This window comes from Bradyrhizobium sp. 179 (assembly GCF_023073535.1).
In the GTDB taxonomy this organism is placed as follows: Bacteria; Pseudomonadota; Alphaproteobacteria; order Rhizobiales; family Xanthobacteraceae; genus Bradyrhizobium.
This window is the reverse complement of the sequence record NZ_JADPJR010000036.1, coordinates 114,002-170,393: the sequence shown is the minus strand read 5'-3', so window position 1 is coordinate 170,393 and position 56,392 is coordinate 114,002. Positions and strand designations below refer to the sequence as shown.

53 protein-coding genes, 1 tRNA gene and 3 pseudogenes (1 of these 57 only partly in view) are annotated in these 56,392 nt (G+C 64.3%); 24 read left to right on the top strand and 33 right to left on the bottom strand.

The features are described from left to right. Positions 1 to 188 precede the first annotated feature (188 nt). From IVB12_RS09430 to IVB12_RS09415, 4 genes are all read right to left on the bottom strand, one after another. The gene (locus IVB12_RS09430; RefSeq protein ID WP_247297994.1) at positions 189 to 1,013 is read right to left on the bottom strand and encodes an ABC transporter permease; all 825 of its coding nucleotides are present in this window, start codon (positions 1,011 to 1,013) and stop codon (positions 189 to 191) included. Beyond that, the gene (locus IVB12_RS09425) at positions 1,006 to 1,779 is read right to left on the bottom strand and encodes an ABC transporter ATP-binding protein (RefSeq protein ID WP_247297991.1); all 774 of its coding nucleotides are present in this window, start codon (positions 1,777 to 1,779) and stop codon (positions 1,006 to 1,008) included. The genes IVB12_RS09430 and IVB12_RS09425 overlap by 8 nt, the downstream gene beginning before the upstream one ends. 82 nt (positions 1,780 to 1,861) lie before the next feature. Then, the gene (locus tag IVB12_RS09420; RefSeq protein WP_247297989.1) at positions 1,862 to 2,866 is read right to left on the bottom strand and encodes an ABC transporter substrate-binding protein; all 1,005 of its coding nucleotides are present in this window, start codon (positions 2,864 to 2,866) and stop codon (positions 1,862 to 1,864) included. A 43-nt stretch (positions 2,867 to 2,909) separates the two neighbouring features. Then, positions 2,910 to 4,271, bottom strand: coding sequence for an FAD-dependent oxidoreductase (locus IVB12_RS09415; protein ID WP_247297986.1), 1,362 nt, complete (start codon positions 4,269 to 4,271; stop codon positions 2,910 to 2,912). Between the two features lie 45 nt (positions 4,272 to 4,316). Here IVB12_RS09415 and IVB12_RS38130 point away from each other — a divergent pair, with 45 nt between their 5' ends. Continuing rightward, entirely contained in the window at positions 4,317 to 4,451 is a 135-nt protein-coding gene (locus IVB12_RS38130; protein ID WP_256466461.1) for a hypothetical protein, read from the top strand. Positions 4,452 to 4,455: 4 nt separating this feature from the next. Here the strand turns inward: IVB12_RS38130 and IVB12_RS09410 are convergent, their stop codons facing one another. Further along, entirely contained in the window at positions 4,456 to 5,259 is an 804-nt protein-coding gene (locus IVB12_RS09410) for an enoyl-CoA hydratase-related protein (protein ID WP_247297983.1), read from the bottom strand. Between the two features lie 153 nt (positions 5,260 to 5,412). On the opposite strand from IVB12_RS09410, the gene IVB12_RS09405 reads away from it, so the two are divergent. Continuing rightward, entirely contained in the window at positions 5,413 to 6,387 is a 975-nt protein-coding gene (locus tag IVB12_RS09405) for a ketopantoate reductase family protein (RefSeq protein ID WP_247297980.1), read from the top strand. A 3-nt stretch (positions 6,388 to 6,390) separates the two neighbouring features. Here the strand turns inward: IVB12_RS09405 and IVB12_RS09400 are convergent, their stop codons facing one another. Then, entirely contained in the window at positions 6,391 to 7,068 is a 678-nt protein-coding gene (locus IVB12_RS09400; protein WP_247297977.1) for an alpha/beta family hydrolase, read from the bottom strand. Between the two features lie 122 nt (positions 7,069 to 7,190). Between IVB12_RS09400 and IVB12_RS09395 the strand changes: the two genes are divergently transcribed. Next, positions 7,191 to 8,336: an acyl-CoA dehydrogenase family protein gene (locus IVB12_RS09395; protein WP_247298025.1), complete on the top strand. Its 1,146-nt coding sequence runs from the start codon at positions 7,191 to 7,193 to the stop codon at positions 8,334 to 8,336. 11 nt (positions 8,337 to 8,347) lie between these two features. Here the strand turns inward: IVB12_RS09395 and IVB12_RS09390 are convergent. Continuing rightward, positions 8,348 to 9,488 (bottom strand): annotated as a pseudogene (locus IVB12_RS09390) (amidohydrolase/deacetylase family metallohydrolase). A gap of 126 nt (positions 9,489 to 9,614) precedes the next feature. Then, positions 9,615 to 9,691: transfer RNA gene (locus IVB12_RS09385), tRNA-Arg, on the bottom strand. 133 nt (positions 9,692 to 9,824) lie between these two features. Between IVB12_RS09385 and IVB12_RS09380 the strand changes: the two genes are divergently transcribed. Next, positions 9,825 to 10,208, top strand: a complete 384-nt coding sequence (locus tag IVB12_RS09380) for a VOC family protein (RefSeq protein WP_247297974.1) — start codon at positions 9,825 to 9,827, stop codon at positions 10,206 to 10,208. Here IVB12_RS09380 and IVB12_RS09375 read toward each other — a convergent pair. The 5 genes and pseudogenes from IVB12_RS09375 to IVB12_RS09355 form a co-directional block, all read right to left on the bottom strand. Then, positions 10,198 to 11,154 carry a tripartite tricarboxylate transporter substrate-binding protein gene (locus IVB12_RS09375; RefSeq protein WP_247297973.1) on the bottom strand — a complete coding sequence of 319 codons (957 nt, stop codon included), beginning with the start codon at positions 11,152 to 11,154 and terminating at the stop codon, positions 10,198 to 10,200. The two genes, IVB12_RS09380 and IVB12_RS09375, sit on opposite strands and share 11 nt — an antisense overlap. A gap of 47 nt (positions 11,155 to 11,201) precedes the next feature. Then, entirely contained in the window at positions 11,202 to 11,573 is a 372-nt protein-coding gene (locus tag IVB12_RS09370; RefSeq protein ID WP_247276341.1) for a cupin domain-containing protein, read from the bottom strand. A 23-nt stretch (positions 11,574 to 11,596) separates the two neighbouring features. Further along, on the bottom strand, positions 11,597 to 12,235 hold the full coding sequence (locus IVB12_RS09365) for an RraA family protein (protein WP_247297970.1): 639 nt from the start codon (positions 12,233 to 12,235) through the stop codon (positions 11,597 to 11,599). 35 nt (positions 12,236 to 12,270) lie between these two features. Next, positions 12,271 to 13,788 (bottom strand): AMP-binding protein, encoded by a 1,518-nt coding sequence (locus IVB12_RS09360; RefSeq protein ID WP_247297967.1) that lies wholly within the window; start codon positions 13,786 to 13,788, stop codon positions 12,271 to 12,273. 126 nt (positions 13,789 to 13,914) lie between these two features. Further along, a pseudogene (locus IVB12_RS09355) lies at positions 13,915 to 14,237 on the bottom strand (alpha/beta hydrolase); the annotation flags it as partial. Positions 14,238 to 14,471: 234 nt separating this feature from the next. Between IVB12_RS09355 and IVB12_RS09350 the strand changes: the two are divergent. Beyond that, complete coding sequence (locus IVB12_RS09350) at positions 14,472 to 15,101, top strand: hypothetical protein (protein ID WP_247297964.1); 630 nt, start codon at positions 14,472 to 14,474, stop codon at positions 15,099 to 15,101. A 194-nt stretch (positions 15,102 to 15,295) separates the two neighbouring features. On the opposite strand, the gene IVB12_RS09345 is transcribed toward IVB12_RS09350, so the two are convergent. After that, positions 15,296 to 15,499 carry a hypothetical protein gene (locus IVB12_RS09345; RefSeq protein WP_247297961.1) on the bottom strand — a complete coding sequence of 68 codons (204 nt, stop codon included), beginning with the start codon at positions 15,497 to 15,499 and terminating at the stop codon, positions 15,296 to 15,298. A gap of 18 nt (positions 15,500 to 15,517) precedes the next feature. Continuing rightward, positions 15,518 to 16,518, bottom strand: a pseudogene (locus IVB12_RS09340) (2-dehydropantoate 2-reductase). A 163-nt stretch (positions 16,519 to 16,681) separates the two neighbouring features. On the opposite strand from IVB12_RS09340, the gene IVB12_RS09335 reads away from it, so the two are divergent. Together IVB12_RS09335 and IVB12_RS09330 are read left to right on the top strand one after the other, a co-directional pair. Continuing rightward, complete coding sequence (locus IVB12_RS09335; protein WP_247297958.1) at positions 16,682 to 17,257, top strand: YidB family protein; 576 nt, start codon at positions 16,682 to 16,684, stop codon at positions 17,255 to 17,257. Between the two features lie 28 nt (positions 17,258 to 17,285). Further along, positions 17,286 to 17,558 carry a GlsB/YeaQ/YmgE family stress response membrane protein gene (locus IVB12_RS09330; RefSeq protein ID WP_247276334.1) on the top strand — a complete coding sequence of 91 codons (273 nt, stop codon included), beginning with the start codon at positions 17,286 to 17,288 and terminating at the stop codon, positions 17,556 to 17,558. Between the two features lie 131 nt (positions 17,559 to 17,689). On the opposite strand, the gene IVB12_RS09325 is transcribed toward IVB12_RS09330, so the two are convergent. Then, positions 17,690 to 18,475 carry an SDR family oxidoreductase gene (locus IVB12_RS09325; RefSeq protein WP_247297955.1) on the bottom strand — a complete coding sequence of 262 codons (786 nt, stop codon included), beginning with the start codon at positions 18,473 to 18,475 and terminating at the stop codon, positions 17,690 to 17,692. Between the two features lie 234 nt (positions 18,476 to 18,709). Here IVB12_RS09325 and IVB12_RS09320 point away from each other — a divergent pair, with 234 nt between their 5' ends. From IVB12_RS09320 to IVB12_RS09310, 3 genes are all read left to right on the top strand, one after another. Beyond that, the gene (locus IVB12_RS09320) at positions 18,710 to 19,774 is read left to right on the top strand and encodes an acyl-CoA dehydrogenase family protein (RefSeq protein ID WP_247297954.1); all 1,065 of its coding nucleotides are present in this window, start codon (positions 18,710 to 18,712) and stop codon (positions 19,772 to 19,774) included. 16 nt (positions 19,775 to 19,790) lie between these two features. Next, positions 19,791 to 20,951 (top strand): acyl-CoA dehydrogenase family protein, encoded by a 1,161-nt coding sequence (locus IVB12_RS09315; protein ID WP_247276331.1) that lies wholly within the window; start codon positions 19,791 to 19,793, stop codon positions 20,949 to 20,951. A gap of 196 nt (positions 20,952 to 21,147) precedes the next feature. Beyond that, a complete protein-coding gene (locus IVB12_RS09310; protein ID WP_247297951.1) occupies positions 21,148 to 21,966 on the top strand; it encodes an enoyl-CoA hydratase/isomerase family protein in 819 nt (272 codons plus the stop codon). Between the two features lie 184 nt (positions 21,967 to 22,150). On the opposite strand, the gene IVB12_RS09305 is transcribed toward IVB12_RS09310, so the two are convergent. The 4 genes from IVB12_RS09305 to IVB12_RS09290 form a co-directional block, all read right to left on the bottom strand. Then, positions 22,151 to 24,304: an acetate--CoA ligase family protein gene (locus tag IVB12_RS09305; RefSeq protein ID WP_247297946.1), complete on the bottom strand. Its 2,154-nt coding sequence runs from the start codon at positions 24,302 to 24,304 to the stop codon at positions 22,151 to 22,153. Between the two features lie 104 nt (positions 24,305 to 24,408). Then, positions 24,409 to 25,155: a hypothetical protein gene (locus IVB12_RS09300; RefSeq protein WP_247297932.1), complete on the bottom strand. Its 747-nt coding sequence runs from the start codon at positions 25,153 to 25,155 to the stop codon at positions 24,409 to 24,411. Positions 25,156 to 25,157: 2 nt separating this feature from the next. Beyond that, positions 25,158 to 25,949: an enoyl-CoA hydratase gene (locus tag IVB12_RS09295; protein WP_247297929.1), complete on the bottom strand. Its 792-nt coding sequence runs from the start codon at positions 25,947 to 25,949 to the stop codon at positions 25,158 to 25,160. Between the two features lie 117 nt (positions 25,950 to 26,066). Beyond that, positions 26,067 to 27,272, bottom strand: a complete 1,206-nt coding sequence (locus IVB12_RS09290) for an ABC transporter substrate-binding protein (protein WP_247297926.1) — start codon at positions 27,270 to 27,272, stop codon at positions 26,067 to 26,069. Between the two features lie 204 nt (positions 27,273 to 27,476). On the opposite strand from IVB12_RS09290, the gene IVB12_RS09285 reads away from it, so the two are divergent. Together IVB12_RS09285 and IVB12_RS09280 are read left to right on the top strand one after the other, a co-directional pair. Further along, the gene (locus IVB12_RS09285) at positions 27,477 to 28,328 is read left to right on the top strand and encodes a thermonuclease family protein (protein ID WP_247297921.1); all 852 of its coding nucleotides are present in this window, start codon (positions 27,477 to 27,479) and stop codon (positions 28,326 to 28,328) included. Positions 28,329 to 28,461: 133 nt separating this feature from the next. Next, a complete protein-coding gene (locus IVB12_RS09280; RefSeq protein ID WP_247298022.1) occupies positions 28,462 to 29,853 on the top strand; it encodes a M48 family metalloprotease in 1,392 nt (463 codons plus the stop codon). Positions 29,854 to 29,875: 22 nt separating this feature from the next. Here the strand turns inward: IVB12_RS09280 and IVB12_RS09275 are convergent, their stop codons facing one another. After that, positions 29,876 to 31,204: an MFS transporter gene (locus IVB12_RS09275; protein ID WP_247297918.1), complete on the bottom strand. Its 1,329-nt coding sequence runs from the start codon at positions 31,202 to 31,204 to the stop codon at positions 29,876 to 29,878. 181 nt (positions 31,205 to 31,385) lie between these two features. On the opposite strand from IVB12_RS09275, the gene cyoA reads away from it, so the two are divergent. The 7 genes from cyoA to IVB12_RS09240 are packed head-to-tail and all read left to right on the top strand — an operon-like array spanning position 31,386 to position 38,328. Next, complete coding sequence (cyoA, locus tag IVB12_RS09270; RefSeq protein WP_247297915.1) at positions 31,386 to 32,546, top strand: ubiquinol oxidase subunit II; 1,161 nt, start codon at positions 31,386 to 31,388, stop codon at positions 32,544 to 32,546. An 11-nt stretch (positions 32,547 to 32,557) separates the two neighbouring features. Continuing rightward, on the top strand, positions 32,558 to 34,555 hold the full coding sequence (cyoB, locus tag IVB12_RS09265) for a cytochrome o ubiquinol oxidase subunit I (protein WP_247297912.1): 1,998 nt from the start codon (positions 32,558 to 32,560) through the stop codon (positions 34,553 to 34,555). Continuing rightward, on the top strand, positions 34,556 to 35,185 hold the full coding sequence (gene cyoC / locus IVB12_RS09260; RefSeq protein ID WP_247297909.1) for a cytochrome o ubiquinol oxidase subunit III: 630 nt from the start codon (positions 34,556 to 34,558) through the stop codon (positions 35,183 to 35,185). After that, positions 35,182 to 35,562 (top strand): cytochrome o ubiquinol oxidase subunit IV, encoded by a 381-nt coding sequence (gene cyoD / locus IVB12_RS09255; protein WP_247297907.1) that lies wholly within the window; start codon positions 35,182 to 35,184, stop codon positions 35,560 to 35,562. Before cyoC ends, cyoD begins: the two co-directional genes overlap by 4 nt. 19 nt (positions 35,563 to 35,581) lie before the next feature. Further along, positions 35,582 to 36,427: an SURF1 family protein gene (locus tag IVB12_RS09250; RefSeq protein WP_247298018.1), complete on the top strand. Its 846-nt coding sequence runs from the start codon at positions 35,582 to 35,584 to the stop codon at positions 36,425 to 36,427. Continuing rightward, positions 36,399 to 37,805: an ATP-binding protein gene (locus IVB12_RS09245; protein WP_247297904.1), complete on the top strand. Its 1,407-nt coding sequence runs from the start codon at positions 36,399 to 36,401 to the stop codon at positions 37,803 to 37,805. Before IVB12_RS09250 ends, IVB12_RS09245 begins: the two co-directional genes overlap by 29 nt. Further along, a complete protein-coding gene (locus tag IVB12_RS09240; RefSeq protein ID WP_247276317.1) occupies positions 37,795 to 38,328 on the top strand; it encodes a response regulator transcription factor in 534 nt (177 codons plus the stop codon). Before IVB12_RS09245 ends, IVB12_RS09240 begins: the two co-directional genes overlap by 11 nt. 84 nt (positions 38,329 to 38,412) lie before the next feature. Here the strand turns inward: IVB12_RS09240 and IVB12_RS09235 are convergent, their stop codons facing one another. From IVB12_RS09235 to IVB12_RS09215, 5 genes are all read right to left on the bottom strand, one after another. Beyond that, complete coding sequence (locus tag IVB12_RS09235; RefSeq protein WP_247297901.1) at positions 38,413 to 39,222, bottom strand: CarD family transcriptional regulator; 810 nt, start codon at positions 39,220 to 39,222, stop codon at positions 38,413 to 38,415. Between the two features lie 344 nt (positions 39,223 to 39,566). Continuing rightward, on the bottom strand, positions 39,567 to 39,905 hold the full coding sequence (gene fdxA, locus IVB12_RS09230) for a ferredoxin FdxA (RefSeq protein WP_018643465.1): 339 nt from the start codon (positions 39,903 to 39,905) through the stop codon (positions 39,567 to 39,569). Positions 39,906 to 40,037: 132 nt separating this feature from the next. Then, positions 40,038 to 40,289 carry a S4 domain-containing protein gene (locus IVB12_RS09225; RefSeq protein WP_346657725.1) on the bottom strand — a complete coding sequence of 84 codons (252 nt, stop codon included), beginning with the start codon at positions 40,287 to 40,289 and terminating at the stop codon, positions 40,038 to 40,040. A 22-nt stretch (positions 40,290 to 40,311) separates the two neighbouring features. Further along, positions 40,312 to 43,728: a helicase-related protein gene (locus IVB12_RS09220; RefSeq protein ID WP_247297896.1), complete on the bottom strand. Its 3,417-nt coding sequence runs from the start codon at positions 43,726 to 43,728 to the stop codon at positions 40,312 to 40,314. Positions 43,729 to 44,329: 601 nt separating this feature from the next. Then, positions 44,330 to 45,139: a DUF3108 domain-containing protein gene (locus IVB12_RS09215; protein WP_247298015.1), complete on the bottom strand. Its 810-nt coding sequence runs from the start codon at positions 45,137 to 45,139 to the stop codon at positions 44,330 to 44,332. Positions 45,140 to 45,650: 511 nt separating this feature from the next. Here IVB12_RS09215 and rpmB point away from each other — a divergent pair. Continuing rightward, a complete protein-coding gene (gene rpmB / locus IVB12_RS09210; protein ID WP_247276313.1) occupies positions 45,651 to 45,956 on the top strand; it encodes a 50S ribosomal protein L28 in 306 nt (101 codons plus the stop codon). A gap of 126 nt (positions 45,957 to 46,082) precedes the next feature. Here rpmB and IVB12_RS09205 read toward each other — a convergent pair whose 3' ends face one another. From IVB12_RS09205 to IVB12_RS09190, 4 genes are read right to left on the bottom strand one after another with little or no spacing between them, the layout of a single operon-like run. Further along, positions 46,083 to 46,949 carry a hypothetical protein gene (locus IVB12_RS09205; protein ID WP_247297893.1) on the bottom strand — a complete coding sequence of 289 codons (867 nt, stop codon included), beginning with the start codon at positions 46,947 to 46,949 and terminating at the stop codon, positions 46,083 to 46,085. Position 46,950: 1 nt separating this feature from the next. After that, positions 46,951 to 48,063 (bottom strand): DUF3696 domain-containing protein, encoded by a 1,113-nt coding sequence (locus IVB12_RS09200; protein WP_247297892.1) that lies wholly within the window; start codon positions 48,061 to 48,063, stop codon positions 46,951 to 46,953. Continuing rightward, entirely contained in the window at positions 48,056 to 48,973 is a 918-nt protein-coding gene (locus IVB12_RS09195; RefSeq protein ID WP_247297890.1) for a DUF262 domain-containing protein, read from the bottom strand. Before IVB12_RS09195 ends, IVB12_RS09200 begins: the two co-directional genes overlap by 8 nt. Beyond that, entirely contained in the window at positions 48,970 to 49,224 is a 255-nt protein-coding gene (locus IVB12_RS09190) for a hypothetical protein (RefSeq protein WP_247297888.1), read from the bottom strand. Before IVB12_RS09190 ends, IVB12_RS09195 begins: the two co-directional genes overlap by 4 nt. A 636-nt stretch (positions 49,225 to 49,860) precedes the next feature. On the opposite strand from IVB12_RS09190, the gene IVB12_RS09185 reads away from it, so the two are divergent. Both IVB12_RS09185 and ftsZ read left to right on the top strand, forming a co-directional pair. After that, positions 49,861 to 50,373, top strand: a complete 513-nt coding sequence (locus tag IVB12_RS09185) for a hypothetical protein (protein ID WP_247297886.1) — start codon at positions 49,861 to 49,863, stop codon at positions 50,371 to 50,373. A gap of 52 nt (positions 50,374 to 50,425) precedes the next feature. Next, positions 50,426 to 51,685, top strand: a complete 1,260-nt coding sequence (ftsZ, locus tag IVB12_RS09180) for a cell division protein FtsZ (RefSeq protein ID WP_346657724.1) — start codon at positions 50,426 to 50,428, stop codon at positions 51,683 to 51,685. Positions 51,686 to 52,091: 406 nt separating this feature from the next. On the opposite strand, the gene IVB12_RS09175 is transcribed toward ftsZ, so the two are convergent. Further along, positions 52,092 to 52,769, bottom strand: coding sequence for a hypothetical protein (locus tag IVB12_RS09175; RefSeq protein WP_247297885.1), 678 nt, complete (start codon positions 52,767 to 52,769; stop codon positions 52,092 to 52,094). A gap of 159 nt (positions 52,770 to 52,928) precedes the next feature. Between IVB12_RS09175 and IVB12_RS09170 the strand changes: the two genes are divergently transcribed. Together IVB12_RS09170 and IVB12_RS09165 are read left to right on the top strand one after the other, a co-directional pair. Then, positions 52,929 to 54,266, top strand: a complete 1,338-nt coding sequence (locus IVB12_RS09170) for a DUF2235 domain-containing protein (protein ID WP_247298013.1) — start codon at positions 52,929 to 52,931, stop codon at positions 54,264 to 54,266. A gap of 173 nt (positions 54,267 to 54,439) precedes the next feature. Beyond that, entirely contained in the window at positions 54,440 to 54,691 is a 252-nt protein-coding gene (locus IVB12_RS09165) for a PilZ domain-containing protein (RefSeq protein ID WP_091893446.1), read from the top strand. Positions 54,692 to 54,743: 52 nt separating this feature from the next. Here IVB12_RS09165 and IVB12_RS09160 read toward each other — a convergent pair whose 3' ends face one another. Further along, positions 54,744 to 55,151: a hypothetical protein gene (locus IVB12_RS09160; protein WP_247297882.1), complete on the bottom strand. Its 408-nt coding sequence runs from the start codon at positions 55,149 to 55,151 to the stop codon at positions 54,744 to 54,746. A gap of 132 nt (positions 55,152 to 55,283) precedes the next feature. Then, positions 55,284 to 56,392, bottom strand: partial view of an NADH:flavin oxidoreductase/NADH oxidase gene (locus IVB12_RS09155; RefSeq protein ID WP_247297879.1) — the 3' portion only. It continues 4 nt past the right edge of the window; only the last 1,109 of its 1,113 coding nucleotides appear in the window; its start codon lies off the right edge, out of view; its stop codon occupies positions 55,284 to 55,286.

Sequence of the window (56,392 nt, the reverse complement as noted above, 5' to 3'; positions counted from 1 at the left end):
AACGGCGACCCAGCTCGGGCGGCCACCCGGGCTGGGCCATTCCTCACGGAACGGCTCAACATAACCGATCAGGCTAATACAAGGGTGGGCAAAGGCGCACTTGCGCCGTGCCCACCATGCTTCCGCGAATGATGAAGACGTGGTGGGCACGCTTCGCTTTGCCCGCCCTACAGCCGTCGTGAATGCCCCTACCGCCAGTGCAGCAGCCTTGTCTCCAGCCAGCCGATCACCTTGCCGACCACGAGGCCAAACACCGACAGGATCACCACACCCGCGAGCAGCTGATCCGTCTGCATCAGATTGCCGGCCTGGAGCACGAACGCGCCGATGCCGTATTGCGCGCCGATCATCTCGGCGCTGACGACGAGCAGCAGCGCGACCGAGGCGGTGATGCGGAAGCCAGCGAGAATCGCGGGCAGCGCGCCAGGCCAGATCACCTTGCGCACGATGGTGGCAAACGGAACGTTGAAGCTCTGCGCCATGCGGATCAAGTTGCGCGGCACCGCGTCGACGCCGCTATAGACCGAGATCGCGGTCGAGAAGAAGACGCCGAGCGCAATGGTCGCGATCTTTGGCTCTTCGCCGATGCCGAGCCAAAGGATCAGGAGCGGCAGCAGCGCAATCTTCGGGATCGGAAACAGCGCCGAGATGAAGGTGATGCCGACGCTGCGCGCGAGCCGCGACAGGCCGATGGCGAACCCGACGGCAACGCCCGCCGCCGTCCCGAGCAGCCAGCCCATGCCGATGCGCAGCAGCGAGGCCGAAACGTGCTGCCAGAGCGCGCCAGAGATCGCGAGCTGATAGATCGCACGTATGATCGCCGACGGCGCCGGCAGGAACAGCGGATTGACGAAGGCCGCGCTGCCGGCGGCCTGCCAGATCGCGATGACGAGCGCGAGCGCGATCCAGCCGCCGAAGCGGCTCGACGCAGGCACGAAGCCCGCACCGCGGAAGCGGACGCGTCGAGTGGCTTGGTCCTTCGAAGCGCCTTCCGCCGGCGCGCGGTCAAGCATGCTGAACCTCGCGTTCGGCGTCGATGGCCTCGTTGCGGATCAGTGACCAGATCTGGTTTTGCAGCGCCAGCAGCTTTTCCCGCGCAGCGGTTTCGCCGCGCTCTGCACGCGTCATCGGCACGGTCACGACCTCGCGAATGCGGCCGGGCCGCCGCGACAGCACCACGATGCGGTCGGCGAGCCGCGCTGCCTCTTCGAGATTATGGGTGACGTAGACCGCGCCCATGCCGCCGTCGGCGAGCAGGCGAACGAAGTCCTCCATCAGGAGTTCGCGGGTTTGCGAATCCAGCGCCGACAGCGGCTCGTCCATCAGCAGGATCGCAGGTTTGACCGCAAGCGCGCGCGAAATGCCGACGCGCTGGCGCATGCCGCCGGAGAGCTGTTTTGGATAGGTCTTGCGAAATTCGGTCAGGCCGGTGCGGCGCAGCGCGTCCTCGACCAGCGCGCGACGCTGCGTTGCTGAAAGCTGCGTGTGCAGCAAGGGGAATTCGACGTTCTCCTCGACCGTCGCCCATGGCAGCAACGCGAAATCCTGAAACACGAAGGTCAGCGGATTAAGGCTGTCCGCCGGCGGCTGGCCGCGCAGCTCGGGCGCCCCCGAGCTCGGCTGCAAGAGGCCGCCGAGGATCGACAGCAGCGTGCTCTTGCCGCAGCCGGAGGGACCGACGATCGCCACGACCTCGCCGGCGCTGACGGTGAACGAGACGTCGTCGAGCACGGCGAGGTCGCCGAAACGATGAGAGATGTGGTTGGCGATCAGATCCATGCGCGCCCGCCGTCTTCACCCTTCCCTGGAGAGGCAGGGGAAGGTGGCAGGTTGCCCGTCACGAGAGTCTGCATCGTCAGCATCAATCCGCCTTCACATAGTCCTTCGCGATGATCGCGTTCGCATCAAAGCCCTTGTCGGCAAAGCCCTGCTCCTGAAGCCATTTGATCTGGTTGTCGACGTTCTTCACATCCAGCTTGCCGTTGGGGTCGATATAGGCACAGTTGCCGACGACCTGCTCGACCGGGAGGTTGGTATACTTGGCAATGATCTCCAAGAGCGGCTTGGTCTGGTCGTTGACCGGCGCAACCCCGTCCTTCATCGCCGCGAGAATGACGTCGTGATATTCGCGATCGGCCCTCGCCAGAGCGGCGAGCAGTTTTGTCACCAGGGCCTTGTTGGTCAGCGTCTTCGGCGAAGCGAACACCGCCCCTAATTGCCAGGGCGTCTCGTCGCCGACCCAGCCCAACAATTTCGCGCCGCCCTCGTCGATCAGCTTTCGCGCCGTCGAGACCGGAAGCAGCGCCGCATCGACAGTCTCGCCCTTCAGCGCAGCCGCGGCATTCGACAGCGATTGCAGCGGCACGATCTTCACGTCCGCGAGCTTGAAGCCATATTTATCGGCGAGCAGCCCGAGCGAGTAATGAAAGCTCGATCCGACCTGCGTCACCGCCACGCGCTTGCCCGCAAGATCCTTCGGCGTCTTGAGGCCGGCGGCATAGGCGTTGTTGCTGGCGAAATAGCCGATCAGGGGATAGCCGGCCTTCTCGCGGCTCATGCCGCCGATCACCTTCAGCGTCCCCTTGCCGGCGAGATTGTAGAGACCGGCGGTGAAGGCGGTGATGCCGAAATCGACGTCGCCCGATGTGGTGGCGACCGCGATCGGCTGCGCCGCGTCGAAGAATTTCAGCTCGACCTCCAAGTCGGCGTCGCGAAAATAGCCCTTGTCCTGCGCAATGAAGACCGGCGCGGAGGACGACAGACGAAGCACGCCGATCTTGGCCTTCAGCGCCTCTTCGGCCCGGGCCGTGCCCGTCGCCATGATCGCCAAAAGCCCCACTAGCGCGAGCCGCGCAATCCCCATCATCCCATTCCTCCAGTGGTTCTCTTGGTCGTTCTCTTGCAGTCCGCTACAGGCCCTCGGGCACCGTCTGGTCCCGCCCGATGAAGGCGCCCTGTCGCTTCAACGCTTCCTGCAATTTTTCAACGGGGATGTCACGTGGCATCCGGTTTCCGGCCAGCGCCAGGGCGGCGGCGGAACCGGCCGCCTCCCCCATCACGAAACACGCACCGGAGACCCGTGCCGCCGACTGGCCCTCATGGGTCATGGAGGCACAGCGGCCGGCGACCAGGAGATTGTCGACCCCCTCAGGCACCAGCATCCGGTACGGCAGCTCGTTATAGCCGCGCGAGTCCGGGATCGGCGGAAAGGTGAAGACCACGTCGCCGGGCACATGGGCCTCGATCGGCCAGCCATTGACGCCGATCGAATCCTCGAACGAAGCGCAGCCGAGCACGTCCGCGCCGCTGAGCTGGTAGCCGCCCTTAATGCGGCGGGTCTCCCGGATGCCGAGCTGCGGCGGCAGGTCGACGATGTAGGACTTTTCGAAGCCCGGCACGGTGCGCAGGAACTCGAACGCGGCGAGCGCCTGCTTGCGGCCCTCGATCTCGCCGCGGGTGAGGTCGTCGGGCTCGACGCCGTTGATGGCGTGGCCGTCCTCGCGCGCGACTTGCGTGAAATTCACCCGCCATTCGATGCCGGACTTTTGCGGCCGCACGATCGCGCTCTTGCGCGGGAATTTGTGCGTGCCGGCGGCAGTGGCCTTCTCCATCAATTGCGGAATGGTTCGCCAGGCCTCCCCTGCCTTCGCGGGATCGATGCCGTTGAGACGCAGCATCATCGAGGGGTACATCGGATGGCCATGTTCGTCGCCGATCTCGAACGGCGCGCCGGCCCACACCGCGAGATCGCCGTCGCCCGAGCAGTCGATGAAGATCTCGGATCGCACCGCCTGCCGGCCCGCCTTGGTCTCGACCATCAGCGCATCGATGCGGCGGTCATCGCCCATCACCACGCCGGCGCCGAGTGCGTGAAAGAGGATGTGCACCTTGTGGCTCGCAAGCAGCTCGTCGGCCGCAATCTTATAGGCGGCGGTGTCATAGGCCTGGGCAAAGACCTTTCCGAGGATCAGGTGCGGCGCATTGAGACCGTTGAGCCGGTCGATCCGCGCCAGCAGCTCCGAGGCCATGCCCTGCACCAAGCGGCGATGCTCGCCATAGACATTGCCGTGCAGGCCGCAGAAATTGGTGACGCCGGCTGCCGTGCCCATGCCGCCGAGAAAGCCGTAGCGCTCGACCAGCAGAGTCTTCCGCCCTGCGCGCGCCGCTGACGCCGCCGCAACGATGCCGGCCGGGCCGCCGCCGAGCACGACGACTTCATATTCGCCATAGAGCGGCACCTGTCGTGCCGGTTCTTCGATCATCGCCCGCATGATGCGTCCTGTTCCCAACTCTTACTTGGGGCCGACTATGGATCAGTGCGCACTGAGCTACAATCCACCAAAAACAAGCCCCCGATCGACGAGCGCAAGACACTCGAAACGCTGCGCCGGATGCGGCAGGACGATGATGCCGTCTATCGCAGCATCAACAACTTCTACCGCGGCTACTGAACGCCTAACCTTTGCCGCTCCGCCAATTCGCCGCCCGCTTCTCGGCAAACGAGGCCAGCCCTTCCGCCGCCTCTGCGCTCTGGCGCTTGACCGAATGCAGATGCACGAGGCGCGTGTAAGCGGCATCGTCCACCGCCATGCCGCCGAACGAGCTCTCCAGCGCGAGCTTTTTGGTTTCGGCCATCGCTTCCGGCCCGTTGGCGAGCAACTGCTCCACCACCTTGCTGCCTGCGGCCTCCAGTTCGGCGAGCGGCACCACCTCGTGAACGAGGCCGATGCGGCGGGCGTCCTCGGCGCCAAAGCGCTCGCCGGTCAGCGCGTAGCGGCGGACTTGCCGTACACTCATGGCGTCGCAGAGCTGCGGGATGATGATGGCGGCGGTCAGGCCCCAGCGCACCTCGGTGATCGAGAACAGGGCGTTGTCCGCGGCGATCACGATGTCGCAGGCCGCGATCACGCCGGTGCCGCCACCGAAGCAGCCACCCTGCACCAGCGCAACCGTTGGAACCGGCAGCGTGTTGAGCCGCTGCACGGCCTCGAAGGTCGCTCGCGAGGCCGCCTTGTTCGCTTCAGTCGATTGCGGCCGCACGCCGTTGATCCATTTGAGGTCGGCGCCAGCCTGGAAATGCTTGCCATTGCCCCGGAGCACGACGATGCGAAGGCTCTGCTTCTTGCCGAGATCGTCCATGGCCGCGAGCACGCCCGCGATCAAGGCGTCGTCATAGGCGTTGTTGACCTCGGGACGGTTCAGGGTGACGGTCGCAACGCCGCGCTCGTCGAGGGTCCACAACACTGGATTGGTGGTCATCGGCGATCCTCCGGTCGATTTGTTTGCCGCGCACTATGGCCGAGGCCGCGCGCTCTGATCCATATCTTTCCGGCGTGGGGCGGCCGCGTCCATCGCATGGCGGCTTGTGTCATGCTGGCACCAGGCGGCAAGAGATCAGGACGGGACATAGACATGCGCATCTGCATTTTCGGCGCAGGCGCCGTCGGCAGCCACATTGCGGTACGGCTGGCACGCGCGGGCTATGAGGTCAGTTGCGTGATGCGGGGGGCGCATCTGGAGGCGGCTCGCGCCGGCGGCCTCAAGCTGCGCGTCGGCGATTCCGAGGTCGGCGCCAAGGTGATCGCGTCCGGCGATCCGGCCCAACTCGGGCCGCAGGACGTCGTGATCTCGACGCTGAAAGCAACCGCGCTTCAGGGACTGGTCTCCAGCATCAAGCCGCTGCTCCAGGACGACACCGCGATCGTGTTCGCGCAGAACGGCATTCCCTGGTGGTACAGCATCGGCCTGCCGCCGCGACACCCCACGCCGCCGGACATTTCGTTTCTCGATCCCGGCGGGCGCTTGCGCGCCTGCATCCCGAAGGAACGCATCGTCGGCGGCGTCGTCTTCTCGTCCAACGAGGTGATCGCGCCCGGCGTGGTGCAGAACCTCACCCCGGACCGCAACCGCCTCTTGATCGGCGAATGCGACGACCGCAATTCCGAGCGCATCACCAGACTGCGCAGTGTCTTCAACGATGCCCGACTGGAATCGCCGCCGGTGGCCGAGATCCGCGAGGCGATCTGGTCAAAGCTCCTGACCAACATGTCGCTGTCGGTGCTGTGCCTGCTCACCGGCCAGACCGCGCGCGGAGTGCGCGACGATCCCGCCTTCACTGAAGTCATCCCGCGCATGCTGAACGAGGCCAACGACATCGCCCAGCACTTCATCCCCGAGGTCAAGCGCGTGACCCGCAGCGGCCCCGCCCCCAATCACAAGCCATCGCTGCTCCAGGATTACGAGCTCGGTCGCGCCATGGAGATCGACGTGCTGGTGAAGGCGCCGGCCGCCTTCGCGCGCGCCGCCGGCCTATCGACGCCGGCCCTCGACCTGATCGCCGCGCTGGCGATCCAGAAGGCGCGCGACAAGGGGCTCTATGCGGCGTGACCTTCAGGCAAGCCCATCGATCCAAGCCGCCAGCGTGTCGAGCACCTCTGTCAGCACCTCGTCATTGCTGCGGCCGGACTTTTTCAGGACCGCGAAGGAATGATCGCCGCCCTCGGTCTCATGCAGCGTCGCCTTCGCCCCGAGCCGCGCGACGACAGGCCTGAGATGGCCGAGATCGGCAAGCCCGTCGCGCGTCCCTTGCAGGAACAGCATCGGGATTGCGATGCCGGCGAGATGCTCGGCCCGATCGACCGACGGCTTTTTGTCGGCATGCAGGGGAAAGCCGAGGAAGGCGAGCCCTTTGACGTGAGGCAATGGGGCCTTGGACTGCGCCTGCGAGGTCATCCGCCCGCCGAACGACTTCCCGCCGGCCACGAGCTTCAGTCCCGGGCATAGCCGCGCCGCCTCCAGGGCCGCCGCGCGGATCGCGGCGTGGGCGACCGCCGGTGGATCGGGACGCCCCTGCTTCTTCTCCATGTACGGGAAATTGAAGCGAAGCGTCGCGATGCCGCGCTCAGCGAGACCTTGTGCGACCTTCTCCATGAACGCATGCCGCATATCGGCGCCTGCGCCGTGCGCCAGCACGTAGCAGGCGCGCGCCTCGGCCGGCTGCGTCAGGATCGCCGAGACTGTGCCGACGCGCTCGATGTCGAGCTTGAGCTCTTGAGTTTTGGCAGCCAAGATCAGACACCCTGATGCATTTCTGGCCGCCTTGGTAGCGTCACTGGCGCAGCCTGAAAACACAATAATTGCCGCGCCCTGCCGGCCTACCAAGCCGGACAGCCGCATTGACCGAGGTAACCATGTCCTACCGCTCCTCCTGGATGACCGAAGAGCTCGAAATCTTCCGCGACCAGTTCCGGAAATATCTCGCCAAGGACCTGGCGCCGCATGCCGAAAAATGGCGCGAGCAGAAGATGGTCGACCGCTTCGCCTGGCGCGGGCTCGGCGAGATGGGGGCGCTGCTGGCGAGCGTGCCGGAGGAATATGGCGGGCTGGGTGCCACCTTCGCTTACGACGCGGCGGTGCTGGACGATCTCGAAAGCACGGTGCCGGAGCTGACGACAGGCGTCTCCGTGCACAGCGCCATCGTCGCGCACTATATCCTCAATTATGGCTCGGAGGAGCAGAAGAAGCGCTGGCTGCCGAAGATGGCCTCGGGCGAGATGGTCGGCGCCATCGCCATGACCGAGCCCGGCACCGGCTCGGATTTGCAGGCCGTGAAGACCACGGCGAAGAAGCAGGGCAATTCCTACGTCATTAACGGCCAGAAGACGTTCATCACCAACGGCCAGGCCGCCGACCTCGTTATCGTGGTCGCGCGTACCGGCGAGGCGGGCGCGAAAGGCATCTCGCTGATCGTGGTCGAGACTGCTGGCACTGAAGGCTATCGGCGCGGGCGCAACCTCGACAAGATCGGCCTGCACGCCTCCGACACCTCGGAGCTGTTCTTCGACAATGTCACCGTGCCGCCGGACAACCTGCTCGGCAACGAGGAAGGCCAGGGCTTTGTCCAGTTGATGCAGCAATTGCCGCAGGAGCGCCTCGCGCTCGCGGTCGGCGCCGTCGCCGCGATGGAGCGTGCGATCAAGCTCACCACCGACTACACCAAGGAGCGGAAAGCCTTCGGCAAACCGCTGATGGAATTCCAGAACACCGCGTTCAAGCTCGCCGAGCGCAAGACCGAGGCGATGATCGCGCGCGTCTTCGTCGACTGGTGCATCGAGCGCCTGATCGCCAAAGACCTCGACACGGTCACGGCGTCGATGGCGAAATATTGGTGCTCGGAGAAGCAGGTCGAGACCGCCGACGAATGCCTGCAGCTGTTCGGTGGCTACGGCTACATGCAGGAATACCCGATCTCACGCATCTTCATCGATTCCCGCATCCAGAAGATCTACGGCGGCACCAACGAGATCATGAAGCTGTTGATTGCAAGGTCGCTGTAGTCGCGTCCTGCTCAATTCGGATGCCACCAGCGGCCGCCGATGACGACACCGTCGGAGACGATCTTGCGATCGCCGATCAGGTGCTCGCCGACGACGTCCTCGTAATCGAACTGGCCCTGCTTGACCGAGATCAGCGTGGCGTCGCCGACGCTGCCCGGTTTGAGGCTGCCGAGCTCCGGGCGCCGCAGCGCCATCGCCGCATTCACCGTCGAGGCCGCAATCACATCCGGTAGCTCCATGCCCATGCACAGGAATTTCGACATGGTCGTGACCTGATCATAGGCGGGGCCGTCGATGCACAGCATGTGGATGTCGGACGAGATCGTGTTCGGATAGAAGCCGTTGGCGAGCATCGCGCGCGCGGTCTTGAACGCGAACGAGCCCTTGCCATGGCCGATGTCGAACAGCACGCCGCGCTCGCGTGCATCCAGCACCGCCTTCTTCACCGTGCCCTGCGCGGTCGCGGGCGTGTTGGGGAAGGGGCGGAACGCGTGGGTGAGCACGTCGCCGGGGCGCAGGCGGGCCAGCACCTCCTCGTAGCTCGGCGGTGGATGGTCGATATGCGCCATTAGGGGGCATGCCGACCTCCTCGGCAACCTCGAGCGCGATGTCGAGCGGCACGGTTCCGGACGTGCCCGAGGAGTGCAGGCCCACGCGCACCTTGATGCCGACGATGAGATCGCGATTGGCATCGGCGACCTTGGCCGCATCGATCGGATTCATCAGCCGCAGCTCCTCGCTCTCGCCGACCATGATCCGGTGCGAGAAACCGAATATGCCGGCATGCGAGACGTGGAGATAAGCGAGAATGCGGACCTGGCTCGGCTCGATCACATGCTTGCGAAAGCCTGCGAAATTGCCCGGTCCGGCGCTGCCGGTATCCACCGCCGTGGTGACGCCGGAGCGGCGGCAGAATTCCTCGGCATCGATGCCGAGCGAGGTGCCGCCCCAATAGACATGGGTGTGCAGATCGATCAGCCCCGGCGTCACGATGTAGCGTGACGCGTCACGGACCTCGGTGCCCGGATCCGCCTTGAGCCCGTTGCCGACCGCCGCCACCTTGCCGCCGGCAAAAGCGACGTCGGTCACGGCGTCGAGCTTCTGGGACGGATCGACCACACGGCCGCCGCGCAGGATCAAGTCGAAAGGCATCGTCGTCTCCGGAAGTGCTGTAGGGTGTGGCGGGCACGTCGGCCGGACCAGCAAGGAAGGAAGCCGTTTGCTTCTAGCAATTTTTGCGCCGATCGGCGTAGCAAACCGTAACGGTGGCCCTGAAAATGGCGATCCCGGGAAGACTCGAACTTCCGACCTACGGTTTAGGAAACCGCCGCTCTATCCGGCTGAGCTACGGGACCGCGGAACCCGGAGTTGCGGGTTCGGCCCCCTCATAGCAGAGCAGGATGCCGTTCGCCAGCCGCAAGGCGGGTCATCGCCAAGCCGAGCGAGGAGGCTGTACAATCGCGTCTGGATTGACGTGCGGAGCATCCCATGATCGAAAGCATCAGCGCCATCACCCTCGGCACGCACGACATGGCGCGCGCCGTTCACTTCTATCATTCTCTGGGATTCGAGCTCCTCCACGGTGGCGAAGCCGCGGCATTTACCAGCTTTCGCGCCGGGACCGGCTATCTCAACCTGACCGCGCAGCCCGACGACAAGCGCTGGTCCTGGTGGGGCCGCGTCATCTTCTATGTCGCCGATGTCGACGCGACCTACGAGCGCGCTCGCGCCGCCGGATGGCAGCCCTCGACCACGCCGCGCGATGCGGAATGGGGCGAACGTTATTTCCATCTTACCGACCCCGATGGCCATGAGCTCAGTTTCGCGCGGCCGCTCCGCGGAGTTCGAAGAGGCCGGATAGCTACGCCCTGATATTGTTGTCCTTTACCACCTTGCCCCAATAAGCGACCTGCTTGTCGAAGAAGCCCTTGAACGCGGCGCCGTCCTCGAGCAGCAGCGTCATGTGCTGGGTGTCCTTGAGCTGGGCGGCGGTCGCGGGCTCACTCAGGATCTCCTTGGAGGCCGTCGCCATGGCCGAAACGATGTCCGGCGGCGTGCCGGCGGGCGCGAAGATGCCCCACCAGGCGAGCGTCTCGAAGTCCGGAAAGCCCGCCTCGATCGCGGTCTGCGTGTCGGGCAACGCCGGCAGCCGCTCGCGGCCAAGCTGCAGGATCGGTCGCAGCATGTTGGTGCCGAGCTGGGCTGCGACCAGCGCCGCCGATCCTGCAATCAGATCGACATGGCCCCCGAGCACGTCGTTCATCGCCGGGCCGCCGCCGCGATAGGGTACGTGCATGATCTCGACACCGGCCTTGCTGCCGAGCACGGTCATGGCGAGATGGCCGAGCGTGCCGATGCCGACCGAGGCATATTTCACCGCGCCGGGCGTCGCCTTGCAGGCCGCCACCACGTCCGCGAAGCTCTTGTAGGGACGGCCGGCGCCGGCCGCGATCACGTAAGGCGCGGTGCCGATCAGCAGGACCGGCATCAGCTCACGCTCGACATCCACCGGCGGCTTGTCGAGGATGGATGGAATCACCGCATGGGAATCGAACGTCACCAGAAATGTCGAGCCGTCCGCCGGGCTCTTGGCCACCTGCGCCGCGCCGAGCGCGCCAGCGGCGCCCGACTTGTTCTCGACCACGACGATGCGGCCAAGCCTGGTTTGCAGATTGGACTGCAACAGCCGCGCCATCGCGTCGGTCGATCCGCCCGGCGGAAACGGCACCACGAGCGTGATCTTGCTCCCTTGCGCCGCCGCCGGCGCCATTGCGAGGATGGCCGGCGCAGCCAGGAGCGTACGTCGCGTGATGGTCATGGTCCCTCCCTTTGATCCCCCGCGCTTTGCTTTTTCTTTTGAGCGCTTCAGGTCGTCCCGAAACCGGATCCCGGTTTCCTGTATTCTGGCCTTGGTGGACTAAAGATGTCCAGCACGCGGGCGCCGTCGGGGCCGGCGCGCATGGTGTGGGGCACGTTGCCGGGCGTGCGCCAGAAATCGCCCTTCTTGACCGGGATTTCCTCATCGCCCTGGACGCGGATGGCGGAGCCGTCGAGCAGCACGCCCCATTGCTCCTCGGGATGATGGTGCAGCGTGCCCTGCGCGTGGGGCGCGAGCGTCACCACCGACAGCATCGCCTGCTCGCCGGAGAAGATGCGCGTGGTCACCCCAGCCGCGAGCTCGCGAAACAGCCCGTCGCTGGGATCATCGATATTGTGGAATTCATTCTTCTGGCTCATGCCATCCTCTTGTCGCCGCCTGATCAGGACTTGCCGTAGGAGCCCTGGTAGCGCCCCTCGCGAATCGCCTTCAGCGTCTCCTCCTCGCGCGCGACCTGGACGCGCACCGCCTCCAGCAGAGCCGCGGCGCCCGCGGCGGGAAACGACACCACGCCGTCCTCGTCGCCGACGACGATGTCGCCGGGCGCAATCACGCTGCCGCCGATCGTGACCGGCACGTTGATCTCGCCGGGGCCGTTCTTGTAGGGGCCGCGATGGATCACCGCGCGGGCGTAGCAGGGAAAGTCGTCGGCGGCGAACGCCGCAACGTCGCGGATCGCGCCGTCGATGACATAGCCTTCGGCTTTGCGCCATTGCGCGATGTTCTTCATGATCTCGCCGACCAGGGCTCGCGTCTCGTCGCCGCCGCCATCGACCACGATGACGTCGCCGGGGCCGACCAGCTCCAGCGCGCGGTGGATGGCGAGATTGTCGCCGGGACGGGTGCGCACCGTGAAGGCCGCTCCCACCAGCTTGCCGCCGCGATGATAGGGCCTTAACCCCACTGCGCCCGGCAGCCGGGCCAGATTGTCTGAGATCACCGAGGTCGGCGCGTCGCCGAAACCTGCGATGATGCTCGCCGGAGGCTTCGGCACGCTGCTCGCTGCGATGGTGATCGTCATGTCGGTCCTTCCGTGTTCTTGTCCGTGTTTTTGTCTTATTCGGCGTGCGCCCGCGCCTTCGCCGGCCAAATCCGGAAGGCGCGCCCCTCCTTCATCCACGCCGCGCGCTCGTCGCGCAACAGGGTGCGGCGGACTTTGCCGGAATCATCGCGCGGCGGCGCGTTGACGATCTCGAAACTCTCCGGGTGCTTGTAGCGGCTGAGCTTGTCCTTCAGGAAATCGGCGACGCCATCAGCGACGGCCTGACCGTCGGCATCGGGCTCCGGCTCGATGATGGCGTGGACGCGCTGGCCCAATTCCGGATCGGGCAATCCCACCACGACGCAGGAACGCACGCCGGGACAGGCGGAGACGGCGGCCTCGACCTCGGCCGGATAGATGTTGGCGCCGCCGCGCAGGATCATGTCGGCAAGACGGTCACCGAGATAGAGATAGCCTTCCGCATCCAGCCGGCCGATATCGCCAAGCGATTCCCAGCCGTCGGCACGGCGCTTCGGCTCGGCGCCGAGATAGTGATAGGTCGCGTCCGTGCCGTCATTGTTGAGGAAATAGATCTCGCCGGTCTCGCCAAGCGCGACATCGTTGCCGTCCTCGCCGATGATGCGAAGCTTCGCCATGTCGCCGATCTTGCCGACCGAACCCTTGTGCGTCAGCCATTCCGTACCGGAGATGATGCAGGCGCCCTGGCGCTCGGTGCCGCCATAGAGCTCCCAGATCCGCTCGGGCCCGAGCCAGGCGATCCAGTTCTCCTTCAGCCAGGGCGGCATCGGAGCTGCCATATGGAAAACCGTCTGAAGACTCGATACATCGTAGGCGTTGCGCACGGTCTCCGGCAGCGCCCAGATCCGGTGCATCATGGTAGGCACGAAATTGACCCATTGCACGCGCTCGCGTTCGATCTGCCGCAGCGTCTCCTCAGCGTCGAACTTGACGAGGCCGGTGAGCTTGCCGCCGGCGAACAGCGCGTAATGCGACACGATGAACGGCGCATTGTGATACAGCGGGCCGGGATTGAGCAGTGAGACCCCGAAGGGGATATGAAGCGGCGGCGCAGCGATGGTGTCGGTCACTGCCGGATGATGGTCGAGGATCACCTTGGGACGGCCGGTCGAGCCGCCTGAGGTCATGGCCTTCCAGTAGCGCGCCACCGGCGGGTTGAGCGGCTCGTCCGAAAAACCTTGCGGCACGAAATCAGCCGGGAGACGGTTCGGCGCGTTCCAATCGGCCTCGCCGCCGACCACCAGCGCCGGCTTGAGGATGTCGAGCACCGCGGCGGCTTCGCCGCGCGGCAGCCGCCACGACAGCGAGGTCGGCGTTGCCCCGCACTTCCACACCGCAAAGGATGTCTCGAAGAACGCGTTGCTGTTGGGTAATCCGATCGCGACGAAGTCACCGGGCTTGACGCCCTTGGCCATGAACGCCCGCGCGCGCCGGCTGGCGCCACGCTCGAGCTCGTCCCATGTCAGTGTCTCCTGCCCATGACGGACGGCGATCGTGCCGTGCGGTTTGCGCTCAGCGTACCAGCGCGGCACGTCGGACAGGGGCAGCAGCATCAGGCGTTTCCACTTCGTCTTCTTGGCGCCGCCTCACGATGAGGCGCTCACAGCGCGAAGTGTAACAGCCAAAGCCTAGCCTTCAAGTCGCAAGCCTTCGAGGCACAAGCCTTCAAGGCATGCGCATCAGCGCTCCGCGCCGCAGCCCGCACTGTCGAACAGCGCCGCGAGCCCGCATCGCGAGGTCAGCATCTTGTCGCCGTCATGGCCGACGCCGGGAACGTCCCCAGATCCTGTGATTGGGCGTGCGGTGATTGCGCTTGGCCATCGCCTCCGCATAGGCATGGCCGCGTCGGTTGCGCGTGGCGCCTTGCGCCTTCGCCATGCAGCTCTTGTCGAGCGCGAGATGCTCCGGACTGGCGTCGAGGGTGCCGAGCAGATAGATCACCTCGCGCTCGACATAGCGCTGTTCGAGCGCGGCCGGCGCCACGTTCGCACCAGGGCGGTTGCGACGATACCTGCCAGCGCTCGCATAACGGACATTCTCCTTCGAATTCAGACCAATAAAAGTTTAAGCGCATCACCTGCCGCGCGGCTGTGACTCCCGCGCCACGTCAAGCAAAAAATGTCAGCAGCCCAGCCATGAAATTCCCGGGTTCCATGGGTGACAAGCCGGCGATAAAGAGGCAAAAATCCGGCTCGACTCAGGTGGGGTTGAGTCGGGCAAGGAATGCTCTCGTAAAATGTCGGTCGTAGTTGCATCGCGTCGTGCGGCGCCGCTTCTCGTTACCGCAGCAGGATTATTTCTGCTGACGCTGCCGCATGCCCAGGCGCAATGGTGGAAGCGCGCGCCGGTCGACTTCGAGCAATGCGCCGACGCCGCCGAGAAATCCCCGACCAAGGCCGAGAAGACGGCCGCGCTCGCCGATTGCAACGCCAAGTTCGCGGGGCGCCGCAAGGCAGGCGGCGGCTATTCCTATTACGACTTCCTCCAGGATCGCACCTTCGACATCGCCGGGCCGAATCCGACCCCCGAGGAGCAGAAGAAGATCGACGAAGCCTACACCGCCTATCTCGCCAGTCAGCGCCGCAGCAATGAAGCGGCCCAAGCCACCGCGCGACAGCAGCGCGAGCAGCAGGAACAACAGGTCCAGCAGCTCCAGCAGATCGCACTGCGAACCGAGGTCGAACGCGTACGCGTGCCCGTCCCGGTTGAGCGGCCGAAAGTGCAGCAGACTGTCGGCCCGAAGCCGAAGGGCGCGCCCTGCACCAAGGGCTCTTTCTCCTGCGAGTGGCCGCGCCTGTCGGAAAGCTTGAACGATTTGAAGAAGTTGTTCAATCCAACGCAGAGCAAGCCGGCGAAGAAGGGTTAGCTGGCCGCTCCCAACTCCGCTGTCGTCCCGGACAACCTTAAGCGCAGATCCGAGACCCATCGCCGCAGGGAGGAGTTGTCGCACGCAGTCGGCAACCACGAGTCTTCGCCACACCCAATCCTGTGATTATGGGTCGGGGATTGGCGCGCGCTTTGGGCGCGCCCTTGTCCCGGACGGCGGCGCAGAGCGTGGCGTCAGTTCGCGTGCTTCTTCTTAGTGCGCTTGGGTTTGATTGCGGGCGCCGCTGCCGTTGGCGGAGCGCTCAACGCCTTGCGGCTCTCCTGCAATCGCGCGTCATAGCCCGGAGAGTTCACGACCGTCGGCCGCCTTGCATCAGCGAACGTGGATGCGCCGCAGAGCGCAGCCAGCGCGAGCCCGATCATCAAACAACGCTTCATCGCACTGCTCCTTCGCGCTCACGCTAATCCGCGAATCTGCCGTGGCGTCAGCCCGGGTGGGCCCTTGCCCACGACTTCGGCTTCCTTGATCAACGCAACAATGCGGCGCATCAGCGGCACGCCGATATTGTTCTGTTCGGCCAGCGCGATGACCGCACCCTGAAGATAGTCGATCTCGGTCTTGCGCCCCTGCTTCAGGTCCTGCCACATCGAGGAACGCGCCTCTGGGTCGATCTTCATCGTGCGGCCCAGGATCGCATTGAAGATTACATCTGGCAGCCTCAGCAAGGTCGGCGTCCATCCCATTGGGATCGGTGTTGCCGAAACCGGCGCGATGCCGGCGGCCTTCAGCGCGGCGAGGCCCTCGGCCATCTGGTCCGCGAACAGCCTTCGCCAGTCGCGGCTCGCCAATTGAGCGGCGAGCGGCATGTCGGATAGCGCGCTGAGTGCGTTGTTCAGATTGATGATCAGCTTGCCCCATTGCACGCCGGTGATGTCGCGGCTCGCGCGCATGGTGAGCCCCGGAACCGAGAGCGCCGCTGCCGTGTTCTCCGCATCCTCTCCGACATGAATATCGCCGGACGTCGAACGGTGGAAACGGCCCTCACCCATCGCGATCACGTTGAACGGCACCATGCCGGCGAGCACGCGCCGGCCGCCGAGACGCTCGCCTAGCACCGCGACATTGCCGATGCCGTTCTGAAGCGAGACCACGACGGCGGCGCATGCTGCGCGATCTGCTCCGCGACATCGGCGGTGTCGGCGCTCTTCACCGTCACCAGCACGATGCCGGCGCTGTGGAAGATCGAAGGGTCCTCCGACAAAGCGAGCTGGCCAGCACCGAGCTTGTTCTCGGAGCCGTCATGGTCCGTCAGCCGCAGGCCGAAGCGTTCGATCTCGCTCTTCACCCGCGGCCGCACCAGCAGCGCGACGCGGCGGCCCGCGGCCGCCAGCATGCCGCCGACGAAACAGCCGATAGCGCCGGCGCCGGCCACCACGATCGGTCGATCCGTAAGCACTGATCTGGCTCCCTGAATGACCGGCCTTCGATAGCAGAGGCGAAGCCGGCTGCCCATCGCGTCGCAGCCGCCTTGTAACCGTCATGACTGCCCCATATGTTCTCGCCCCGGGGGCCTGTCAGCGGCGAGCGCTCGCCGAACGAGACGCCAAAGGGAGAGCACGATGGGTCTACTCGACGTCCTCAACGGCATGCAGAACGGCCCGCGCGGCCCCAGCACGCCCAGCTCCGAGCAATCCTCCGGCGGCATGTCGCCGATGACCATGGCGCTGCTCGGCCTGCTCGCCTGGAAAGCCTTCAAGCATATCACCGCAAACCAATGTGGCACGGCCCCGCAACCGTCGCCGACGCCTGCGCCGCCGCCGGTGAACACCGCAGACAGCGGCGGGCTTGGCGGTCTCGGAGGCTTGCTGAAGGGCGGCCTTGGCGGCCTGCTAGCGGGCGGCGCGGCCGGCACCGTGCTGAGCGGCGGGCTTGGCGATCTCCTCAACCAGCTCCAGCAGAGCGGCCATGGCGACGCCGCAAATTCCTGGGTCGGCAAGGGCGAGAACAAGCCGATTGCACCGGGCGATCTCGCCAGCGCGCTCGGCGCCGACCAGATCGACAGCCTGTCCGCCCAGAGCGGCCTGTCGCGCGAGGAGCTGCTCTCCGGCCTCAGCCAGTATCTGCCGCAGGTGGTCGACCATCTGACGCCGGACGGAAGGCTGCCGACCGAGGACGAGCTCTCGGGCCGCATCTGATTGTCGTCAAAGAGAGGGGAGCACTGTCATGAGCATGGGCGGCCTGTTGTGGATCATCCTCGTCGGCTTCGTTGCCGGCCTCATCGCGCGCTGGCTCGCGCCGGGGCCGAACAATCCGAGCGGCTTCATCCTCACCACCATCCTCGGCATCGCCGGCGCGTTTCTCGCGACCTTCGTCGGCCAGGCCATCGGCCATTACAGCCCCGACCAGGGCGCCGGCTTCATCATGGCCACGATCGGCGCCGTGGTGGTGCTGTTCATCTGGCACCGCCTGGTGGCCAGCGGCGTGATCAAGGGGTAATCGCCGCAGGCCGTAGGGGAGCCTGCCGCCTCACACGGCGTCATTGCGAGGAGCTCTTGCGACGAAGCAAATCCAGACCGTCGCCGCGGACGCTTTCTGGATTTGCTTCGCTTAGCTCGCAATGACAGGGGTCACGTAATCAAATGCATCCCCGCATCCATGCGCACGACCTCGCCGGTCATGTTGCTGGAGGCCGGCATCGCGAGGAAGCAGACGAGCTGCGCGATGTCTTCCGCGCTCGAGGCGACCTTGAGCGGCACTTTCGCGACCACGCTGTCGCGCACCTGTTTTGCGCCGGCCTCGCCGCGGCCCTTGGTGAACCAGGGCGTGTCGATATAGCCGGGGCAGACCGTATTGACGCGGATCAGCGGCGCCAGCGCGCGCGACAGCGACAAGGTCATGGTGTTGAGCGCGCCCTTGCTCGCGGCATAGGCGATCGACGAGCCGACGCCGCTGATGCCGGCGACCGAGGACACGTTGACCACCGCCGACGGCCGGCCCGAAGCCTTGGCGCCGGCCTCGAGCAGGCTGCGTGCCGCGCGTACCATCTGGAACGGGCCGATGGTGTTGACGCCATAGACCCGCTGGAAATCTTCCGCCGACAAGCCGTCGAGATCGGCGTGAGCGACGTGCTTGGTGGTGCCGGCATTGTTGACGAGCACGTCGAGCCGACCCCACCCGGCCGCCGCTGCGACGATCTTGCGGCAATCGTCATCCTTTGAGACGTCGCCCTGCGCGACCAGGACTTCCGCGGCGCCGGCCTTGCGGCAGAGCTCAGCCGTGGCCTCGGCTTCCTTCTGGCTCGAGGAATAATTGATGACGAGCCGGGCCCCGCTCCGCGCGAGAATTTCCGCGGTTGCAGCACCCAGGCCGGATGCCGACCCCGTCACGACTGCGCACAAGCTGTCCTTTGCCATCCCTGATGTCCCTCCCTGATCTGATGTCGGCGTCCTGTTTAGCGAGTTTGCCGCGCCCTGCAAATCGAGCAAACTCCGCTAAGCGGAATTAGCTTGTCGCCCATGCCCGCGCCGCAGGTTGGCCTGCGATCAACGCTTGTCAGGGCCATGGCTTTTTCCGATCATCGGGCGCAAGAAGAGACCGCGCGCCCATCAAGGGGACGGACGCGCCAATGGCAAAGCACGGGGAACGCTGTGGCGGAGAGTGACAATATCGTCGTCGAGACCGCGGAAAAAATCTTCGCCGATCTCGCCGATCCGCAAACCATCAACAACGACAAGAAGAATTCGTGGCAGGCGCCGCTGTGGCAGGCGCTGAGCGAGGCCGGCCTGCCGCTATCGTGGGTGCCTGACGACCTCGGCGGCTCCGGCGCCAGCCTTGCCGACGGCTTTGCCCTTCTGAATGCTGCGGGCCGCTTTGCGGTCGCGGTTCCGCTGGCCGAGACCATGCTCGCGGGCTGGCTGCTTGCGCAGGCCAAGATTGCCTCGCCCGAGGGCGAGATGACGGTGCTGCCGGCCTCGCCAAAGGACCACATCACGCTCGATGCCGAAGGCGCGCTCTCCGGCCGCGCGCGCGGCGTGCCCTTTGCCAAGGCGGCGAAGCATTTTGCGGTGCTGGCGCAGGGCAAGGACGGCCTGTCCATCGCGCTGGTCGATGCGAACAAGTCCCGGATCGAAGCCGGGCTCAATGTCGGCTACGATCACAGCGACACCGTGACGCTCGATAAGGTTCAGCCCGTCACCCTCAAGCCCGCGCCACAAAGCTTTGAGCAGACCACGCTGATGCTGATGGGCGGCGTCGCGCGCAGCCTTCAGATCGCCGGCGCGCTGGAATCCATGCTCGATATCTCCGTGCGCTATTCCAACGAGCGCGTCGCCTTCGAGAAGAAGATCTCGAAATTCCAGGCGGTGCAGCACAATCTCGCACGCCTCGCCGGCGAATCCGCCGCAGCGCTGGCGGCCGCGACCTCTGCCGCCGATGCGATTGCGAACGCCAAGGCGTTCGACGACGAGGTCTATCTCGAAGCCGCCTCCGCAAAAATCCGTTGCGCGGAAGCTGCGGAAAAAGGCGGCGCTATCGCGCACCAGGTCCACGGCGCGATCGGCTTCACCATGGAGCATATCCTGCACCGCTACTCGCTGCGGGCGCTGGCCTGGCGCGACGATTTCGGGTCGGAGAGCCATTGGGCCGTCGAGCTCGGCAGGCTCGTTGCAAACCGCGGCGCCGATGAATTGTGGCCGCTCGTGGCTTCGCGCTGATCAGGGGACGACGACAATGACCGCTGCCCTCCGTTTCGATCCGATCCGCCTCCCCGAAAAATGCGAGCAATTGCGCAAGGAAGTGCGCGCCTTCCTCGCCGAAGAAATTGCCGCCGGCACCTTTGATCCGCACAAGCCCAACCGCGAGGACACCGACGCGCCGGAATTCTCCCGCCGGGTCGGCGCCAAGGGCTGGCTCGGCATGACCTGGCCCAAAAAATATGGCGGCCAGGAGCGCTCGTTCCTCGAACGTTACGTCGTGACCGAGGAGATGCGCGTGGCGAATGCGCCGACGCGGCGCTTCTTCGTCGCTGATCGCCAGAGCGGGCCGGTGCTGCTGAAATACGCGCCCGAGCACATCAAGATGGAGATCCTGCCGCGCATCTGCCGCGGCGAGATCTGCTTTGCCATCGGCATGAGCGAGCCGAACTCCGGCTCCGACCTGTTCGCGGCAAAGACGCGCGCCACCAAGACCGACGGCGGCTATCTCATCAACGGCACCAAGATCTGGACCTCGTCGGCGCATATCGCCGACTACATGATCGCGATCTTCCGGACCTCGCCGCCGACCAAGGAAAACCGCCGCCACGGCCTGACCCAGTTCCTGGTTAAGATGAAGCAGCCGGGCATCAAGGTGAACCCGATCGGCCAGATCACCGGCCAGTACGAGTTCAACGAGGTCGTCTTCACCGATCACTTCATTCCCGACGATCATGTGCTCGGCGAGGTCGATGGCGCCTGGAAACAGGCGACATCGGAGCTTGCCTATGAGCGTTCAGGCCCCGAACGCTTCCTCGAGACCTATTACGTGCTGACCGAGCTGGTGCGCGCGATCGGCCCCAACCCGGACACGCGCAGCGCCGAGGGCATCGGGCGCCTGGTTGCGCAGCTCCACACCATGCGGCGCATGTCGGTTTCGGTTGCCGGCATGCTGCAGGCCGGCAAGGAGCCGGTGGTGGAAGCGTCCATCGTCAAGGATATCGGCACGGTCTGGGAGCAGCAGCTGCCGCACCGGGTGCGCGATCTCGCCGCCTTCGTCGAGGAGACCGCGACCAACCGCGAGACGCTGGAGCGGCAGCTCGATTTCGCCATCAAGACCGCACCGAAACTAACCATCCAGGGCGGCACCACCGAGGTGCTGCGCGGCATCATCGCCCGCGGACTGGGCTTGCGTTAGGACGAATGGGCGACACGATCGCGGCTCGCTCCGGCCACCTCTCCCATAGGGAGAGGTCGATTTGCGTCAGCAAATCGGATGAGGGGTTACGCCCTCACCAGGACCGCAGCCCCTCACCCGGCGCTACGCGCCGACCTCTCCCGATGGGAGAGGTGGTTCTTCGCTACTGAGAGATCGAGATGTTTGGAGACAACCTATGAGCACCTATAATGACATCGGCGTCGAGAAGGTCGGACATGTCGGCACCATCGAGATCCGCCGCCCGCCGCTCAACTTCTTCGACATCTCGCTGATCAACCAGATCGCGGATGCGCTCGACGAGTTCGACCGCGACATCGAAATCCGCGCCTCGGTTCTATCGGCACAGGGCAAGGCATTCTGCGCCGGCGCCAATTTCGGCGATCCGGCGCGGCAGGCGCAGGAAGCGCGCGAAGCGGAGAAGACCGCCAAGGGCGATCCGGCCGACAGTCTCGGGCCGATCAACCATCTCTACATCCAGGCCGTGCGCATCTTCCGCGCCAAGAAGCCGATCGTCGCCGCCGTGCAGGGCGCTGCCATCGGCGGCGGCCTGGGCCTGGCGGTCTCCGCGGACTTCCGCGTCACCTGTCCCGAAGCCCGCTTCTCCGCGAACTTTACCAAGCTCGGCTTCCATCCCGGCTTCGGCCTGACCGTGACGCTGCCCGAGCTGATCGGCAAGAACAACGCCGAGCTGATGTTCTACACCAGCCGCCGCGTCACCGGCGAGGAGGCTTACAAATGGGGCCTCGCCAACGAGCTGGTGCCGCAGGACCAGGTCAAGGCGGCCGCGATGAAGCTCGCCAGCGAGATCGCCGAATGCTCGCCGCTCGGCCTGCTCTCCACCCGCGCCACGATGCGCGCCGGATTGGCCGACCGCGTCATGGCGGCGACCAATCACGAGCTCGCCGAGCAGACGCGGCTGCGCGCGACGGAGGATTTTAAGGAGGGCGTGAAGGCGACGGAAGAACGGCGCGTGGCGAATTTTAAAGGAAGGTAGCTCGTCGGGTGAAGGCATCTCTTTCTTCCTTCTCCCCTTGTGGGAGAAGGTGGCGCGAAGCGCCGGATGAGGGGTATCTATCCCATGCGATCAAGCCCGTATTTGCGGAGAGATACCCCTCACCCGTCGCGCCGCGACACGGCGAGCCACCCTCTCCCACAAGGGGCCCACAAGGGGAGAGAGTTTAAGTGCGCCTCGCTACAAGCGCGTCGACGATCGTCACGCCCTGCCCCTCGGCATGCACCAGCACCGGATTGAGCTCGATCTCCGCGATCTCCGCTGCATGCCGCGCGGCAAGCACGGAGACATCGGCGACGAGCTGCGCCAGCGCCGTGACATCCGCCCTCGCCCCTCCACGAAAGCCGTTCAGGAGCGGCGCAGCCTTCAATCCTGCCAGCATCGCGCCGGCCTCCTCCGCACCGACAGGCGCCGGACGATAGACCACATCGCGGAATAGCTCGGTCGTGACGCCGCCGAGCCCCACCATCACCATCGGGCCAAATGTCCTGTCCGTCATCGTCCCCACGATGATCTCGACGCCCTTCTTCGCCATTGGCCCAACCAGCACACCTTGAATGACCGCCGCCGGCCGCTGCCTGCGCGCATTGTTAAGCAACGCTTCGAACGCCAGGAAGACCTCGCCCTTTGTGGTGATGTTGACGCGCACGCCATCGACTTCGCTCTTGTGCGCGATGTCGGGCGACTGGATCTTCATCACCAGCGGAAAGCCGACGCGGGCGACGGCTTCATCCAGCCCGGCCTTGTCCGTCACCAGCACTTCGTCCGGCAGCGCGATGCCGGCGCGGCGGAGCAATGCCTTGCTGTCGGCCTCGGACAATGCCTGCTGCTTCAAATGCGCAGAGAGGTCGCGCACCGGCAACCGCGTCTCGTCCGCGGGCTTCGGCAGATTGAACATTGCGTAGTCGACGAGCCGCCGCATCGCGACGCCGACATGAGTCAGACCGGAGAGGACCACGACACCAGACTTCGCGAGCTCCCGCCGCGCGAAGTCGGAGGGCACCGTGTAGGAATAGAACGCGACCGGCTTCTTCTGCGCCGCCAGCGCCGGCGTCAGCTCGGCCTCGTCGAACGGTTTGCGCACCTCGCTCGACAGTGAGAGCACGACCAGCACCGCGTCGACCTCCTCGGAGGCGGTGAGCAGGTCGACGCTCTTCTGCAATCCGCCGGAGGTCACGCCTTGCGCCGTAACGTCGATCGGGTTGCGTGCGGTGCCGTAGGACGGCATCAGCGTTCGGATCCCGGCCTGGATCGTTTCGGAGAGCTCCGGCACCTGCAAGCCTTGCAGTGCCACAGCATCCGCGCCCCAGATGCCGGCGCCGCCGGAGACGGTGACAACGGCGACGCGATCGCCCTTTGGCAGCGGATTGCTGGCGAGCAGCGCCGCGATCGTCAGCGCCTCGTCGAGATCGTTGGAGACGATGAATCCGTATTTCGCGAACACCGCGTCATAGGCCGCCGACCAGCCGGCCATGCTCGCCGTGTGCGAGGCCGCCGCGCGCTGGCCTGCGCCGGAACGGCCGACTTTTGTCACGATGACGGGCTTTCTCGTCTCGGCGGCGCGCCGCGTCGCGGCCAGAAACTTGTCGACGTCACGGATGCCTTCGATGAACAGCAGGATGACGTCGGTCGAGTCGTCCTGCACCAAATAGTCCAGGAACTCGCCGGCGCCGAGATCGGATTCGTTGCCGGTGCTGACAACGTAGCTCACGGCGATACCGATCGCCCTCGCACGATGATGATAGGCAAAGCCGATGCCGCCGCTCTGCGCGACGATGCCGATCCGCTTTTGCGTAGCGACCAGCGGCACCACACCCGGCTTGACGTCCACTGCGGGACTGAAGGTGGCCGCCACGCGCTGCATTTGGCTGAAGAAGCCCTCGGCATTGGGGCCGGAAATCCGCATGCCGGTGCGTCTCGCCAGCGCCGCGATCGCGTCCTGCATCGCCGCGCTGTCGCCGCCCTCCTCCGCGAAGCCAGAGGAGATGATGACGGCGTTCTTGACCCCGGCGGCGGCGCATTGCTCGAGCGCTGGCAGCACTGCGCGGGCCGGAATGACGATGACAGCGAGATCGATCGGCGCGCCGATCTCGGCGATCGATTTACAGCAGGCGAGCCCGTCGATGTCGGCATAGTTCGGGTTCACCGGATAGATCTTGCCGGGATAATCGTTCTTGCGCAGCATCGACAAAAGCCGCCCCGGAATCTTCTCGTGATCGCGCGAGGCCCCGATCAGCGCGATGCTCGCGGGCGCAAAGAAGCTGTCGAGCGGATGCGGCATGGCGTGTCCCTGTTCTTTTTCGATCAGCCTATCCGTCATGGCCGGGCTTGTCCCGACCATCCAACGCCGTCATTCCAGCCCAAGAACGTGGATGCCCGGGACAAGCCCGGGCACGACGATACGACGAGACATGAGGCGACAACTCAAGCGACGCGGAACGTTACACCACCTAACAAGAACTCGTTGCCGGCAACGGCCAGCCCCTTCGCCTTGGCCGCATGCAGCACGCGCGCCACATCAGCCACCCGAAACTCCAGCGCGCTCATGATCTCGCTGGCCCCCTTCACGAATCGGAAGCTTGCATTGGGCAGCTTCAGTTCGGCGTCGCGCGGCGCAATACCAATGATCTTGCCCCAGTGCTCCGCCAGCCCCTGCGGGTCGGGGCTTTGCATCTCCACGGTCGTCAGCGCCTGCGTCACATCCTTGCGGATGAATTTTTGCCAGTCGGGTCCCGCCGGCGGATAGAGGCCAAGAATGTCGTCGCTGCCTTCGGTGTGATTGAACTCGATGAAGGCGGCGCGGCAGTCGCGGGGATGGAGCTGCACGCCGTGATAGGGCCCATGGTCGATGACGTTGGCGGTGCGCACGCCCAGCGCGCTGGCGTTGCGGCCGCGCTCGTCCGGATCGTTGCAGCAGAAGATCGCCATGTAGCCGCCACGGCCGCCGGTCTTCTCGATGAAGCGACCGGCCGTGGTGCCGTCCTTGAAGGGCGCCACGACCTCCAGCAGGATCGTGTCGACCGGGAGCAGCGCGTTCTCCAGACCGTATTTCGCGACATTGCCGTCGCGATAGCACACAGTGAGGCCCATGATCCTGGCGATATCCGTGATGACAGGCTCAAGCTGCGGCGCCACCAGGCAGATCTGCCGCAGCCGGATATAGGGCGCCATCGTCATGCGCCCTTGAAGGTCGGCTTGCGCTTCTCGACGAAGGCTTTGGCGGCCTGCTTGTGGTCCTCGGTGTCGCCGCATCGGGTGTGATGGATCGCCTCGCCGTCGAAGCAATCCTCCAGCGCCAGATGCTCGGCATTGTTGATGTTGCGCTTGATGAAGCCGAGCGCGATCGATGGGCCCTGCGCCAGCGACAGCGCGAGCTCGTGCGCGGCAGCATCGATCTCGGTGTCGGGAACGACCTTCGTCACCATGCCGATCGCATGCGCCTCTTTTGCAGTCAGCACCGGCGACATCAGATAGAGCTCGCGCGCCCGCGCGCTGCCGAGCAATTGCGTCAGAAAATAGGTCCCGCCGTAATCGCCGGAGAAGCCGACCTTGGCGAAGGCGGTCGTGATCTTGCAGGATTCGCTGGCGATGCGCAGGTCGCAGGACAGCGCCATCGATAGGCCGGCGCCGGCCGCCGCGCCGTCGAGCTGCGCCACGACGGGCTTTGGCATCTGGTGCAGGATGCGCGAGACCTCCATGCCGCGGCGCAGGTTTGCGAGCTTCTGCTCGAACGGCAGCGGCGCGCGGCCCTCCGCCATCGACTTGACGTCGCCGCCGACGCAGAAACTGCCGCCCGCGCCCTTGAACAGCACCGCCCGCACCTCCGGATCATCGGCCGCGCGCCGCGCCGCCTCGACCAGCCCGGCGACCATGTCCGGATTGAGCGCATTCTTGCGCTCGGGCCGGTTCATCGTGATGGTGAGCAGCCCGCCTTCGAGCCTTTGCAGGACCATGTCGTTGCTCATGGGTGGTCTTCCTTTGTTTGATTGAGTCTTTCCGGGGCTCGCGAAGCGAGAACCCGGAACCTCGAGATCCCGGGTTCGCTTCGCGCCCCGGGATGACGTTACGACTGCGTCACGCGGTTATTTCTTCACCAGCGGGCAGCGCGACTGCTCCAGCGACTGGAACGCCTCATTGCCGGGGACGGTGGCGAGCAGCTTGTAATCGTCCCAGCGGCCCTTGGATTCCGACGGCTTCTTCACCTCGAACAGGTACATGTCGTGAATCATGCGGCCGTCCTCGCGGATCTTGCCACCCTTGGCGAAGAAGTCGTTGATCGGCGTCTCCTTCATCACCTTCATGACCGCCGCAGCGTCGGTCGTGCCGGCTGCCTTCACCGCTTTCAGGTAATGGGTGACGGAGGAATAGACGCCGGCCTGCGCCGAGGTCGGCGGCCGCTTCACGCGTTCCTGGAAGCGCTTCGAGAAGGCGCGCGTCTCGTCGTTCATGTCCCAGTAGAACGCTTCGGCCAGCAGCAGGCCCTGCGCGGTCTCAAGCCCGATCGAGTCGATGTCGGTGACGAAGGCGAGCAGCGGCGACAGCTTCTGTCCCCCCTTCATGATGCCGAACTCCGCCGATTGCTTGATGGCGTTCACGGTGTCGCCGCCGGCATTGGCGAGCCCAATCACCTTGGCCTTGGAGGCCTGCGCCTGAAGCAGGAACGACGAGAAATCCGAAGTGTTGAGCGGATGACGCACGCTGCCGAGCACCTTGCCACCGGTCTTGGTGACGACGTTGCTGGTGTCCTTCTCCAGATCCTGGCCGAAGGCATAATCGGCGGTGAGGAAGAACCAGGTGTCGAGGCCGGATTTGACCGCGGCAAGGCCGGTCACGTTGGCCTGGGCGAACGTGTCGAACACGTAGTGCACGGTATAGGGACCGCAGGCTTCGTTGCTGAGGCGGATCGAGCCCGGGCCGTTGAAGATGATGATCTTGTTGCGCGCTTTCGCGATCTCTCCGGCGGCGAGCGCGGTCGCGGAGGCCGCGACGTCGTAGATCATCTCGACGCCCTGGTTGTCGAGCATGTCGCGGGCGATGTTGGCGGACAGATCGGCCTTGTTGAGATGGTCGGCCGCCAGCACCTGGATCTTGCGTCCCAGCACCTCGCCGCCAAAGTCCTCGACAGCCATCTTGGCCGCGGTCTCGCTGCCGGGGCCGGTGATGTCCGCATAGAGGCTCGACATGTCGAGGATGCCGCCGATCTTGAGCGGCGGCTTGTCCTCCGCCTGCACGGCGCTCGCGCTCATGGCAAACGCGGCAGCAAAAATGCCCGACAGAATATGCTTCATCGAAACAGACCTCCCTTATCGTGCCGTGCTCTGATGGCGGCTTGGTTATTGCTCTTGGTTATTGCTTTTGGCGATCGCTATTGCCGCAATCATGCCGCATGCGCGAGAGCGCAGCAAGCAGAAGCACGACACACGTCTTGCGATGGCGCAGAGGTTTTCCGCAAAGCGGAATGGTGGAAATGACGCGAGATCTTTCCGCACTCATTGTGGGTGTGTGAGGAAGCCTCTTCGCGACCCGCCACGCTTGGGTTAAAGTTGAAACTCAATGCAACCTCTCCGGGCCACGTGGCGCAACGGCTTCACCTCATCGTCGTAGTTCTTCTCGTCGCAAATCACGCTGCGTTTGCCTCGCCGTGCCAATTCGAAGCGCAAGGTGAAGGCCGTGTCGCCGCGATCCCCGATGCGCGCAGCATCCGCCTGGACGACGGCCGCGAGATCCGTCTCGCCGGCATCGAGCCGACGGCAACGACGAAGCAGGCGCTGACCTCGCTGCTCGCCGGCCGCGACGTCACGCTCCGCGGCAGCGACGACACGCCCGATCGTTACGGCCGCCAGAACGCGCTGGTCTTCGCCGGCGAAAGCAACACCCCGGTGCAGACGACGCTGCTCGCCCAAGGCGATGCCATCGTCTCCGCCGAGATCACGGACAAAGATTGCGGGGCCGCCCTGATGGGGTCGGAAGCCGAGGCGCGGCGCCAAAAAATGGGCATCTGGGCTGACCCGTCGGCCATAAAAAACGCGGAAAGTCCGGACGATATTTTGGCAGGGATTGGGCGTTTTATGGTGGTTGAGGGCAAAGTCCTGTCGGTCCGGCAAGCTGGGGCAATGACCTACCTCAACTTCGGACGAAACTGGACACGGGGCTTTGCGGCGACTATTTCAAGGCGCACGCTGCCGGCATTCGAAAACGCCGGAATTACCCTCAAGTCCTTGGAGAATCGACGTATTCGCGTTCGGGGCTGGGTTGAAGGGAATACGGGGCCGCGTATCGATATACGACTCGTGGGACAGGTCGAGTTGCTGGGCGCAAACGAGCCGACAGGGGTAAGGCCCTAAAAGGGCCGGGCACGGGTTAAGCGACGTGAATGGGGTGCTAGAACGGCACGAACGAGGTGATGGCCGCCGCCTGCGGGCTGCGCCGGCCGCGCTGTGCCTTGTTCTGGGCGGGCTTCTCGCCGGCTGCGGCGACATGGGCAGGTTCCAGGCCGCCGCGACCCCACCGGCTGTCGCGATGCCCAAGCCGAAGCCCGCGGTCGCGCAGACCCCGGCCACCGAGAAGGAGCACGAGCGCATCCTGGCGAGCTATGGCGGCACCTATGACGATCCCCGGCTGGAATCGCTTGTCAGCAAGACCGTCGACCGGCTGGTCGCCGCCTCCGATCGCCCCGATCAGGGCTACAAGGTCACCATCCTCAATTCCGGCGCGGTGAATGCGTTCGCACTGCCGAACGGCCAGCTCTACGTCACGCGCGGCCTGCTCGCGCTCGCCAGCGACACCTCGGAATTGTCCTCCGTGCTCAGCCACGAGATGGCGCATGTGCTGTCCAAGCACGCCGCGATGCGCGAGGACCAGGCGCGCCAAGCCGCGATCGTCACCCGTGTCGTCACCGACATGGGCAACGATCCAGATCTGACCGCGCTGGCGCTCGCCAAGACCAAGCTCACCATGGCGAGCTTCTCGCGCAAGCAGGAGATCGAGGCCGACGGCATCGGCGTCGGCATTTCCGCCCGCGCGCATTTTGACCCTTACGGTGCGGCGCGCTTCCTCTCGGCGATGGAGCGCAATGCCGAGCTGAAGGCCGGGAAAAGCTCGCTCGATCCACGCGCGCAGGATTTCACCTCGTCGCATCCGGCCACCCCGGAGCGCGTGCAGAATGCGCAGACCATTGCGCGACAATATGCAGCGCCCGAAGGCGCCGAGCGCGACCGCGAGACCTATCTCGCCGCGATCGACAATCTCGTCTATGGCGAAGACCCCAGCGAAGGCTTTGTCCGCGGCCGCAGGTTCCTGCATCCCAAGCTCGGCTTTACCTTCCAGGCGCCGGACAATTTCACGCTCGACAACACCGCGCAGGCGGTGATCGGCGTGCGCGAGGGCGGCTCGCAGGCGATGCGCTTCGACGTGGTGCGCGTGCCCGCCGAGCAGTCGCTCGGCGATTACCTGAACTCCGGCTGGATGGAAGGTGTCGAGAAGGCGTCCACCGAGGATCTCACCATCAACGGCTTTCCGGCGGCGTCCGCCACCGCCAAGGGCGATCAGTGGCAGTTCAAGGTCTATGCTTTGCGCTTCGGCAGCGATGTCTACCGCTTCATCTTCGCAGCCAGGCAGAAGTCGACCGAGAGCGACCGCAACGCGCGCGAGACCGTCAATTCATTCCGCCGCCTGACGCTCGAGGAGATCCAGGCCGCGCGCCCGCTACGGATCAAGGTCATCACGGTGCAGCCCGGCGACACCGTGGAATCGCTCTCCCATCGCATGGCCGGCGTCGACCATCCCGCCGAGCGTTTCCGCGTGCTCAACGGCCTCGACCGCAACGCGCAGGTGAAGGTGCGTGATCGGGTGAAGATCGTTGCGGATTGACGTCGACGCGTAGCCCGGATGGCTACCGCCCCGCGTCCATATCGCCGGCCTCGCGCTGGCCGCTGAGCCAGAGCGCGAGCAGGGTCCAGAACGCGCCCGACAGCAGGTACGCACCCGAGGCGATGACGCCGAGATTGGTCGCGAGCAAAAGCGCCACCAGCGGCGCGAAGCCGGCGCCGAACAGCCAGGCCATATCCGACGTCAGTGCGGACGCCGTGTAACGGTACGTCTGCTTGAAGTTCGAGGCGATCGCGCCCGAGGACTGGCCGAAGGACAGGCCGAGCAGGATGAAGCCGATCACCATGTAGATGGTCTCGCCGAACGCACCAGCATCGAGCAGCTGGGGGGCGAAGCCGCTATAGATCGCGATCGCGATTGCCGATCCCATCAGCAGCGATTTGCGGCCGACACGGTCGGCGATGATGCCGGAGATCACGATCGCGGCGACGCCGAACACGGCAGCAACGATTTCGATGATCAGGAAGCGCACCGGGCTTTCGCGGGTGAACAGGAACACCCAGGACAGCGGAAACACCGTCACCATGTGGAACAGGGCGAAGCTCGCCAGCGGCGCGAACGCACCGAGCATGATGTTCTGACCTTCACGCGCGACGGTGTCTGAGATGCGCGCCGGCTGCAATTCGCGAGTCTCGAACAGCGAGGCATATTCCTCGGTCGTCACCATGCGCAGGCGGGCGAACAGCGCCACGACGTTGATGGCGAAGGCGACGAAGAACGGATAGCGCCAGCCCCAGTCGAAGAAATCGTCGGCCGAGAGATTGCCGGCGAAATAGGCGAACAGCGCGCTCGCCACGATCAGCCCGAGCGGGGCCCCTAACTGCGGCACCATCGCGTACCAGCCACGCTTGGAGGGCGGCGCATTCAGCGCCAGCAGCGAGGCGAGACCGTCCCAGGCGCCGCCCCAGGCCAAACCCTGCGCGATACGCGCCAGCGCCAGCAGCCAGATCGCGGCAACGCCGATCTCGTGATAGCCGGGCAGGAACGCGATCGCGACGGTAGCAGTGCCGAGCAGGAAAAGCGCCGAGATCAGCTTGGCCGTCTTGCCGTAGCCGCGGTCGATCGTCATGAAAATGACGGTGCCGATAGGGCGGGCCATGAAGGCCAGCGCGAAGATCATGAAGGAATAGAGCGTGCCCGTCAGTTCGCTCGCGAACGGGAACACCAGGCGGGGAAACACGATCACGGAGGCGATCGCGAACACGAAGAAGTCGAAGAATTCCGAGGTACGGCCAATGATGACGCCGATGGCGATCTCGCCTGGACTGGCCTGGTCGTGGCCGTGCTCGCCCGAGTGGAGGTCTGCCATTGCGGGGGTCTGTGCCGTCGCCATGCGTGCGCCCTTAACGTCCTGAAAACCAAAGCCGACCGCCCGGCGGGGCGCCAGGCAATCTGGACCTCTCTGACCCAACATTCCGCACTGCAACATTGGACAAATTGTCCAATGTCCGGATTGCTGCGCCGCAGCTACCCCTTGGCCTCGCAAAGGAAACTCATTCTTAAAGGCTCGGCCCGTGTCCCGTCTCAAGATCCTGGCGCTGCTACCCCTGGCCGCTGCGCTCAGTGGCTGCAACTACGTCGTGCTGGCGCCCGCCGGCGATATCGCTGCCCAGCAGCGCGACCTCGTCATCATCTCCACCGTCCTGATGCTCCTGATCGTCGTCCCCGTGATGGCGCTGACGGTGCTGTTCGCCTGGCGCTACCGCCAGTCCAACACTGAGGCTCGCTACGAGCCGGATTGGGACCACTCGACCAAGCTCGAGCTGGTGATCTGGTCGGCGCCGCTTCTGATCATCGTGTGTCTGGGCGCGCTGACCTGGATGGGAACGCATTTGCTCGACCCTTATCGCACGCTCGGCCGCATCCATGCCGAGCGCGCCGTGGATCAATCCAAGGCCCCGCTCGAGGTCGACGTCGTCGCGCTCGACTGGAAATGGCTCTTCATCTACCCGGACTACGGCATTGCCACCGTCAATGAGCTCGCAGCTCCGGTCGACCGTCCGATCACCTTTCGCATCACCGCATCCTCGGTGATGAACTCGTTCTACATCCCCGCGCTCGCCGGCCAGATCTACGCGATGCCGGGCATGGAGACGAAGCTGCACGCCGTCGTCAACCACGCCGGCACCTACAAGGGTTTTTCGGCGAATTACAGCGGCGCCGGCTTCTCCGGCATGCACTTCAACTTCCAGGGCCTCGACGACAAGGGCTTTGACGCCTGGATCGCCAGCGCCAAGTCGGCCGGCGGCTCGCTCGGCCGCGCCGAATATCTCCAGCTCGAAAAGCCCAGTCAGAACGAGCCGGTGCGGCGCTGGGGCACCGTCGATGCCGATCTCTACCGCCTGATCCTCAATATGTGCGTCGAGACCGGCAAGATGTGCCAGAGCGAGATGATGGCGATCGACGCCAAGGGCGGAGCCGGCCATCAGGGCCTGAACAACATTCTGCCGCTCGCCTACGACAAATACGCCCGCCGCGGCACGGCGCTTGGGCCGGAGCCGAGCTTCGTTGCCGGCACCTGCACCCCGGATGCGCCGCAAGGCGCCGCGACCACCGCGTCGATCAAGGCGCCGACCGACACCGCGCCGCTGCTGGGCGCCGGCCTGAAGCGGCCGTCGTTCACGCCGCTGAAGTCCTCCTTCTTCCTCGGACAGCGTCCGAAGTCAGATTCTTAAAGAGATCCCGCATGTCTCCTGATCTTCTCAAGCTTATCTTCGGCCGGCTCGGCTTCGAATCGCTGCCGCTGCACGAGCCGATCGTCGTCGGCACCTTCGTGGTGGTCGCGCTCGGCGGCGCCGCGCTGCTCGGCGCTCTCACCTATTTCCGTCTCTGGGGCTATCTGTGGCGCGAGTGGTTCACCACCGTGGACCACAAGCGCATCGGCATCATGTACATGATCCTCGGCATCGTGATGCTGCTGCGCGGCTTCGCCGACGCGCTGATGATGCGCGGCCAGCAGATGCTCGCCTTTGGCGGCTCCGAAGGCTATCTCAACGCCCATCACTACGATCAGGTCTTCACCGCCCACGGCGTGATCATGATCTTCTTCGTGGCGATGCCGCTGGTCACCGGCCTGATGAACTACGTCGTGCCGCTCCAGATCGGCGCGCGCGACGTGTCGTTCCCGTTCCTGAACAATTTCAGCTTCTGGATGACGGTCGGCGGCGCAGTGCTGGTGATGGCCTCGCTGTTCATCGGCGAATTCGCCCGCACCGGCTGGCTGGCTTACCCGCCGCTGTCGAACATCGGCTACAGTCCCGACGTCGGCGTCGACTATTACATCTGGGCGCTTCAGGTCGCCGGCGTCGGCACGACGCTATCCGGCATCAACCTGATCTGTACTATCGTCAAGCTGCGAGCCCCGGGCATGACCATGATGCGGATGCCGGTGTTCACCTGGACCTCGCTCTGCACCAACGTCCTGATCGTCGCCTCCTTTCCCGTCCTCACCGTCGTGCTCGCGCTGCTCTCGCTCGACCGCTATGTCGGCACCAACTTCTTCACGAATGATTTCGGCGGCAGCCCGATGATGTACGTGAACCTGATCTGGATCTGGGGCCACCCCGAGGTCTACATCCTGGTTCTCCCCGCCTTCGGCATCTTCTCGGAAGTCACCTCGACCTTCTCCGGCAAGCGGCTGTTCGGCTACACCTCGATGGTCTACGCCACGGTCGTCATCACCATCCTGTCGTACCTGGTCTGGCTGCACCACTTCTTCACGATGGGCTCGGGCGCCAGCGTCAACTCGTTCTTCGGCATCACCACGATGATCATCTCGATCCCGACGGGGGCGAAGATGTTCAACTGGCTGTTCACGATGTATCGCGGCCGCATCCGCTACGAGCTGCCGATGATGTGGACCATCGCCTTCATGCTGACCTTCGTGATCGGCGGCATGACCGGCGTGCTGCTCGCGGTACCGCCTGCCGACTTCGTCCTGCACAACAGCCTGTTCCTGATCGCGCACTTCCACAATGTGATCATCGGCGGCGTGGTGTTCGGCGCGTTCGCAGGCATCAGCTACTGGTTCCCGAAGGCGTTCGGCTTCAAGCTCGATCCGTTCTGGGGCAAGCTGTCGTTCTGGTTCTGGGTCAGCGGCTTCTATCTTGCCTTCATGCCGCTCTATGTGCTCGGCCTGATGGGCGTGACCCGCCGCCTGCGCGTGTTCGACGATCCCTCGCTCCAGATCTGGTTCATCATCGCCGCGATCGGCGCCGGCCTCGTCTTGCTCGGTATCATCTGCATGCTGGTGCAGTTCGCGGTGAGCTTCCTCAAGCGCGAGCAGCTCAAGGACGTCACCGGCGATCCCTGGGATGCACGCACGCTGGAATGGGCGACCTCTTCACCCCCGCCGGACTACAACTTCGCCTTCACGCCCGTCGTGCACGACAACGATGCGTGGTGGGACATGAAAAAGCGCGGCTACCAGCGTCCGCTCACCGGGTTCAAGCCGATCCACATGCCCAGCAGCACCGGCACCGGCATCATCCTCGCCGGTCTTGCCACCGCGATGGGGTTCGGCCTGATCTGGTACATCTGGTGGCTGGCCGCCGTGAGCTTCATTGCGATGCTCGCCGTCGGTATCGGTCACACTTTCAACTATCACCGCGACTTCGACATTCCGGCTGAAGACGTCATCCGGACCGAGGACGCGCGCACCAAACTGCTCGCCGGAGCCAAGTAAATGACTGTCGCGATCAAGCCCACCCAATCCGGCGAGCCGATCTTCTACCTCGCCGACGAGCACCCGCATCCGGAAGGCTGGAGCACCGCGCTGGGCTTCTGGATCTATCTGATGAGCGACTGCCTCATCTTCGCGATCTTGTTCGCCACCTTCGGCGTGCTCGGCGGCAACTATGCCGCCGGTCCCGCGCCAAAGGACCTGTTCGACCTGAATCTGGTCGCGGTGAACACCTCGATGCTGCTGCTGTCGTCGATCACCTACGGTTTTGCCATGCTGACGATTCAGCAGAACAAGGTCGCGCAGACCCAGATGTGGCTGGCGATCACCGGCCTGTTCGGCCTCGCCTTCATCGGCATCGAACTCACCGAGTTCGCCCACATGATCCACGAGGGCGCCACGCCGCAGCGCAGCGCCTTCCTGTCCGCGTTCTTCACCCTGGTCGGCACCCACGGCCTGCACGTCTCCTGCGGCCTGATCTGGCTCGTGACGCTGATGGTGCAGGTCGGCAAGTTCGGCCTGATCGAAGCCAACCGCCGCCGCCTGATGTGCTTGTCGATGTTCTGGCACTTCCTCGACGTAGTCTGGATCGGCGTCTTCACCTTCGTCTATCTGCTGGGAGTTCTGCGATGAACACCGATACCCACACCGCGCACGCCGACAATCATCACCATGGCGACGGCCACGCCCATGGCACGTTCTCGACCTATATGCTCGGCTTCGTGCTCTCGGTCGTGCTCACCGCGATCCCGTTCTGGCTGGTGATGAGCGGCGCGCTGCCGAGCAAGCAGATCACCGTGCTGCTCATCATGGCCTTCGCAGTCGTGCAGATCGTCGTGCACATGATCTACTTCCTGCACATGAATACGACGTCGGAGAACGGCTGGAGCATGATGGCGCTGATCTTCACCATCGTCATGGTGGTGATCGCGCTTTCCGGTTCGCTGTGGGTGATGAACCACCTCAACAGCAACATGATGCCGATTCATCAGATGAGCGGAATGAAGTGAGCGAGCCTCTGACGTGAGCATGATCTGGACCGCGAAGGACAAGGCAGGCGGGACGCGCGGCAAGGCTGCGCGATCCCCCTCCCTGTGGCTCACGGTCCTCTCGCTCACGGCGATTGCCGTTCTGATCGCTTTGGGCATCTGGCAGATCGAACGCCGCGCCTGGAAGCTGGCGCTGATCGACCGGGTCGAGCAGCGCGTTCATGCCCCGGCCCAGCCGGTTCCCTCGCCTGCTGCGTGGCCCACGATCTCCACCGCGAACGACGAGTACAGGCACGTCACTCTCACCGGCCATTTCCTGCATGACTGCGAGACGCTGGTGCAGGCCGTGACCGAGGAAGGCCCCGGCTATTGGGTGCTGACGCCGCTTCTGCGCAGCGACGGCACGCAGGTCTTGATCAACCGCGGCTTCGTGCCCTCCGAGCGGCGCGACGCCTCGACGCGCCGGGACGGCAATCCCGACGGCGAGGTTGAGATCACCGGTCTGTTGCGCATCACGGAGCCCCAGGGCGGATTCCTCAGGAACAACGTGCCACAGCACAACCGCTGGTACTCGCGGGATGTCGCCGCGATCGCGGCGGCACGCGGCCTCCACGAGGTCGCGCCCTTTTTTGTGGATGCCGACGCCGGATCACAAATTGCCGGCGGTCCGATCGGCGGATTGACCGTCATCCGCTTTCCCAATAACCACCTGATCTACGCGCTGACGTGGTTTGCCCTGGCTTTCATGCTAGCCGGTCGACTTTTCGTCACATTCGGCGGCGGGCTATTCCGCCGCAAACGCTTCGTCCACGAACCGGCCGGCGGCTCCGACGCCGCTGGCCGCAGGACGGGATCAGATGCTGGAACGATCGTCGAGCCGACCTGACGACGCAAAGTCGAGCCCCCGGACGCTTGCCCATGGCGGCGAGCTGGCCGTGACGCTGCAATCGCAGGAGGACGCGCGCGGCGAGTTGATCGGCACTGCTCCCACCGACGACGAGACCAACCGCAAGAACATGGCGCTGCTGATCCAGCTGCGCTGGACCGCGGTGGTCGGCCAGATCGTGACCATCGGCGCCGTGCATTTCGGACTTGGCATCCCCCTGCCCTTGGAACGGATGGGTGCGGTGATCGGCGCGCTGGTGCTGCTCAACGTCTCCAGCCTGGTCTGGGTGCGCCATCGCGCGGCGATCACCAACAACGAGCTTTTGGTCGCGCTGATGCTCGACGTCGCCGCGCTGACCGCGCAGCTCTACCTCTCTGGCGGCGCCACCAATCCCTTCACCTCGCTGTTCCTGCTCCAGGTGACGCTGGGCGCGGTGCTGCTCGATGCCCGCTCGACCTGGTCGCTGGTTGCGCTGACCTGCGCGAGTTTCGTGTGGCTGACGCTCGCCTACAGGCCGCTCGACCTGCCGCCAAATCCCATCAGCGAAACCTACAGCCTCACCGTAGCAGGCATGCTGTTGGGCTTCGTTCTCAACGCCGTTCTGCTGGTGGTGTTCGTCACCCGCATCAACAGGAATTTGCGCGAGCGCGACGCACACCTGGCGGCGCTGCGCCAGCACGCGGCCGAGCAGGATCACATCGTGCGCATGGGCCTGCTCGCCTCCGGCGCGGCCCACGAGCTCGGCACCCCGCTCGCCTCGCTTTCGGTGATCCTCAGCGACTGGCGCCGCATGCCGGATCTCGCCGCCGATCAGGAGCTCGCCGAGGATCTCGCGGAGATGGAGGCCTCGCTGCAACGCTGCAAGTCGATCGTGACGGGCATCCTGGTGTCGGCGGGCGAAGCACGCGGCGAAGGCTCCTCACCGACGATGGTGACGGCTTTTGTCACCGCGCTGGTGGAGGAATGGCGCGACGCGCGCTCGGCGCGGACGCTCTACTTCGTCAACACCTTCGGCGAGGACGTCGCGATCGTCTCCGACGTCGCGCTGAAGCAGGTGATCTTCAACGTGCTCGACAACGCCTATGAGGTCTCGCGCGATTGGGTCGAACTCGTCGCCGAGCGCGAGGGCGACAATCTCGTGCTGTCGATCAGCGACCGCGGCCCGGGCTTTGCGCCGGAGATGCTGGCGCAGCTCGGAAAGCCCTATCAGTCCAGCAAGGGCCGCGCCGGCGGCGGGCTCGGCCTGTTCCTGGTGGTGAACGTGGTGCGCAAATTAGGAGGCAGCGTGACCGCCGAGAACCACAGGAAGCGCGGCGCCACCGTTCGCCTCACGCTGCCGCTCGCAACGCTCGCGATCGGAGGGAATTTTGACGCCTGACCGCTCGCTCATCGTCGTCGAGGACGATGCCGGCTTCGCCCGCACACTGAAACGCTCGTTCGAGCGCCGCGGCTACGAGGTCGTGCTCGCCGCCTCGATCGAAGAGGTACGCCAGGTGCTGGAGGAGCGCTCGTTCGGCCACGCCGTGGTCGACCTCAAGCTCGGCGGCGCCTCCGGGCTTGCCTGCGTCGAGCTCTTGCACACGCATGATCCCGACATGCTGATCGTGGTGCTGACCGGCTTTGCCAGCATTTCGACCGCCGTCGAGGCCATCAAGCTGGGAGCCTGCCACTACCTGGCAAAACCGTCGAACACCGACGACATCGAGGCCGCCTTCAACAAGGCCGAAGGCAACGCCGAGGTCGCGCTCGATGCACGACCGACATCGATCAAGACGCTGGAATGGGAGCGCATCCACCAGACCCTGATCGAGACGGATTTCAACATCTCGGAAGCGGCACGAAGGCTCGGCATGCATCGGCGGACGCTGGCAAGGAAGCTGGAGAAACGGCCGGTCAAATAAGGTGCCGTCCGGACAAGCGTCCCCCAAAGCAAAAAGCCCGGCCGAACGGCCGGGCTTTTGATCTGTTGCGATACGACGAGCTGCTTATGCAGCCTCGTCGGCGACGGTGGTATCGTCGCCATCGGTGTCGTCGGTATCGCCCTCTGCATCCGTATCTGCTTCGCCCTCGGCGGCTTCCGCCTTGGCGTTGCGGCGCGGGCTCTTGGCGAGCTGGGCCTCGATCTCCTTGACTGCCTCGGTCTCGGTCGAGTGCTGCACCACCGCGATCTCGCGGGACAGACGGTCGAGCGCCGCTTCATAGAGCTGGCGTTCGCTGTAGGACTGCTCCGGCTGCGACTCCGAGCGGTAGAGGTCGCGCACGACTTCCGCGATCGCGACGATGTCGCCCGAATTGATCTTCGCTTCGTATTCCTGGGCGCGGCGCGACCACATGGTGCGCTTGACGCGGGCGCGGCCCTTGAGCGTCTCCAGCGCCTTCTTGACCAGCGCCGGATCGGACAGCTTGCGCATGCCGACATTGGCGACCTTGGCGGTCGGAACGCGCAGCGTCATCTTGTCCTTGATGAAGTTGATGACGAACAGCTCGAGCTTGGCACCGGCGATCTCCTGCTCCTCGATGGCCAGGATCTGGCCGACGCCGTGAGCGGGATAAACGACGAATTCGTTGGCCTTGAAGCCCTGACGCTGGGTGACGACCTTCTTTTCCTCGACCTTCGGCGCAGCAGCGGGCTTGGCGGCCGGCTTGGCAGCGGCAGGAGCCTTGGCATGAGCAGCAGCAACGGGAGCCTTCGGCGCGGCGGGCTTGGCAGCGTGAGCCTTCGCAGGGTGAGCCTTGGCAGCAGCAGGCTTGGCAGCGGTCGCTTTCGCGGCCGGTTTGGCAGTCTTGTTAGGCATTGCGCTTCTTTTGTTCTTCGAGGACTTTGCAGCCGGCGCCTTCGTCGCGGTCCGACCCTTGGATGCGCTACGGCTGGCCGCGGCGACTTTTTTGGCCTCCTTATGGGAAACCCTCGCTGAAGTACTCTTTTTACGCGTTTTCTGTGACACAGCCTGCGCGCGGAAACTGCCACGCCCCTGTTCGACATTTGGTTTCACGGGAACCCAGAGGGGCCAACGGGGCTGACGGGGTTCGGCTTAATGTGCCCAATATAGCACATTTCCCGCAAAAATCAATGATTTAGGGGTCTTCAGGGCTGGTTTTCGGGCCTAACGCAGCTATTAGGGTTAAGTTTGGGCCCTAATTAGTCTCCCGAGCCCGGGTTCGGAGAAAAATATTTCTCGAACTTGCCTTCCATGCCGTCGAATTCCTTGGCGTCGGCGGGTGATTCTTTCTTCTGGGTGATGTTGGGCCAGCTCTTGGCGTAGTCGGCGTTGACTTGGAGCCACTTTTCAAGGCCCGGCTCTGTGTCCGGCTTGATGGCGTCGGCGGGGCATTCCGGCTCGCACACGCCGCAATCGATGCACTCGTCGGGGTGAATGACGAGCATGTTGTCGCCCTCGTAGAAACAGTCGACCGGGCAGACCTCGACGCAGTCGGTGTACTTGCACTTGATGCAGTTTTCAGTGACGACGTAAGTCATCCAACGCTCCGAAAAGCTCTTTCAAAAGTCGCGGCTTGCGTAGCGCGGATGGCCGGGCGCCGCAAGGTCGGGAACGGCTGATCATGACACTTGTGTGCGTTTGACCAGCCAAGAAATGAATGCACCGCGCAATTAATTGCGCTCGCCGAGCTCTTCGTAGAGCACGCGGGCCGAGGCGGCATCGCCGCGGCGCTCGTTGAAGGCGATGACCCTCAAGACGCGCACGGTGCGATCGAGCGCGATGGTGAGGACGTCGCCGACCTTGATCGCATGCCCCGGCGATGTCTCGCGTGCGCCGTTGACGCGAACGTGGCCGGTGACCACCAGCTCAGCGGCGGAGGTGCGCGCCTTCACCACCCGGGCGTGCCACAGCCATTTGTCGATGCGCTGCCGCTCGGTCGTAGGATTACTCCTTGCGCCCCGCCAGTTGCTCTTTCAGCGCTGCGAGCTTTGCGAAGGGCGAGTTCGGATCAACAGGACGATCGCGTTCGCGCGGATTCGCGCTGGAGGCATAGGGACGCAGCGACGGACCGGACTCGCGGTCGCGGCGGTCGCGGCCACGGTTGTCGCGGCCCTTGTCGCGATCGCCGAACTTGCCTTTGTTGTCACGGTTGCGATCGCGATCCTTGTTGTCGCGGTCCTTGCCCTCGAAACGGCGATTCCTGTCGTCACGCCCCTCGGGACGCGGCGCACCGTCTCCACCACCTTCGCGGCCCTTGCGAAAATCCTTGGCCGCGTCGCGGCGATGACCACCACCATGGCGATGGCGCTCACCCGGCTTCGCGCCTTCGGCTGCTTCGCCGGGCGCGGCCGTGCTAGCTTCTGCACCCGCCTGCGGACGCGGCTGATGGTGACGCTGATGGCGATGGCGCTCGTGGCGCGGCTTGCGATCCTCGTGACGGCCGCCGGGACGCCAGACCTCGACGAGCTCGGGCTCGGCCGGCGTCGCCGCAGCCTCAGGCGCGGCAGCCTCAGGCGCGACGGCTTCAGGCGCGGCAGCCTCAGGCGCTGCGGTAGCTTCCGTTGCCGCGGTCTCGGCGGCAGCGGCTTCGAGGCCGGCAGCCTCTGCCGGCGCAGCAATCTCTTCCGCCGGTGGCGCGATGCTGGGGGCATCTTCGGGCGTGACGGCGGCCTTAGGCGGAGCTTCCGGCGCAGGCTCTGGCTCGTGCGCGCCCTCGTCGCGCTGCTCCATGCCGGGGGCGTCTTCGACGGCGACGGCTTCAGGAGCGGCTTTGGCGGATGCTTCTGCGGGCAGACCCGCTACGGCCTCCGCTGCGGTCTCGGTCGACGTCTCCGCGCTGCCCTCGACGGGCGGCGTCTCTGCCGCGACCGTCTCGGTCACCACAGGCTTTGGCGGCAACGGCGGACGCTTCTCCATGCGATAGCCGAGCGCGCGCAGCACCGACGCAAAGTCCTCGCCGGCCGATCCGGTGAGCGAGGTCATCGCCTGCGTCACCACAAAACCGCGGCCGTCGAACGCGCCGGCCGGCTTTTCGCCGGGCGAGTTCTCGCGCCAAGCCAGCGCCGGGCGGATCAGATCGGCAAGCCGCTCCAAAATATCGACGCGCACGGCGCGCTCGCCGGCCTGCTTGTAGCCGAGCACGCGATAGGCATCGCGCGGCAGCTGCTTGTCGACCGGGAACGAGGTGCGGCCCGAAGATGCCAAATGCTGAGCGCCAGACAGCGCGGAGAGATCGACATTGTCCTGCTTCAACGCCCAGAGCAGCGCTGCGAGGGCGCGCGCGGCGGGCTTGAGCAGGCCGGGGAAGTAGATGTGATAGGCCCCGAAGCGGACGCCGTACTTGCGCAAGACCGCGCGCGAGGACTGGTCGAGATCCTTCAGCTCGCTGGCGATCTTCGGACGCTCCAGCACGCCGAGCGCCTCGACCAGCTGATAGGCGATGCCGCGGGCGATGCCGGTGACATCCTCGGCCTTTGACAGCTCGAACATCGGCCCGAGCAGCTTTTCGATATGCGTCTTGAGCCAGAGCTCGAGCCGGGCCTGCACCTTCTCGCGCGGGCCGCCGGTCAGGCGCTCGTCGGAGATGATGCGGATGCGCGGATGCAGCGCGTCGTCTGCGGCGGACAGGCGCGCCACGGCATCGCCGGTCCAGCGGATGATGCCTTCCGAGGTCAGCACGAACTGCTCGTCCGGTGCATTGCCCAGCTTTTCGGCGCGCGCGTTGATCTCGCCGGCGAGCACCGCTTGCGCTGCAGCCTGCAAGGCTTTCGCATCGGAGCCGGCTTCCGCAGCGTCCGGTGCAAAGGTGAAGCCGTCGAGGCGGCCGATGACGTGGCCTTCGACGATGACTTCGCCGGTCTTGCCGATTTCAGTATTCAAGCTCGTGTTCTCCCGCAGGCGGCGCATCAATACACTGGTACGGCGATCAACGAAACGCTCAGTCAAGCGTTCATGGAGCGCATCCGATAATTTATTTTCGACCTCGCGCGCGATCCCCTGCCAGCGTTCGGGGTCTTTCAGCCAATCCGGGCGGTTGGCGACGAAGGTCCAGGTGCGAATCTGCGCGATCCGGGCCGACAGCGTGTCGATGTCGCCATCGACGCGGTCGGCCTGATCGACCTGGGCGGCAAACCAGCTATCGGGGATGCATCCCTTTTGCATCAGGAAGCCGTACAGCGTCGTCACCAGCTCGGCATGAGCGGCCGGCGACAGCTTTCGGTAATCGGGGACCTGGCAGGCCTCCCAGAGGCGCTCCACGGCCGCCTTGCCATGCGCGATATCGCGCACATCGACGTCGCGGGCGGCGTGGTCGAGCACGCGCATGTCCTCGGCGATCGGGGCGCGCGTCAGCGCCTCGTGCCCTGGGCCCAGGTTCAGCGACACCTGGAGCGCGCCGAGCGAGGAGAAATCCAGCTTCGAGTTGCGCCATTGCAGCATCTTCACGGCATCGAAGGTGTGGTTCTGGAGCGCGTTGACGAGTTCGGGCTCGAACGGCGCGCAGCGGCCGGTGGTGCCGAAGGTGCCGTTGCGCGTGGCGCGGCCGGCGCGGCCGGCGATCTGCGCAAATTCCGAGGGTGTCAGGCGGCGGAACTGGTAGCCGTCGAACTTGCGATCGGAGGCAAAGGCAACGTGGTCAACGTCGAGATTGAGGCCCATGCCGACGGCGTCGGTGGCGACGAGATAGTCGACATCGCCGTTCTGGAACATCGCCACCTGCGCGTTGCGGGTGCGAGGGCTGAGCGAGCCCAGCACCACGGCGGCGCCGCCATGCTGGCGGCGGATCAGCTCGGCAATGGCGTAGACCTCGTCGGCGGAGAAGGCGACGATGGCGGTGCGGCGCGGCTGGCGCGTGATCTTGCGGTCGCCGGCGAATTCGAGCTGCGACAGGCGCGGCCGCGTGATCATGGACACGCCCGGCAAGAGGCGCTCGATGATCGGGCGCATGGTCGCAGCGCCCAAGAGCAGCGTCTCGTCGCGGCCGCGGCGGTTGAGGATGCGGTCGGTGAAGACGTGGCCGCGTTCGAGGTCCGAGGCGATCTGGACCTCGTCGATGGCGAGGAAGGAGACGTCGAGATCGCGCGGCATCGCCTCGACGGTCGAGACCCAATAGCGCGGCTTCTTCGGCTTGATCTTCTCCTCGCCGGTCACGAGCGCGACGCTCTCTGGCCCCGCGCGATCGGCGATCTTGTTGTAGACCTCGCGCGCAAGCAGGCGCAGCGGCAGGCCGATCATGCCGGAGGGATGCGCGAGCATCCGCTCGATGGCGAGATGGGTCTTGCCGGTGTTGGTCGGCCCGAGCACCGCAGTGACGCCGGCACCGGGGGCACGCTCGGAAGCGAAGGGGGAGGAAGAAAAAGCCATTCTGGAGATAGGTAGTGCCGATTTGGGCGAATGTCAGTGCTGTTTGAGACGATGAGGCGATCAGGTGTCAGCGATGTCTCCGAACGCCACCACGCGCTCCGCTGTCATGCCCCGGCTTGACCGGGGCATCCAGTCCGCCGCGGCTCATCGGCTCAACCACGATTGCCTCGGCGTACTGGATCGCCCGGTCAAGCCGCGCGGTGACAGCGAACGCGGAGCAGTCTTCCCAACCTCGCGCAGTGTCTCACTTTGCGACGCTTTTCCCGTTCGCCTTAAGCTTCGGAACGACTCTAGAACGAATCGCGGCCGAATCGCTGACTCCCTGCCGAGTCCCGTTCCGTTCACGCAACATGTCGCGGGACTCGCCACAGGCGTGCACTAGATGAAGGCTCCGGCTGCCGTACAAGCGACGATTTGATGACGTGTTCCTTAAGGCTGGGGACAGCCGGGAGTCGAATCAGAATCAGGCGGGAGTCAAATGGATTCCAGCTTCGCCGACCTGCCAAACAAAAAGTGCGAAAACAACCCCATGCACAGTAGGTAAGCCGTTGAATTCACAAGACTTCTTTTACCCTCCCTTGGAGGGGAGGGTTAAGAACCCCTACTGCGTCTTGGCGACGCGTGGCGGCTGGGGGGAGGTGATGAAGCTGGTCGCTTCCAGCATCGCAGGTCCCAACGGCGTCGGCACTTTCAGCCAGAACGGGACCAGAATGCGCGTTCCCGCCACCGGCGCAAAGGCGATCTCGATGTTGCGCTGGGCGGCGAGGTATTTGATCACGGGGCGATCGGGGATGTAGCCGGCCACAGGCACGAAATAGAGCGCGCAGACCACGACCGGGCCCTTGTAGCCCTTCTCGGCCTTCACGCTCTCCATGCGCTTGAAATCGAGTTTCAAGTCGTAGCGCATGCGGCCGTCGAACACGGGCGCGCTATTATGGCAGGCCTCGGGCGACACCGGATCGCCATTGCCGGGCACGCGCAGCAGCGAGGCCGTCATCGGATCCCAGACGCCGCGGCGATGCGCTTCGGTGACGACGATGCGATCGGGGTCGACCGGCGGCTCCGGCAGGATCGCAAAATCCTTCACATTGCCCTTGTCGAGGGTGATGCGGATCTCTTCGGTCTTCTTCGAGGTGGTGGTGGAGGCCTGATAGCCGGTCGCAACCAGCGCGCCGTTGACGACGCGGCCCTGCGAGGCGCCGGTGCCCGAGCCGCCCGCGAACGACTTCAAAAGCCCCGTGGTGCCGCCGGAAGCCGCGGCCGCGAACACGTCGTCCTGGATGTCGATGTTCCAGGCGCCCTTGCCGACGGGAATGCCCGATAGTGTCGCCTCATATTGCGCCTCGAGCTTGCCTTGCGCCGTTGCCGGCGCCGCTCCCCACGCCAAGACGAGGCCGCAGAACGCCGCCAGGGCCAACTGGCCGGCGCGCCGCCGCGGCGGGTGAGAGGTCAGGATATTCACGAAGCCATCCAATGGGGCCGTCAGGCCTTGTTAGTTAAGCCAAAAACAGCGGCAAACAATGTGCTGGACGCCAAAAGCGGCGGAACTCCCCAGGACTCTTCGGCCGCGAATACGCCCTTTATGTGATGGTAAGGCGTTCCGATCATTGCCGTTTTGGTGATCGGGCGGTAGCCCTTGGCGCCAACCTTTCCCCGCCCCCTCCGCGGTCATGCCCCGCGAAAGCGGGGCATCCAGCACGCTGCGGCCCCTCGACTCCAGCCGCGCCGGTGGAATACTGGATCGCCCGCCTTCGCGGGCGATGACGCCCGGCGTGGGGCTAAATCCACCCCAAAACCTTGACGTCCCGCCCCTTCCCCCCTATACGTCCGCCCGCTCCCTGCAAGGACGAAAGAATTTGCCCCCGTGGCGCCCCGAATGGCGGCCGCAAATCGTTGGGGGCTCGAACCTGAGGATTTCTACCATGTCTCGCCGCTGCGAACTGACGGCCAAGGGCCCCCTCGTCGGCCACAAGGTCAGCCACTCCAACATCAAGACCAAGCGCCGCTTCCTGCCGAACCTCGTCAACGTGACGTTCATCTCGGAAGCCCTCGAGCGCAACGTGCGCCTGCGCGTCTCCACCAACGCGGTCAAGAGCGTCGACCACAATGGCGGCTTGGATGCCTTCCTGCTCAAGGCCAGCGCCGACGTCCTGTCGCCGCGCGCCCTCGAGCTGAAGCGCGCCATCCAGAAGAAGGTCGGCGACGCGCCGGCGAAGAAGGCGAGCTAAGAATTCAGAATTGGGCGGGGGCTAAGTTGCGTCGTGTGGCGTAGGCTTAGCCAGTAGAGTTGCGTTGCGGCCGGATCGGAAGATCCGGCCGTTTTTGTTTGTGACAGGTCGTAATTCCTGACCTCGTCACGAACGGTCGCACCACAAATGGATCCTCCCGGCACCGGGCGTGTATCGCGCGTGCAGATCGAAGCAGCGCACCTCTCCTTGCACATCTACGAAGTTGAATAAGGATCGGCGTTGCTCGTGTTCAGGGGTAACCTTAGTACGAAAAGTCGGGAGAGCGTGTGACTCAGGATTCCACTCTGCAAGCGCGCACTGAATTTCCCATAGGCGCCGGTTCACGGCCAACAATTCAGGCGCTCCCGATCTTAGCGAACGCACTTGCTCCTCTACACGCGGCAAGAAACGAAGGCGCGGGAAGCGTTCGGCTCGATTGTCCCACAAATCATCCCCATCGCTAGGCGCCTGCAGCGCCACAATGCGCATCCAAGCACGCACCGGATCGACGTGACCTCGGATCGAAGCGTTTCGGACAACGACAACTTCCGATTCGAGCGCTTCATCCTGCAGTTCGAGCCTGAAGACGTCCACTTCGGACCGACGCCAAGTCTCACAGTCAAAGCTAACTGCCAAAGCATCAAATTCATATGCCAGTCCTAGCGCAATCGCGCTCTTATCTTCGAATTCGAAGTCTACGTTAGCAGCAATCTTTCGATCCAGGCCAATATGAAAGGGAGCTCGATTTTCCAAGCCACGAAGAAAGCGCCACTCATCGATGGTGTCTGCATCAGCACGCAAGGCGCTGAGCCACAGATTATCACCAAGCGGCACAGCCCCTAATGGCACGGATGAATGAAGGGCCAAATCCGATCGTTCCGCCTTCAGCTCTTTCAAAAGTGCGATCAACGTCCGCACCACTTCACGGGCCGACGCTTGAGTCTGCGAGCCCTGCGGGTAAGAGAGCTCATTTAAGAAGGTTAAGAATGCCATCTTATGACAGCAAGCGATCGAGCGATTTATCCCACTGATCAAAAAAGCCGTTCGGCCAATGACTCAGCCGCCCATCAGCGGAAATCTTTGGTTGTTCGTGAGAAGGTTCGACGGCGCCCATCGGGCGATGAAAGAAATTTAGTCCCACTTGCTCTGGCGAGAGCACCCCCTCCTTCACGGCAATTCTGATGCCATTCAGAAGATGGTCGCTATGGGTCTCTACTATAATGGTCGTCCCTGCGGCTACCGCACGCGCTATCATTTCGCCCATGGCAGCCTGGCCTTGGGGATGCAAATGAGCCTCTGGATTTTCTACCAGAACCCAGCTACCCGCCGGCAAGGCAAGACACGCAACAACCACAGGGAGTGCATAAGTAAGTCCAAATCCGACATTGGTTGGTCGAAATGGATTGGAGCCGCTGAGACCTGCTGAACCGCCGTAACTATAGTCAAGCTGAACAAAGTCGGTCCGCGGCACTTCGGCAACATTGAGACTTACGCCAGGACTGAAGACCTGCATCCAAGCGTTGGTCTGTGACAGCAAGCCAGGAGCCATTTCGGCCGGATGCCGGAGCCGCTCTGGTACAGGAGCATCCCGAAACGCATTGAGATAATGTGCAGTAAATTCTCCGCGCGTGCCAAGAAAGCGGCGCTCGCTTACGACATGATATGATTTGGGATAACTGACGTTCGGGCTGGCTCTATCAGCCCTCAAATACTGAAAATTATTGCCAAAGAGTCCCCCATCAAAGTTTCCAGCAAACATTCCGTACTTGGGCGAGGTCGCAAAGTGCAAGACATCACCCTCAGGAGCGTATGCGACCTCCCACTCCCAAGGCGTTCGCCCATCGTGCATACCTATACGGATAACGTCATCCTCGTGCTGATCGTGAAGGAGGTCAGATCCCGTTCCCAACTCAACGAGTTCGCCATTGAGCAAGAAGCCCTTCGAGTCAAGAAAACCAGCATCGCGAGACTGCCTGACCAACGCTAGCGCCTGAAGCGCGGTGCTCTTGCCCGCACCGTTTAAACCAGCCAGTACAGTGAGCGGCCGAAGAGGAAGCGCAAGGTCCTTGAACGCTTTGAAATTGTGGAGCGCCAAAAGGTCAGCCACGCGCCACCTCCTGAAATACTCGCTCCATTGCCATGAATCGGTAGCGAACTTTGGCAATATCGCCTGTACCCTGCGAAATTGAGCTCTCGAATACTCTATCTTGCATTAAGACCATCATTCGCGCGCGTATTTCGGTGGCTCTGTCAACACATCGCCGCCGCTCAGAGTCCGCCAGCGAAGCTATCGCCACTGAAACAGTTTCGAACAGCGCCTTGTTTATGGGCATGCGCGCGTCTTGCTCGCGATAGCGCTTTCGAAACGCATCATCTCCAAAGATCTCCGCTGCTGTATTCATCACAGCAACGAACTCCTCCCCCAAACGATCGAGCTTACGACGGCTCAGAGTATTTATTTGACGCATAGCATCACCAAGGAAGCGATCAAAATCGTACGCTCTAAACTCCTCAGGCTCATTCAAACGAAAAGCGACGAAACGTAGCACCATTTCTCGATCAGCCATTCGTTCGTCGCGTATGCTGTACGTGGTTGCGACCTTGAACGCATCGCTTGCTGCCAAATCCCTAAGGAAATTTCTGGCCTGACCGGGAATGAGCGCATGACGCAATTCTTGGCTGGAGAGAGGTAATCCGCCAGTGTTGATGCGAGCGAAGATATTGAATTTTACTTCTTGCGGCGTGCCATGCCTAATCAAATGAACAACCAGCTCAGTTTCACGAAGGCGGCGCTTTAGTCGCGCAGGCAGATCATCATAAACCATGCCATTGAACGAATTTCCCAGATACTCCAGACCACTCAAACGTAGCGGAGCTTCTTCTATCAATTCAGGCGAAATGAAGCGCGTAATGGTGGTTAGCCGCTGGATACCATCCACAATCGCCCAATTCTCTTGTTCATCCTCCGCCGCATAAAGTGTAGGAAGCGGAATTCTCAATAAAAGAGATTCGATCAAACGACTCTGTTGGCGATCGGTCCAAATCCCTCTCGACGCTGAAAGTCGGGCTCAAGATCGATTGCATCAGCGGCAATCCTAGACAGCAGCAAATCTATCGTCATCGACCTTGTAGCGACGTCTATGTCATCGGGGTTGAACGGTTCGCCGATAGCTACGTCTTCGAGGAGAGGCCGAGCCTCTACCTCGATGCCGCTCGCCTCGCCAAATGAGGTGCTCTCTTCCAGAGCCACTTTCACGTCGCTAGTCATCGCAATCTCCGCCGGGTCTTCAATAGCCCAGGTCCTAGATTCTAGCCAGCTATTCAATCCAACATTGAAAGGTCGACGCTCAGCCCGCAAGGCAAGCTCCCACCTCGGCAAGCGGAGCGACCTATATTTCTTAGGTAGGAACTCAAGAGCACTAAACTATCCGTTCACCCACATCTGCGAGCAAGGTTCAGGCGACCAAAGCGGACCACACCTGCGCCCATACGTCCCGCTAAGCTTACCTCCGATCAGCTTCTGACGGACGCGTCACTCAAGTGGACCTCGGTTGCCGCCCTTTTCCAGCTATGCTCGCCCCGGTAGCATCGCCGGGGCATGCCGTTGAGCACGACCAAACAACCGACCCGAAACCTCATCATCTGCTCTGACGGCACCGGCAGCGAGATCTCGGAGAACATCTCCAAATCCTGAAGCTCTATCGCCTGCCTCCGGGCAAGACCGACAGGACACAGCCCGCGGCAGATGCTGCCCGGCATCCCTACGTCGGCCCGGTGTCCGGCACTGGTAAACAACACCCCTCGCGCGTTAACCGTGCATTAACCAACGCAGCCTAGCCTGCGGTAATCGTCCAGCCATCATTAGCTCGAAATGCCGTCCCGGTTCGCTCCAGGAGAAGCGCCGATGTGCGTTGCATTGTTGACGTATGCCGATCTCAGTGCCCGCCTCGATATCTCCCGAGAGGCCGCGCGTTCGCTTGCGCGACGCCGCCGGTTGCCGCGCTCGCGGTCGGAGGACGGCAAGGCCCTGGTGAGGGTTGATTTCGCAGAGCTCCGCTACACGCCCCGCCCACGACGCATCCGCCGGGCAGACCCGATCGATGCCTCCCTGGCGAAGATCGAGGCGATCAAGATCCAGGCCTTCAAGGCGGAGGTGGCGCGGCTCGAGGCCGTCGCAACCGCCTACAGGGCAGTGTTCGAGCGCGAGCGCGAACGTGCCGATCGCCTGGCGGTCGAACTGACGCAGGCGGCCGCCGAGACGACCGCCGCCAATGCGTGGGCGGCACGACTGGAAGACGAAGTGGCGGTTCTCCAGGCCGGTCGCCGGGCGGGCGGCACGATCGCGGGACAAGCCGCGCTCCGATTGGGACATCTGGCCGCTGCGATCGTGCAGGCGGACCGCGCGGCTCGCAGGTAGCACTCGAGACTCATCTCCATCCCCGGCTTGCCGGAGCAATCACGAGGGAAGTATGACTGGCACCACCGATATCCACGAAATGAAGGCCCGCATTGTCGTGTTTGGCGTCGGCGGCGCCGGCGGCAATGCGGTCAACAACATGATCACGGCCGGGCTGCAAGGGGTCGAGTTCGTGGTCGCCAACACCGACGCGCAGGCGCTGGCAATGTCGAAGGCGAGGCGCCTGATCCAGCTCGGCACAAAGGTGACCGCAGGCCTCGGCGCCGGCTCGCAGCCGGAATTGGGACGCGCCGCAGCCGAAGAGGCAATCGACACGATCCGCGATCAATTGACCGGCGCGCACATGGTGTTCGTGACGGCCGGCATGGGCGGCGGCACCGGCACCGGGGCTGCCCCCATCGTCGCCAGGACCGCGCGCGAGCTCGGCATCCTCACGATCGGCGTGGTCACCAAGCCATTCTACTTCGAGGGCCAGCGCCGCATGCGCTTTGCCGAAGCCGGCATCGAGGAATTGCTGAAGACGGTCGACACGCTCCTGATCATCCCGAACCAGAACCTGTTCCGGGTGGCCAGCGAGAAGACCACATTCGCCGATGCCTTCGCCCTTGCCGACCAGGTGCTTTATTCCGGCGTCGCCTGCATCAGCGACCTCATCGTCAAGGAAGGCCTGATCAATCTCGATTTTGCCGACGTCCTCTCCGTCATGAAGGAGAAGGGCAAGGCCATGATGGGACGGGGCGAGGCTTCCGGCGAGAAGCGCGTGCTTGCCGCCGCTGTCGCCGCGATCTCCAATCCATTGATCGAGAATCCCTCGATCAAGCGCGCCAGTGGCCTCATCATCTCCATCACCGGCGGCAAGGATCTCATGCTGTACGAGGTCGACGAAGCCGCGACCCGCATTCGCGACGAGGCCGACCCGGACGCCAACATCATCGTCGGCGCGTCGTTTGATGACAGCCTCGAAGGCATCGTCCGCGTCTCCGTGGTCGCAACCGGAATCGATAATCTCGACCCGGCGCAGCAGTCGCAACCGGTGGAAACCGCACTCACGCAGCTCGCCGGCAGGCTGCGCAATGACGGCCGCCGTATCGCCGATCGCATCGAGCGCAGTGCGCCCCTTGCGCAGGTCGAAAGCCCGCCGCTCCGGCCGCAGCCGCACCACCCGGTGGGGCCGCCGGCAAGGCCGAGCCTGGAACATGCACGCCACGCGGCCGACCGGCCGCTCGATCCTTACGGCCGCAGCGCTGCGCGCAATGCGCCCGACGAGGCCGTTCTCGATATCCCGGCCTTCCTGCGCCGCGCCGCCAACTGAGCGGTCGCAGGAGGGGAGTTAATCGTCTCCAATGCCGGACATGGACCGCTGCCAGGCGGCTCCAAAGCGCGATGAAATCAGGTTCGGTCGGAGGTCCACCTCGCCCCAGCGGGGAGAGGTCGGATTGCTATGGCGCGCAATTGCGCGCCTGAGCAATCCGGGTGAGGGCCCGCTGCGCTCGGTGAGACCGGATCCCCTCACCCGGATCGCATCTTTCGATGCGCTCCGACCTCTCCCTACGGGAGAGGTGGTCTGAGCTCTCGGCTTGCATCGAATCAAACAATATCATCAGCTTGTGCCGGCGCATGCCGTCGGCGCGCTGGCGCTGCCGACGGGAATTTCATCGGCAACTCAGAACCGCCAGATCTGCAGACAAGCTTCTTGAGCCGCGCGGCGCGCCGATTGTTCACGCTGCCGTGCTGCGCGGGCTCTCCGCTGTTTCCTTCTTGTCCGTCTCCTTGTCGCGAGACAGCCACGCCGGAAAACGAAGCAGGCGTTCGTTGCTGTCTTTCGGCAGCTCGATGGCAGCTTCGTCGGCCGAACTCGGGAGGTCGAGCGCGACGTGCCCTGTTCGCACCGCATCGGCGCGCTGATCCAGTTCGCGCAACAGGGGATCGAGCACGCTGTCGATTTCGGTCGCCACCGACACCAGGAAACTATTGAGCTCGCGCGCCTCGGGCACGACGGCCGCAGCCGATTCGATCGCCTTGGAGAGGCCATCGACGACGGGCGCAAACGCGCCGGCGGCCTGCTTGACTCGGGTTTTGATCGCTTCGATCTCGACCAAGACGCGCTCACGCTCCCGCCTTTTCTTCTCCTCCGAAAGGCGGGCTTCAATTTCGGCGATCTGGGCCGTCAGGGTCGTGGCTTCGGATGCGAGTGCATCGCGTCTTCCGCGCGCGCGCTCGAGATCGCGGCTGAGATTGTCCACTAAGTCGTCCTTTCCAAACATGGCTTTGCTCCGTACGACAGCCGTTTTGGTCCGTAGGACGGCCGTGGCGCGAACCGCCAGCCTGGCAAGCTCAGCAAAGGCTGGACGGGCCGAAACAGGCATCAACTTCGGTCGCGTCACATGGGCCGACATGGTGATCCCCCACTCCTCCACATTAGGCGTCGGCATGGTTAACAAGTGGTTAATGTCAACAGAAGATAAATGAGGCACCACGCCGGCGGCGCCGGCTTCGTCTCCTCGCTGCCATCCATTTCCGCTATACTGCGGTCGCATCACCCGGAGGCGCATCCCATGGAGCATGCAGCCAGCACCGACCGCAAACCCGAGCCGAAAAACCTCGTCATCTGCTGTGACGGCACCGGCAACGAGATCAGCGAGAACATCTCCAACGTCCTGAAGCTCTATCGCTGCCTGCGCAAGACCGACAAGACGCAGCCGCGGCAGATGGTGTTTTACGATCCGGGAGTCGGCACGGTGACGGAGCCGACGACGTGGCATCGCTGGAAGGCCAATATCAACATGGTGCTGGGGCTCGCCACCGGCTATGGGCTCGATGAGAACGTGCTCAGCGCCTATTGCTTCCTGGTTCAGCATTACGCAGCCGGAGACAAGATCTACCTGTTCGGCTTCTCGCGCGGCGCCTATACCGTGCGGGTGCTGGCGGGGCTGATCCACAAGGTCGGGCTGATCTCGCCGGAGCAGGTGAACCTCGCAGGCAGCGGCCTCATCGCCTACAAACAATATTCCGGCACCGGGCGCGGCAACGACGTCGAGGACCTCAGCGATGTCACTTTCGACGAGCAGGGGCCGCTGCCGAAAGACCAATTCGACCTCGCCGCGCAGTTCGCGCGCATCACCTCGACGCGCTGGCCGACCATCCACTTCGTCGGCGTCTGGGACACGGTGGCGAGCGTGATCGTGCCGCGCGCCGACCGGCTGTATTGGCCGAGCTTCGAGGAGCTCGCCTTCACGCTGCGCAATCCCAGCGTCAAAATCTTCCGGCAGGCGATCGCGATCGACGAGCGGCGCTGCATGTTCCGCCTCAAGGCGTATGACGCGCCGCAGGAGTTCTGGAGCAATCGCTATGTGCCGGACGAGAAGAAGGTGCCGCAGGACATTCTGCAGGTGTGGTTCGCCGGCGTGCATGGCGATGTCGGCGGCAGCTATCCGGAAGCCGAGAGCGGACAGTCGAAATATCCGCTGCTGTGGATGATCGAGGAGGCCGCAAAGGCGGGGCTGAACTTCAACCCGCGCACGGTGAACCAGCTCGCCTTCGGCATCCAGCGCAAGAACTCGCCGTTCAGCTATGTCGCGCCCGCTTTTACCGGGAAGACGGGCGAGCTGCACGATTCCATGACGCTCGCCTGGCGGCTGCTGGAATATTTGCCGAAGCGCGCGAAATACCGGGAATGGCCGGAGCGGAAGGTGGTGCTCGGCTTCTACATTCCCGATTGCGAGCCGCGCGTCATTCCGGAAGGCGCGCATGTGCATGAGAGCGTGGTGAAGCGGATGGCGGTGGAGCCGGACTATCGGCCGGTGAATCTGCCGAAGGATTTTGTGACGGTGCCGATGCCGACAGGGCCGGGGATGGAGGTGGCGGCGGGGGCGGAGGAGATCGTGACAGGGTGATGGGAGAGCCGCGCTCTCTTACCCTCCCCTGGAGGGGTAAGCACCCGCTACCTTCGCTTTCTTTCTTTGCCGCTACTTTTCGTTAAAATTCTCAAGCCTGCTTTAGCGGGATCGCATGATCTGCCGGCCATCATTGGAACCGATCGCCGCGAGACAGCGGAGCTGGAGGAGACGTGCCGCACTATCCGCGCAAATATGCCCGCGTGAAACCTTCGGGATTGGTGTCGCGCCAGGCCAAGATCATCACCGACCCGCGCGCGCCGGTGATTCCCTGCACGCTGATCGACTATTCGCCCGGCGGGGCCTGCGTCGATCTCGGCGGGCAGGTGAGCATTCCCGATCGGTTCGAGCTCTTGCACGTCAACACCAAGAAGCGCTGCCGTATCGCGTGGAAGCGCGGCACGCGGGTGGGCGTGGTGTTCTAGGGCCGAACACCGAGATGCCCCGCTTACCCTCCCCTGGAGGGTAAGAGCCGCGCTACGTCCGCATCCTGGCCTTGGTGCCCGCGACGATCTGCATGGCGACACCGCCGATCCAGCCGAGCAGAGCGAGCCAGGTCCAGGCGATGTGCGGATCGAGGCGGAGCACGATGACGGCGACCGAAGCGAGCGCGGTGAGCGTGGCGCAGAGCGTGCCGGCCGAACTCAAAAACTCCGCGGCGTCGATCTGGCTGTGCGCCTCGTCGAACGGCATTTGCGGCGTGTCGATGCCGATATAGAAGCCGATGAAGCCGAGCACCATCATCAGCAGCAAGAACCCCTGCGTGGTGAGCGTGGGGATCGCCGATCCCACATAGGCGCCGACGAACAATCCGCACGCCGCGCCCGCCATCGCAAGACCCACGCGCTCGAACACATGGGCAGTTTTGCGAACACCAAAACGCATGGCCGGCCTCCGTGAGCCGTTGAGGGGACGGAGGTTAGGCCAGTTTTGCGGGAGGTGGAAGGTGAGCGGGGTTACGGATGCGTGAGTTTACTCCCCCGCACGCCGCGCCGCACGCGGGGAGAGGTGAAGAAATCACCGCGCCCCGAACGTGGTCCTGCCGAACAGCGCCTTTTGCGTCGAGGGCTGCGAGCGCCAATATTGCGGCGGGGCTTCGACTTCGCCGCCGAGCTCGGCGGCCGCGTGCCAGGCCCAGCGCGGGTCGTAGAGCATGCCGCGGGCGAGCGCGACCATGTCGGCCTTGCCGGATGCGACGATCTCCTCGGCTTGCCTGGCTTCGCTGATCAGGCCGACGGCGATGGTCGGCAATTCGGTGTCGCGCTTGATCGCCTCTGCGAACTGCACCTGATAGCCGGGGCCGAGCGGAATCTTCTGAAGCGGCGAGACGCCGCCGGAGGAGGCATCGATCCAGTCGACGCCGCGCGCCTTCAGCGCTTTCGCGAATGCGATGGTCTGCGCCAGGTCCCAGCCGCCCTCGACCCAGTCGGTCGACGACACCCGCATGCCGACCGGCTTGTCGGCGGGGAATGCTGCGCGCACCGCATCGAACACCTCCAGCGGAAACCGCATGCGGTTTTCGAGGCTGCCGCCATATTCGTCGGTGCGCCGGTTCGAGATCGGCGACAGGAACTGATGCAGGAGATAGCCGTGCGCGCCGTGCACCTCGATCGCGTCGACGCCGAGGCGGGCGGCGCGCTTTGCTGAGTCGGCGAAGGCGTTGCGGATGCGCTTGAGGCCCGCGGCGTCGAGCGCCAGCGGCGCGGCCTCGCCCTCCTTGTGCGGCACGGCCGACGGCGCAACCGTCTGCCAGCCGCCGTGTTCAACCGGAATCAGCTGGCCGCCCTCCCAGGGCCGCGCGCTCGAGGCTTTGCGGCCGGCATGGGCGAGCTGCATCGCGATGGCCGTGGAGGAATATTTGCGCACCGAATTGAGGATCGGCTTCAAGGCCGCTTCGCAGGCGTCGCTGTAGAGCCCGAGACAGCCCGGCGTGATGCGGCCGATCGCCTCGACATGCGTCGCCTCTATGCAGAACATCGCCGCGCCCGACAGGCTGAGATTGTTGATGTGGGTGAAGTGCCAGTCGGTGGCGACGCCGTCGTCGGCCGAATACTGGCACATCGGCGACACCACGACGCGGTTCTTCAACGTCAGGCCGCGCAGCTTGATCGGGGAAAACAGGACGG

Coding starts and splice junctions, on each gene's coding strand:
- IVB12_RS09430 (WP_247297994.1), bottom strand. CDS start 1,013: ATGCTTGACCGCGCGCCGGCGGAAGGCGCTTCGAAGGACCAAGCCACT.
- IVB12_RS09425 (WP_247297991.1), bottom strand. CDS start 1,779: ATGGATCTGATCGCCAACCACATCTCTCATCGTTTCGGCGACCTCGCC.
- IVB12_RS09420 (WP_247297989.1), bottom strand. CDS start 2,866: ATGATGGGGATTGCGCGGCTCGCGCTAGTGGGGCTTTTGGCGATCATG.
- IVB12_RS09415 (WP_247297986.1), bottom strand. CDS start 4,271: ATGCGGGCGATGATCGAAGAACCGGCACGACAGGTGCCGCTCTATGGC.
- IVB12_RS09410 (WP_247297983.1), bottom strand. CDS start 5,259: ATGACCACCAATCCAGTGTTGTGGACCCTCGACGAGCGCGGCGTTGCG.
- IVB12_RS09405 (WP_247297980.1), top strand. CDS start 5,413: ATGCGCATCTGCATTTTCGGCGCAGGCGCCGTCGGCAGCCACATTGCG.
- IVB12_RS09395 (WP_247298025.1), top strand. CDS start 7,191: ATGTCCTACCGCTCCTCCTGGATGACCGAAGAGCTCGAAATCTTCCGC.
- IVB12_RS09380 (WP_247297974.1), top strand. CDS start 9,825: ATGATCGAAAGCATCAGCGCCATCACCCTCGGCACGCACGACATGGCG.
- IVB12_RS09375 (WP_247297973.1), bottom strand. CDS start 11,154: ATGACCATCACGCGACGTACGCTCCTGGCTGCGCCGGCCATCCTCGCA.
- IVB12_RS09370 (WP_247276341.1), bottom strand. CDS start 11,573: ATGAGCCAGAAGAATGAATTCCACAATATCGATGATCCCAGCGACGGG.
- IVB12_RS09365 (WP_247297970.1), bottom strand. CDS start 12,235: ATGACGATCACCATCGCAGCGAGCAGCGTGCCGAAGCCTCCGGCGAGC.
- IVB12_RS09360 (WP_247297967.1), bottom strand. CDS start 13,788: ATGCTGCTGCCCCTGTCCGACGTGCCGCGCTGGTACGCTGAGCGCAAA.
- IVB12_RS09350 (WP_247297964.1), top strand. CDS start 14,472: ATGTCGGTCGTAGTTGCATCGCGTCGTGCGGCGCCGCTTCTCGTTACC.
- IVB12_RS09345 (WP_247297961.1), bottom strand. CDS start 15,499: ATGAAGCGTTGTTTGATGATCGGGCTCGCGCTGGCTGCGCTCTGCGGC.
- IVB12_RS09335 (WP_247297958.1), top strand. CDS start 16,682: ATGGGTCTACTCGACGTCCTCAACGGCATGCAGAACGGCCCGCGCGGC.
- IVB12_RS09330 (WP_247276334.1), top strand. CDS start 17,286: ATGAGCATGGGCGGCCTGTTGTGGATCATCCTCGTCGGCTTCGTTGCC.
- IVB12_RS09325 (WP_247297955.1), bottom strand. CDS start 18,475: ATGGCAAAGGACAGCTTGTGCGCAGTCGTGACGGGGTCGGCATCCGGC.
- IVB12_RS09315 (WP_247276331.1), top strand. CDS start 19,791: ATGACCGCTGCCCTCCGTTTCGATCCGATCCGCCTCCCCGAAAAATGC.
- IVB12_RS09310 (WP_247297951.1), top strand. CDS start 21,148: ATGAGCACCTATAATGACATCGGCGTCGAGAAGGTCGGACATGTCGGC.
- IVB12_RS09305 (WP_247297946.1), bottom strand. CDS start 24,304: ATGACGGATAGGCTGATCGAAAAAGAACAGGGACACGCCATGCCGCAT.
- IVB12_RS09300 (WP_247297932.1), bottom strand. CDS start 25,155: ATGGCGCCCTATATCCGGCTGCGGCAGATCTGCCTGGTGGCGCCGCAG.
- IVB12_RS09295 (WP_247297929.1), bottom strand. CDS start 25,949: ATGAGCAACGACATGGTCCTGCAAAGGCTCGAAGGCGGGCTGCTCACC.
- IVB12_RS09290 (WP_247297926.1), bottom strand. CDS start 27,272: ATGAAGCATATTCTGTCGGGCATTTTTGCTGCCGCGTTTGCCATGAGC.
- IVB12_RS09280 (WP_247298022.1), top strand. CDS start 28,462: ATGGGCAGGTTCCAGGCCGCCGCGACCCCACCGGCTGTCGCGATGCCC.
- IVB12_RS09275 (WP_247297918.1), bottom strand. CDS start 31,204: ATGGCGACGGCACAGACCCCCGCAATGGCAGACCTCCACTCGGGCGAG.
- cyoB (WP_247297912.1), top strand. CDS start 32,558: ATGTCTCCTGATCTTCTCAAGCTTATCTTCGGCCGGCTCGGCTTCGAA.
- cyoC (WP_247297909.1), top strand. CDS start 34,556: ATGACTGTCGCGATCAAGCCCACCCAATCCGGCGAGCCGATCTTCTAC.
- cyoD (WP_247297907.1), top strand. CDS start 35,182: ATGAACACCGATACCCACACCGCGCACGCCGACAATCATCACCATGGC.
- IVB12_RS09250 (WP_247298018.1), top strand. CDS start 35,582: ATGATCTGGACCGCGAAGGACAAGGCAGGCGGGACGCGCGGCAAGGCT.
- IVB12_RS09245 (WP_247297904.1), top strand. CDS start 36,399: ATGCTGGAACGATCGTCGAGCCGACCTGACGACGCAAAGTCGAGCCCC.
- IVB12_RS09235 (WP_247297901.1), bottom strand. CDS start 39,222: ATGCCTAACAAGACTGCCAAACCGGCCGCGAAAGCGACCGCTGCCAAG.
- fdxA (WP_018643465.1), bottom strand. CDS start 39,905: ATGACTTACGTCGTCACTGAAAACTGCATCAAGTGCAAGTACACCGAC.
- IVB12_RS09220 (WP_247297896.1), bottom strand. CDS start 43,728: ATGGCTTTTTCTTCCTCCCCCTTCGCTTCCGAGCGTGCCCCCGGTGCC.
- rpmB (WP_247276313.1), top strand. CDS start 45,651: ATGTCTCGCCGCTGCGAACTGACGGCCAAGGGCCCCCTCGTCGGCCAC.
- IVB12_RS09205 (WP_247297893.1), bottom strand. CDS start 46,949: ATGGCATTCTTAACCTTCTTAAATGAGCTCTCTTACCCGCAGGGCTCG.
- IVB12_RS09190 (WP_247297888.1), bottom strand. CDS start 49,224: ATGACTAGCGACGTGAAAGTGGCTCTGGAAGAGAGCACCTCATTTGGC.
- IVB12_RS09185 (WP_247297886.1), top strand. CDS start 49,861: ATGTGCGTTGCATTGTTGACGTATGCCGATCTCAGTGCCCGCCTCGAT.
- ftsZ (WP_346657724.1), top strand. CDS start 50,426: ATGACTGGCACCACCGATATCCACGAAATGAAGGCCCGCATTGTCGTG.
- IVB12_RS09175 (WP_247297885.1), bottom strand. CDS start 52,769: ATGTCGGCCCATGTGACGCGACCGAAGTTGATGCCTGTTTCGGCCCGT.
- IVB12_RS09170 (WP_247298013.1), top strand. CDS start 52,929: ATGGAGCATGCAGCCAGCACCGACCGCAAACCCGAGCCGAAAAACCTC.
- IVB12_RS09160 (WP_247297882.1), bottom strand. CDS start 55,151: ATGCGTTTTGGTGTTCGCAAAACTGCCCATGTGTTCGAGCGCGTGGGT.